Source organism: Arthrobacter bambusae (genome assembly GCF_022606295.1).
Lineage (GTDB): Bacteria > Actinomycetota > Actinomycetes > Actinomycetales > Micrococcaceae > Arthrobacter > Arthrobacter bambusae_A.
The window spans coordinates 228439-278221 of record NZ_JAHHZS010000001.1; the positions used below are offsets into that span (position 1 = coordinate 228439).

Consider the following 49783-nt stretch of genomic DNA (forward strand, 5'->3'; position numbering starts at 1 on the left):
GTATTTCGCCGTGATGGCGGTCCATCCCCGGGGCGCGTTCCGGCTTCAACAGTTCTATGCCGCGAGGCTCTCATTCACCGTGGCCTTCCTCGTGTTCCTTTCAGACGCCGGGCTTGGGTTGCCTGAAGTGCTGCTGGCCGCCGTCGTGCTCCTTGCCCTGCAGTCGCTGTGGTCGGCATTCGACAGCGGTAGGCTCGTCCGTTGGTTCCCGGGGCCCGGCACAGCCCAGGCGATCCGGCGCTGTTGGATTGATGCCGTGGTGTGCTTTGGACTACAACTCGCGGCGGCTTTCATGGGGGCGTTCGCCATCCTGGTGCGGCATTCGGAGACCCCCGTGGGGACCCCGTTGTTCGCGACCCTTCTGTGCAGCCTGGTCCTGGCGTGGAAGCTGGGAGGCCAAGCCGAGTGGCTCCCTGTCGCCGCGATTGTGGTCGCTGCCCCGTTCGTCGATGAGCTGGGCGGTTGGCCGACGGCGGCACTGCTGGGCATCGTCGGCGGGTTCTGGCTGCTGCGGGCAAGTGGGCCAATGGAGCCCAAGCGCAGGCTCTTTGTGTTGGCAGGGCGCATTGCGCTCACTCTCTGCGTTCCGGCAGTGACCGCCGGGGTAGTGCCGGAGAGTGCCGGCCGTCATAGCGCCGTCGTGCTGGCCTTCCTTGTCGCGGTGACGTTCCAGTTGCTGCTGGAAGCCGTGCTGATCCGCTCGGGTGTCACGACGTTCGCGCCGAGCGCTTGCCTCGCAGCCTTCGCCGGAGCGGGAATGGCTGCGATTGCTTTGCTGCTTTTGCTGGAGCAAGCGCCTGACCAAGCCCTGACGAGAGCGGCCATTGTCATTCATGTCCTTGGTGTTGCGTTGCTTGGCTGGACGTTGTTCCCGCAGGCTTTGGACCTCCCCGTTGGGCGCAGGAGAGTGGCTGAGTCCATTGCGCCGGCAGCTATTGCCTGGGCAGGGGCGTTATCCTTCGGCGCAGTCTCCGTGGCGTTGGGAAACACGGTGTTGCTCGTTGCAGTGCTTTACTTCGGCATCCAGGAGCTCCGCCTTCCGCGTACCCTGCACCGCCGCGTCTATTGGTGGGCCGTCCGTGTGCTTGCCACCCTGCTCGCAGGCTCAGGCTATCTGCAGTTGCTGCGGGACGGCGGCGGACTGGTTCTGGCGGGGGAGGAGCTTCAGCTTGGGACCGTCGTCTTCGTCGCGTTGGCACTCCAACTGCTCCCGCCGCTTGTGGAAGCGGTCCGCGGCCCTGACCGGGGCCTCGCGACACTCGACGCAGCCGTGGTGCTGCCGTTCATGGCAGGCGCGGCCGCCGTCGTGAGCATTTCCGGGAGCTACTTCGACGGCTCCTCGGCCGGAAGCTGGCAGGCGGTGGCGGCCTCAATCATCCTGGCGGCCTCCGCGGTCGCGGCCGGGTTCATGCTGCGCGCAGAGGGCGCCTCCGCGGTCTTCGCGCCTTCGACGTTGGTGCTCCTGTTGCTGCTTCGCGGCGGGCACGTTCACGAGGTCGAGGCGTTCCTTGCAATCTTCGCAGTGTTCAGCGCCGTCATGGTGGCCACGGCTCCCGGGCGCACGGCGAAGGGCATCTACTTCATCGCCGCCAGGGTCCTCACGGCCGCCGTTGCCGCAGTCTTGGCGCACGACGTCTCGGCCTCCGTCACAGTTGTGTCGCTGACTTTCGCAGGCGTCCTCGTGCTGCAGCACGTCATCCGCTGGCTCATGCGGAACCACTTGCAGCAGATTCCCTTCCAACAGGCGGCAGTCTGGGTGACCCTCGGCGCTCAGGCCGTGCTGCCGGCAACGTACCTTTTGTCTGTGGTTCAGCCGGAAGCCCACGACGGCGGCCGCTGGGTCCTGCTGCTCGAGCTGGCTGCCTTGGTGGTTTCCGCTTTCGTCGCGAACCGGATCTTCACTGCCCGCGGTGCTCAATATCTGGCCATTCCGGCGTCGATTGCGGTGGTGGTGTCAGCCGGACCAGAGGTGCGCTTTCCGTCCGGGACGTGGCTTGCCGAGCCGCTGCTCGGAGAGTCGGTGGTGCCCGTGGTGCTGCTCGCAATGTCACTCCTGGTGACTGGCGTACGGCTGCTGCTCCACCCGGGAGGCGGCGTCCCCGAGCGCTGGTTCTGGCTGGCGGCGGCGCTGGCTTTCTCAGGTGCCGGAGGGGTGCTGTCCGCCGAGGTGTCGGACACCACCATGGGAATGGCGGGACTGGTATTGGCACTAGTGTGTTTCGTGGCCTCCCACGTCGAGGGAATGCCCGGCTTCTACCCGCTTGCCTCCGCCTCGAGCCTGGTCGGTGCGACGGTCTTGGCCGATTCGGTCCTCGGTGGAGCTCCTGGCCTGGCCGGGGCTCAATGGGCGGGCTTCCTGCCGTGGCTCGTGGGTTGCGCCGGGGCGGCGGGCCTGCTCTACGCGGCTCGCTGGTCGGGGATCCCGGGCGTGGGATCCCGGCCCGTGCGCCGGTGGTCGCTTGCGATCGTGGCTGGAGGGGGACTTGCCTTGTCCGCAGCCGCAGGCCTATCGCGTGATGACACGGCCCTCGCCGGAACCGGCCTGCTCTGCGCCGCACTGGCTGTGGCTTACCTTGAGGCAACCCGGGTCATCAGGTTCGCCGTCGCAGAGCTGGGCGCGGTGTTGGTGCTTGCGGCCGCCCAGCGGGCGCTTCTTTTCGTCCATGGCGCCAGGCCCGAGCTCTTTTGGGTGGTGCAGTGGTTTGCGGTCCTTGGTGGCGTTTTGGCAGGGGTGCGCTATTACGTGGGGAACGAAAAGGAGGGGCGCATCAGGTTCGGGCTCGCCTCGGGCCTGTTGTCCCTCGGCGGCTTCCTTTCGATAGTCCCGGGCAGCGACTTTCCGGGCACTGTGCCACAGCAATTATGGGTCCTCATCGGGCATGCGGTGATACTGCTTGCCGGGCTGCTCCTCGCCGAGCGGATGTTCGTGTGGTGGGGTGCCGCGGGCGTTGCCCTGAGCGTGATGTGGGCCCTTCGTTCTTACGCTTTCGCGATGCTCGCGGTGATCGCCTTGGCATTGATTGCCCTCGCCGTCTGGCGCCTCAACAGGACCGCGCCCTGATAGCGTTGCCTCAAAGGAGGAACGCGGAATGGGAACGTTGATTTTTCTCGTCTTGGCGGTTGTCGTGGTAGCCGGGGTCCTGTGGGGAAGGAAATACTTCCGCCGCGAGATCGATCGCGCCAAGCGCATCAATCGGGCGAACAGGAAAGACTGATTTAACACGTTCGGTCCACAAAAGGGACGTGAATCAGCTCCGTCGCGCCTTGCTCAAGGACTGGTACCAGTAGTACGAGTCCTTGGGGGTTCTTTCGAGGGTATCGAAGTCCACGTGCACCAGCCCGAATCGTTGCGAATATCCGGCAGCCCATTCGAAGTTGTCGAGCAGTGTCCAGACGTAGTAGCCCAGAAGTTCGACGTCGTGGGCGATCCCGCCGGGGGCCGTGGCCCTCAAAGCCTGGCCAAGGTGCGAAGCAAGGTAGCTAATGCGATCGGCGTCGTGCACCGGGCCCGGGGTGTGGTCCGGTTCCGGGAAGCTCGCGCCGCTCTCCGTGATGAACAGGGGAGGCAAGGCTGCCCCATAGCGGTCCTTCAGCTCCCGCAGCAGGATTCCGAGGTGTTCGGGAGCCACAGGCCAACCGAATCCTGTCGTCTCGTATTCGGGAAACGCCGCCAGATGGAACGGCAGCTTGGCCATCATGTCCGAGTTACTGCCGGGCGGGCTTCCATCGCCGCGGCCCGAGGCTACCTTGACGGGGTAGTAGTAGTTCAGGCCATAGAAATCCAAGGGCTGGTGGATGGTCTTGAGATCCTCGTCGCGGACCTTGCCCAAGGCCCTGAACCAGGGCCTCACCTGGAGCGGCGGCTTCGGATAGCGCCCCAGGAGGATGGGATCGGCGTACACCCGGTTGAAGATGAGGTCGAAGGCCTTGGCCATGAGACCGTCGGCAAGCCGTTTGCTTGCTGGCCGGACCGGAGAGTGGACGTTGGCGACGCCGACAGATCCCGCCACGCCGGCGGCGCGCAGGGCCTGGACGGCGAGGCCGTGCCCGAGCAACTGGTGGTGGGCAGCCGGCAAGGCGTCGAAGAGCAGCCGCCTCCCGGGAGCGTGGACACCGAGCGCGTATCCCTGCAACGCGACCGAGACAGGTTCGTTCAGGGTGACCCATTGCGCCACGCGGTCACCGAAGCGGTGCGCCGCCGCAGCAGAGTATTCGGCGAACCGTTCCGCCGTCGCCCGGTTCAGCCAGCCGCCGTCGTGCTCCAACGGCAGGGGAGTGTCCCAATGGAACAGCGTCACCATGGGGGAGATCCCGGCCTTCAGGAGCTTGTCGATCAGGCGGTCGTAGAAGTCCAGGCCCTGTTGGTTGATGGGTCCCTTGCCGCCGGGTTGGATCCGTGGCCAGGAGAGGGAGAAGCGGTAGGAATCCACGCCCAGGGCCTGCATGAGGGCAATGTCTTCGTCCGCCCGGTTGTAATGGTCGCAGGCGACGGCGGGTGAGTGACCGTCGACGATCGCGCCGGGCTTCTCGGCAAAGGCGTCCCAGCTTGACGGTCCGCGTCCGTCCGCTGTGAGCGAGCCCTCGATCTGGAAAGCAGCAGCGGCGACACCTAAGACGAAGTCCGGCCGGATGCGGCCTGCAAGATCCCCCACAGTGGCAGAATCCTGGACAGTCATGACCCAATCATCCCGAGCACGGGAGCCGATGGCAATGCTCCGCGGGGCCCAATTGGCTTATGCCGGGGAATTCCGGCATACTAGGTGAGTTGTTCAAGCGCTTCTTCGTGTCCCGATCCGGATAATGCCGGGTGTCAGGGTCCAAGCTGAAGCCCAAACATAACCCAGATCCCCCAAGGAATTCGGACGATTTTGCGTGGAATGCGCGACACGCCCGACCGCGGGGGTCGGTTACACCGGCAAGTTGAGGAACCCGGATCCCTCCGGATTCAGCTTGTGCGGCGGGTGGTAGCACTGCTTCGAATGCTTCGGCAGCCACATGCAACACGTAAGTGAACAGGGCAGCCCTTATTCGAGGGCAGCACAGACTGAAAGAGAGTCAGGCGACATGGCGGGACAAAAAATCCGCATCCGGCTGAAGTCATATGACCACGAGGTCATTGATGTTTCAGCGCGGAAGATCGTTGAGACGGTCACGCGCGCAGGCGCAACGGTAGTGGGCCCCGTGCCGCTGCCGACGGAGAAGAACGTGTACTGCGTTATCCGCTCTCCCCACAAGTACAAGGACAGCCGCGAGCACTTTGAAATGCGTACTCACAAGCGTCTGATCGACATCATCGACCCCACGCCGAAGGCTGTTGACTCGCTTATGCGTCTCGACCTGCCGGCCGACGTGAACATCGAAATCAAGCTGTAGGGAGGTGCTGAGAAAACTATGACCGCAACCCGTAATGTAAAGGGCCTGCTGGGCACGAAGCTCGGCATGACCCAGGTCTGGGACGAGAACAACAAGCTCATCCCGGTAACTGTCGTCCAGGCTGACTCCAACGTCATCACCCAGCTGCGCAACGCAGACACTGATGGCTATGTCGCCGTTCAGATCGGCTACGGCCAGATCGATCCCCGCAAGGTCACCAAGCCGCTGGCTGGTCACTTTGAAAAGGCTGGCGTAACTCCTCGCCGCCACGTCGTCGAACTGCGCACTGCAGACGCCGCGTCTTACGAACTGGGCCAGGAGCTTTCTGTTGAGCTCTTCGAAGCCGGTCAGAAGATCGACGTCGTCGGCACCAGCAAGGGTAAGGGCTTCGCCGGTGTTATGAAGCGTCACGGCTTCCACGGTGTTGGAGCCTCCCACGGTGCGCACAAGAACCACCGCAAGCCCGGTTCCATCGGTGGCGCATCCACCCCGAGCCGCGTCTTCAAGGGTCTGAAAATGGCCGGTCGCATGGGCGCAGAACGTCACACCACGCTGAACCTCACGGTTCACGCTGTTGACGCCGAGAAGTCGCTGCTCCTTATCAAGGGTGCCGTCCCCGGCGCCCGCGGCCAGGTCGTCCTCGTACGCACCGCCGTGAAGGGAGCCTAGTTAGATGACTAGCACTGTCAAGGTAGACCTGCCTGCAGAGATCTTCGACGTCCAGACCAACGTGCCGCTGCTGCACCAGGTCGTCGTCGCACAGCTCGCTGCTGCTCGCCAGGGTACCCACAAGACCAAGACCCGCGCCGAAGTTTCCGGTGCAGGCCGCAAGCCGTTCAAGCAGAAGGGCACCGGCCGCGCCCGTCAGGGTTCCATCCGTGCTCCCCACATGACCGGTGGTGGCATCGTCCACGGCCCGACGCCGCGTGACTACAGCCAGCGGACCCCCAAGAAGATGAAGGCTGCCGCACTGCGTGGCGCCCTGTCCGACCGCGCCCGTAACGGCCGCATCCACGTCGTTTCTGAACTGGTCGCCGGCACCAAGCCGTCCTCCAAGGCAGCACTCGCCGCGTTGCGTGCAGTCTCCGAGCGTCGGAACCTGCTCGTTGTTATCGAGCGCGCCAACGACGTTGCCGCACTGTCCGTGCGCAACCTCGCAGATGTTCACGTTCTGTACGCAGACCAGCTGAACACCTACGACGTGCTGGTTTCCGACGACGTTGTCTTCACCAAGGCTGCGTTCGAGGCTTTCATCGCTGACAAGGCAAAGAACGAGGAGGATGCCAAGTGAGTGCAGCCACCATCAAAGACCCGCGCGACGTCGTCATTGCACCCGTCGTTTCGGAAAAAAGCTACGGCCTGATCGACGAGGGCAAGTACACCTTCCTGGTGGACCCCCGCTCGAACAAGACCGAGATCAAGCTGGCCGTGGAGAAGATTTTCTCCGTCAAGGTCGAATCGATCAACACCATCAACCGTGCCGGTAAGCGCAAGCGGACCAAATTCGGCTGGGGACAGCGCAAGAGCACCAAGCGTGCAATTGTCACCCTCAAAGAAGGCACAATCGACATCTTCGGCGGTCCGCTCGCGTAGCGGAGACCACTTTAACGAGGAAATGAATTATGGGAATCCGTAAATACAAGCCGACTACCCCGGGCCGTCGCGGCTCGAGCGTAGCCGACTTCTCCGAAATCACGCGATCGACTCCGGAAAAGTCGTTGCTGCGTCCGCTGCACAAGACTGGCGGCCGTAACAACACCGGTAAGATCACTACCCGTCACAAGGGTGGTGGCCACAAGCGCCAGTACCGTCTGATCGACTTCCGTCGTCACGACAAAGACGGCGTCAACGCCCGCGTTGCCGAAATCGAGTACGATCCGAACCGCACGGCTCGCATCGCCCTCCTGCACTACGTTGATGGCACCAAGCGTTACATCATCGCCCCGAACAAGCTGTCCCAGGGTGACTTCGTCGAGGCTGGCCCCGACGCTGACATCAAGCCGGGCAACAACCTGCCGCTGCGCAACATCCCGGTTGGTACCACCATCCACGCAGTTGAACTGCGTCCGGGTGGCGGCGCCAAGATGGCCCGTTCCGCAGGTGCCTCGGTTCAGCTCGTCGCCAAGGAAGGCCGTTTCGCCCAGCTGCGTCTGCCCTCCGGTGAAATCCGCAACGTTGACGTGCGCTGCCGCGCAACCGTCGGCGAGGTCGGCAACGCCGAGCAGTCGAACATCAACTGGGGCAAGGCCGGCCGTATGCGCTGGAAGGGCGTTCGCCCGACCGTCCGTGGTGTCGCCATGAACCCGGTCGATCACCCGCACGGTGGTGGTGAAGGTAAGACTTCCGGTGGACGTCACCCGGTCAACCCGAACGGTAAGCGTGAAGGCCGCACCCGCCGCCCCAACAAAGAGAGCGACAAGCTTATTGTTCGTCGCCGCCGTACTGGCAAGAACAAGCGATAGGAGCCTGGACACATGCCACGCAGCCTGAAAAAAGGTCCTTTCGTAGACCAGCACCTCTTTGTGAAGGTCGCCAGGGAAAACGAAAAGGGCACCAAGAACGTCATCAAGACCTGGTCCCGCCGTTCGATGATCGTCCCGGACATGCTGGGTCACACGATTGCCGTTCACGATGGACGCAAGCACATTCCGGTGTTTGTCACTGAGTCGATGGTCGGGCACAAGCTCGGCGAATTCGCTCCCACGCGGACATTCCGCGGCCATGTCAAGGACGACCGTAAGGGCAAGCGCCGCTAGGCGCTCGCTCTACGGCTAAGACGAGAGAAGGAAAGCAATGGAAGCCAAGGCTATTGCGCGTCACATCCGCGTAACGCCTATGAAGGCCCGGCGCGTCGTCAACCTTGTTCGTGGTAAGCAAGCGAATGAGGCTCTGGCAATTCTGAAGTTCGCCGAACAGGCAGCTTCGGAGCCGGTATTCAAGGTAGTTCAGTCGGCAATGGCAAACGCACGGGTCCTCGCGGACCGCGACGGCGTTGCCTTTGACGAAGGAGACCTCTACATCAGCGAAGCGTTTGTTGATGAAGGCCCGACCATGAAGCGGTTCCAGCCGCGTGCTCAGGGTCGCGCATTTCAGATCAAGAAGCGCACGAGCCACATCACCGTGGTAGTCGCTACCCCGGAGAAAGAGGAGGCTCGCTAAGTGGGACAGAAAGTAAACCCGCACGGGTTCCGACTCGGCATCACCACCGATCACGTATCGCACTGGTTTGCTGACAGCACCAAGGCTGGCCAGCGGTACAAGGACTTCGTTCGCGAAGACATCCGCATCCGCCAGCTCATGTCCACGGGCATGGAGCGCGCTGGCATCGCCAAGGTCGAAATCGAGCGCACCCGTGACCGTGTCCGCGTGGACATCCACACGGCTCGCCCGGGCATCGTCATCGGCCGCCGCGGCGCAGAGGCGGACCGCATTCGCGGCGAGCTCGAAAAGCTCACCGGCAAGCAGGTCCAGCTGAACATCCTCGAGGTCAAGAACCCCGAGATGGAAGCCCAGCTTGTTGCCCAGGGCGTTGCTGAGCAGCTGACTTCCCGCGTGGCTTTCCGCCGTGCGATGAAGAAGGCCATGCAGTCCGCGCAGCGTGCGGGTGCCAAGGGTATCCGTATTGCTTGCTCCGGTCGACTGGGTGGCGCAGAAATGTCCCGCTCGGAGTTCTACCGCGAAGGCCGTGTGCCGCTGCACACCCTGCGTGCGAACATCGACTACGGCTTCTACGAAGCCAAGACCACCTTCGGCCGCATCGGCGTGAAGGTTTGGATCTACAAGGGCGACGTCACTGCCAAGGAACTGGCTCAGCAGGCAGCTGCTGCTCCGTCCCGCGGCCGTGGTCCGAGCGACCGCCCGGGCCGCCCGGGTGGCGCCGACCGTGGTGACCGCCGTCGTCGTACCGACCGTCCGGCAGCTGACGCAGCACCTGTTGCTGCAGAGGCTCCGGCAGCTGAAGCTGCTGCTCCCGCAGCAGAAGGAGGACAGGCTTAAATGCTTATCCCACGTCGAGTCAAGCACCGTAAGCAGCACCACCCGGGTCGTTCCGGCGCTGCAACGGGCGGCACCAAGGTCACTTTCGGTGAGTACGGCATCCAGGCGCTGAGCCCGGCCTACGTCACGAACCGTCAGATCGAGTCTGCCCGTATCGCGATGACCCGCCACATCAAGCGTGGCGGCAAGGTCTGGATCAACATTTATCCGGACCGTCCGCTGACGAAGAAGCCGGCCGAAACCCGCATGGGTTCCGGTAAGGGTTCTCCGGAATGGTGGGTCGCAAACGTCAAGCCGGGCCGCGTTCTCTTCGAGCTCGCCGGTGTCAATGAAGAGGTAGCTCGCGAGGCACTGCGCCTGGCAATCCACAAGCTGCCGTTGAAGGCACGCATTGTGCGTCGCGAAGGTGGTGAATAGAAATGGCAGTAGGGTCGAAGGATCTCGCACCCGCACAGCTGGACGGTTTCGACAACGAGCGTCTCGTTGAAGAACTCCGCAAGTCCAAGGAAGAGCTGTTCAACCTGCGTTTCCAGTCCGCCACCGGACAGCTGGAGAACCACGGTCGTCTGCGCGCGGTAAAGAAGGACATCGCACGCATCTACACCGTTCTCCGTGAGCGCGAGCTGGGCATTCGTGCCGAGGTTGCCGCACCGGTTGTGGAAGCCAAGGAAGAAAAGAAGTCCAAGAAGGCAGAAGCCAAGGCTGAAAAGGCCGAAGCCGAGGCTGGAGAGGACGCCAAGTGAGCGAACAGAAGGAAACTGTGACGGAAGCAGCAGCCAGCGCTGAACAGCGCGGTTACCGTAAGACGCGTCGCGGCTACGTTGTCTCTGACAAGATGGAAAAGACCATCGTTGTTCAGGTCGAAGACCGCGTGAAGCACGCTCTGTACGGCAAGGTCATTCGCCGCACCTCGAAGATCAAGGCTCACGACGAGCAGAACACCGCCGGCATCGGCGACCTCGTTCTGATCTCTGAGACCCGCCCGCTGTCCGCTACAAAGCGGTGGCGCCTGGTCGAGATCCTCGAAAAGGCTAAGTAATCCCGCGCCGGGCATTGTCCGGCAGCGATATGGATTGGTGGAAGGCCCGTATTCCGGAAGGAATGCGGGTCTTTCCGCGTTTCGGTCCCTAGCATGAAACGTGCTAGGATATTGAGTTTGTATGGCGCCAGTTGTGCGTCAACAACCACCTCGTAAACAATCGTGCCGCGGCATACTGCCCCGCGCAGTTATTTCCGCAAGGGAAGCTGATGCTGGCGGCACGGGAGTTTAGGCCTGCTCTGGCAAAATCCAGGCAGGTCAAGAGACACCCCGATCAACCGTTCCGCAAGGCTCATTCCGTATGCTCCATTTCGGTCTGAGAACCGGCGCGACGCAAGGAGTAAAAATTGATTCAGCAGGAGTCGCGACTGAAGGTCGCCGACAACACGGGTGCTAAGGAAATCCTTACCATTCGCGTTCTCGGTGGATCCGGCCGTCGCTACGCAGGCATTGGCGACGTCATTGTCGCAACCGTCAAGGACGCTATCCCGGGCGGCAACGTAAAGAAGGGTGACGTCGTCAAGGCTGTCATCGTTCGTACCAAGAAGGAACGCCGCCGTGCGGATGGTTCCTACATCAAGTTTGACGAGAACGCAGCTGTGATTCTGAAGAACGACGGCGACCCCCGCGGTACCCGTATCTTCGGCCCGGTTGGTCGTGAACTCCGTGACAAGAAGTTCATGAAGATCGTCTCCCTGGCCCCGGAGGTGCTTTAGTCCATGGCTAAAATCAAGAAGGGTGACCTCGTTCAGGTCATCACCGGAGCCAAGCAGGAGCGCGGCGGCGACCGCGGCAAGCAGGGCAAGGTCTTGCGCGTTTACCCGGAGGCCAACCGCCTCCTCGTAGAAGGCATCAACCGAGTCACCAAGCACACCAAGGTCGGTCAGTCGCAGCGCGGCACCAAGACCGGTGGCATCGAGGTCGTTGAGGCCCCGATCCACGTCTCCAACGTTGCTCTTGTTGACCCCTCGACCAAGAAGCCGACCCGCGTTGGTTTCCGTCTCGAGACCGTGGAGAAGGACGGCGTCTCCAAGACCGTCCGTGTCCGCGTGTCCAAGGCATCCGGGAAGGACATCTAATGACTGAGACTCTCGAGACTCCAGCGAAGATCGTTCCGCGTCTGAAGACGAAGTACGCCGATTCCATCAAGCAGACCCTGGTTGAGGAATTCAAGTACGAGAACGTGAACCAGGTTCCCCGCCTGGTGAAGGTTGTTGTGAACATGGGTGTTGGAGATGCCGCCAAGGACTCCAAGCTGATCGACGGCGCCGTCCGCGACCTCACCCTGATCACCGGCCAGAAGCCGCAGGTAACCAAGGCCCGCAAGTCGATTGCACAGTTCAAGCTGCGCGAAGGCATGCCCATCGGTGCACACGCAACTCTGCGTGGGGACCGTATGTGGGAATTCGTGGACCGCCTCGTCACCCTCGCACTGCCCCGTATCCGCGACTTCCGCGGCCTCAACGGCAAGCAGTTCGACGGCAACGGCAACTACACCTTCGGTCTGACCGAGCAGGTTATGTTCCACGAAATCGACCAGGACTCCATCGACCGCGTTCGCGGTATGGACATCACGGTTGTCACCACTGCAAAGACCGATGACGAAGGCCGTGCGCTGCTCAAGGCACTTGGCTTCCCGTTCAAATCCGAAGACTAATAACTACGTAGTAGGTCCGGCCGCGGCTGCTTTGTAGCCCACGCGGAAACCATTACGAGGAAGGGCAAGAGCCCACAATGACTATGACAGATCCTGTCGCAGACATGCTTACGCGTCTGCGCAACGCCAACTCGGCATACCACGACACCGTGAGCATGCCGTACAGCAAGCTCAAGGCACGCGTTGCCGACATCCTGAAGGCAGAAGGCTACATCGCTGCTTGGAAGGAAGAGGAAGCCGAAGTCGGCAAGAAGCTGACCATCGACCTCAAGTTCGGTCCGAACCGCGAGCGTTCGATTGCTGGTGTCCGCCGCATTTCCAAGCCTGGTCTCCGCGTTTACGCGAAGTCCACCAACCTGCCTCACGTGCTGGGTGGCCTGGGTATCGCAATCCTGTCCACCTCTTCCGGCCTCCTGACTGACAAGCAGGCCGGCAAGAAGGGCGTGGGCGGCGAAGTCCTCGCGTACGTCTGGTAACGGGAAAGGAAGAGAATAATGTCACGTATTGGACGTCTCCCCATCACCGTTCCTGCCGGCGTTGAAGTTAAGGTTGATGGCTCTGTCATCAACGTCAAGGGCACCAAAGGCGAGCTGAGCCACACTGTAGCCAGCCCGATCGAGGTCACCCTGGACGAAAGCACCTTGACTGTCACCCGCCCGAACGACGAGCGCGCTTCGCGTTCCCTGCACGGCCTGACCCGTACCCTGATCGCCAACATGATCGAGGGCGTCACCAAGGGCTACGAAAAGAAGCTTGAAATCGTTGGTACCGGTTACCGCGTTCAGGCCAAGGGTTCTGACCTTGAGTTCGCTCTCGGCTTCAGCCACCCGGTCAATGTCTCCGCTCCGGAAGGCATCACCTTCACGGTGGAGGGGCCGACCAAGCTCTCCGTCGCTGGTATCTCAAAGCAGCAGGTCGGCGAGGTTGCTGCCAACATTCGCAAGCTGCGCAAGCCCGACCCCTACAAGGGCAAGGGTGTCCGTTACGCCGGCGAAGTTATCCGCCGCAAGGTCGGAAAGGCTGGTAAGTAAACCATGGCCATCGCAATTAACAAGAAGCGTACGAACAAGAGCAAGTCTGCTGCACGCAGCCGTCGCCAGCTTCGTATCCGCAAGCGCATCACCGGCACGGCTGTTCGTCCTCGTCTGGTCGTCAACCGCTCCGCACGCCACATCTTCGTCCAGGTTGTCGATGACAGCAAGGGTGTAACCGTGGCTTACGCTTCCACTTTGGAAGCTGACCTTCGTGCATTCGACGGCGACAAGACTGCCAAGGCCAAGCGCGTCGGCGAGCTCGTTGCCGGGCGTGCCAAGGCTGCAGGCATCGAAGCTGTTGTCTTCGACCGCGGTGGTAACAAGTACCACGGCCGGATCGCCGCCGTCGCTGACGGCGCACGTGAAGGTGGGCTGGCACTGTGACCGTTGAGAATAACGAAAAGGACATTCAGGTGACTGAAGCTGCAGCTGCTGAGGCAACTGAGACTGCTGCTGCCACCGACGACCGCCGCGGCGGCCGTCGTGGCGAGCGTGGTGACCGTGGCCAGGGCCGCGGCGACCGTGGTGGCCGTGGTGGCCGCGACGGCGGTCGCGAGGCCGAGAAGAGCCAGTTCGTAGAGCGCGTTGTAACCATCAACCGTGTTGCCAAGGTCGTCAAGGGTGGTCGTCGCTTCAGCTTCACCGCACTCGTCGTCGTCGGTGACGGCAACGGCCTGGTTGGCGTTGGCTACGGCAAGGCGAAGGAAGTTCCGGCAGCTATCGCGAAGGGCGTTGAAGAGGCTAAGAAGTCCTTCTTCCGCGTTCCCCGCGTTGGCAACACCATCCCGCACCGCGTGCAGGGTGAGGCCGCAGCAGGCGTTGTCATGCTGCGTCCGGCTTCCCCGGGTACCGGTGTTATCGCCGGTGGTCCGGTCCGCGCGGTACTGGAATGCGTCGGTATCCACGACGTTCTCTCCAAGTCGCTCGGTTCCTCGAACGCCATCAACATCGTTCACGCGACTGTTGACGCCCTGAAGCGACTGGAAGAGCCCGCTTCCGTGGCAGCCCGCCGTGGCCTGCCGCTGGACGAGGTTGCTCCTGCTGCTCTGGTGCGCGCACTCCAGAACCAGAAGGCAGGTGTCTAGTCATGGCTAAGAACCTGACTCCCTCCGACGCTCAGTTGGAGATCACCCAGATCAAGGGCGTCATCGGCGCCAAGCAGAACCAGCGTGAAACCCTGCGGTCCCTCGGCCTCAAGCGCATCGGACACACCGTTGTCCGTAGCGCCGACGCCGTGACTGTCGGAATGCTCAACACGGTTCCGCACCTCGTGAATGTAGAGGAGGCGAAGTAATGGCTGAGAACAAGACTGCCGCAGAGGCTGCCGACAAGCAGAACACTCTGAAGGTCCACCACCTGCGTCCCGCCCCCGGTGCCAAGACTGCCAAGACCCGTGTTGGTCGTGGTGAAGGCTCCAAGGGTAAGACCGCCGGTCGCGGTACCAAGGGTACGAAGGCCCGCTACCAGGTCAAGGCTGGCTTTGCCGGCGGCCAGCTGCCGCTGCACATGCGCCTGCCGAAGCTTCGCGGCTTCAAGAACCCGTTCCGGGTTGAGTTCCAGGTTGTGAACCTGGACAAGCTCAACGAGCTGTTCCCGGAAGGTGGCGCTGTCACCGTCGAGGCACTGGTTGAGAAGGGTGCCGTTCGCAAGAACCAGCCCGTCAAGGTGCTGGGCACCGGCGACATCACCGTCAAGGTTGACGTCACCGCCCACGCTTTCTCCTCCAGCGCTGCTGAGAAGATCGCAGCAGCAGGCGGAACCACCACTGCCCTCTAAGGGCTCTGGGGCTATCGCCCGCTGTGAAAGACTCCCGGTGTGGAGGGCTTCGGCCCCTCGCGCCGGGAGTTTTTTCATATGGCGCGCACCCCTCGATTGTTCGCATCGCGCATCAAACCGTTAGACTCGGGTGTTGGGTTTCAATGACCCCTTTCGACACCCTTGGACTTTTAACTCAGGAGGACGCTTGCTAAGCGCATTCGGCCGGGCATTTCGGACGCCTGATCTGCGACGCAAGTTGTTGTTCACGCTGGGAATCATCACAATCTTCCGCTTGGGAGCTTTTATCCCCTCGCCTGGTGTGAGCTACCAAAATGTTCAGCAATGTTTGTCAAGCAATCAGGACCAGGGCGGCCTCTACCAGCTCGTCAACCTGTTCAGCGGTGGTGCACTGCTGCAGGTTTCGATCTTTGCCCTGGGGATCATGCCGTACATCACGGCCAGCATCATCGTGCAGCTGCTCCGCGTGGTCATTCCGCGGTTCCAGCAGCTGTATGACGAAGGTGCCTCCGGCCAGTCGAAGCTGACGCAGTACACGCGTTATCTGACCATTGCGCTGGGCCTGCTGAACGCCACCACTTTGGTATCGCTGGCTCGCTCCGGGCAGCTGCTGCCCAACTGCCAGCTCCCGATCATCCCGGACACGAGCATCATTGCCACGATTCTTGTGGTCATCACCTTGACGGCTGGTACGGGACTCATCATGTGGATGGGCGAACTTGTGACCGAGAAGGGCGTGGGCAACGGTATGTCCCTGCTCATCTTCACGTCCATCGCAGCCGGTTTCCCGACCTCCCTTGGGGCCATCTGGAATTCCAAGGGACCGGGCACCTTCTTCACGGTGTTGGCGATCGGTCTCGTGACCGTGGCCCTCGTGGTCTTCGTGGAGCAGTCACAGCGGCGCATTCCGGTCCAGTACGCGAAGCGTATGATCGGCCGGCGCACTGTCGGCGGGACAAGCACGTACATCCCCGTCAAGGTGAACATGGCCGGCGTCGTGCCCGTCATCTTCGCTTCCTCCATGCTCTACCTGCCGGGGCTGATTGCGCAGTTCAACCAGCCGAAGGCCGGGGAGACCATTGCCCCGTGGGTTGAGTGGATCAACAACAACCTCACCAAGGGCGACCACCCCATCTACATGGCGCTGTACTTCGTCATGATTGTGTTCTTCACCTACTTCTACGTCGCGATCACCTTCAACCCTGAAGAGGTCTCGGACAACATGAAGAAGTACGGCGGGTTCATTCCGGGCATCCGGGCGGGTAAACCGACCGCGGACTACCTGCAGTACGTGCTTTCCAGGATCACCCTCCCCGGAGCCTTCTACCTGGGCTTCGTGGCGTTGATTCCGCTGGTCGCACTTGTCCTGATCAGCGCCAACCAGAACTTCCCGTTCGGTGGCACGTCAATTCTGATCATGGTTGGTGTGGGCCTGGAAACCGTCAAGCAGATTGATGCGCAGCTACAACAACGTCACTACGAAGGGCTTTTGCGATGACGAGAATGCTGATCATTGGACCCCCGGGTTCGGGCAAGGGAACCCAAGCCGAGCGGATTTCCGGGCGCTTGGGCGTAGTCGCCATTTCCACCGGCGACATCTTCCGTGCAAACGTCAAGGGCGAAACCCCGCTGGGTATCGAAGCCAAGAAGTACATGGACGCCGGCGATTTCGTTCCGGACAGCGTCACCAACAAGATGGTCCGCGACCGGCTGAGCGAGAGCGACGTCGAGAACGGGTTCCTGCTCGACGGGTACCCGCGCACCACCGCCCAGGTGGAATACCTGGACCAGATCCTCGCCGACACCGAAGAGAAGCTCGACGTCGTGCTTCAGCTGACGGCCGACGACGAGGAACTTGTTTCACGCTTGCTGGGCCGCGCCAAGGAGACCGGGCGCTCGGACGACAACGAAAGTGTCATCCGCCACCGCCTGGACCTTTACCACGAGCAGACTGAGGCCGTCGTGGCCAAGTATGCCGAACGCGGCATCCTGACCCGAGTCGATGGCATTGGCGGCATCGACGAGGTCACGGACCGTGTGTTGCTGGCCATCGAGGCTGCCAAGGCGGTCTAGTTGCCGCATGACTCGTGAAAAGGGCGTGTCCCGCATCCGGAGTGAAATACTCGGGACGCGGGACACGTCCTTTTCTGCACCCCTCCCGGACCGCGCATCGTGAGGCCTCCGGCACGTTTGCGGCTCCGGTTTCCGGCACGGGCACGGATGCGGGAAAATAGGGGATCAGAGGGTGATCTGCTTCTGCAGCCCACTACAAGCAGTACACGACAAGAGGAGACCATGGCGTTCGGCCAGCCCCGCATCGAATACAAGACCAACGAGCAAATGCGCAAGATGCACGAGGCCGGATTGGTCCTCAGCAGAGCGCTCGACGCGGCCGTTGAAGCTGCGAAACCAGGCGTGACCACGCGCGAGATCGACGCCGTGTTTGCGGCGGTCCTCATCGACGCTGGAGCGAAGTCGAATTTCCTCGGTTACCACGGCTTCCCGGCCACCATCTGCACGTCCGTCAACGAGGAGGTAGTCCACGGCATTCCCGGTGACCGCGTCCTCCAGGACGGGGACATCATCTCGATTGATGGCGGAGCAATCGTGGACGGTTGGCACTCCGACTCGGCGCGCACCGTGATAGTCGGGACGGCGGATCCTGAAGACCAGCGGCTCTCGGATGTCACCCAGGCCGCCATGTGGCGTGGAATCGCTGCTTTGGCGAAGGGCAAGTTCGTGGGCGATATCGGCAACGCCGTGGATGACTACGTCTCCTCCGCGCCGGGAAAGCCGCTGGGCATCCTGGAAGACTACGTAGGCCACGGCATCGGTTCCGAGATGCACATGGCCCCTGACGTGTTGAACTACCGCACCACGCACCGCGGTCCGAAGATCAGGCCGGGACTGTGCCTCGCGATTGAACCCATGCTCGTCCGCGGCAGCATTGAAACAGCAACCCTCGACGACGACTGGACCGTGGTGACCACCGACGGCAAGCGTTCGTGCCAGTGGGAGCACTCGGTCGCCGTCCACGAAAAGGGCATCTGGGTGCTTTCCGCGCCCGACGGCGGCGCGGAGCAGCTGGTGCCGCTCGGCGTCGTGCCCGTTCCGATTCCCTGACGTCCGGGCCCGAAACCGATACGCAAAATCCCTGGCGACTCCGGAATTCCGGTGTCGCCAGGGATTTTGCGTATCAGGGGAGTTAGCTAGCTCTTGAGCTTGGGCTTCACGTCCTTGGTGTAGATGCCATCGAGTGTTGCCTTGAGGTCCGTCATGGTGGCCTTGACATCGCCTTGCTGGGTGAGGATCTTCGCGGCAGCCTTGGCCATCTCCTGGTCGGCACCGGGCAGGAACACCCGGGCGTTGTCCTGCACCTTGGTCACTGCGAGCTGGTCCATGGCCGTCTTGATCTGCGGGGTCTTGGCGAGGACAGCCGTCATGTCCGCGGAGACGCGCGTGGGCATGTATCCGGTCGCGGCGGAGAACGCCGCGGTGTTCTCCGGTTCGGTCATGAATTTCAGGAAGGTGGCAGCTGCGAGCTGGACCTCCTTGCTGACCCCGCTGGGGATCCCGAGGCCCGCTCCGCCGGTGGGGCAGACGTTGGTCGCGGCTTTGGGTCCGCCGGGCAGGAAGCCGACGCCGACGTTGAACTTGGCGGACTTCAGCACGCCCAGCAGGTCGCCGGTGGAGGAGATCGTGGTGGACGTGATGCCTGCGGCGAAGTCGTCCGCGGCGTTCTTGGAAGAGACGCCGGCCCACTTGTCCTTGTAGATGGAGTCCTGGGCCCACTGCAGCGCCGCGACGGACTCCGGGGAATCGCAGTTGAAGGTCCAGCCGTTGGACCAGCTGCCGCCCCAGCCCCACAGGTTGTTCTGCAGGGTCCAGCCGGCGTACCCGGCAAGGGCGGGGTAGATGTAGGCGTACTTCGCGCCCGAGCTGGCCTGGAGCTTCGGGGCCCAGTCGGCGAACTCCTGCCACGTCTTGGGAGCGCGGTCCGGAAGGCCGGCGGCCTTGAAATGGTCCTTGTTGTAGTAGAAGAGCGGGGTGGAACGGCCATAGGGGAGCGCCCACTGCTTGTTGGCGTATTGGTAGTCCGCAACGAGGGACTTCTGGAAGTCGTCAATCTTGACGTCCAGCTGCTTGATGAGTCCGTCCAACGGGATGATGTTGCCGTTGGTGTAGTAGCGGAACCACCAGACGTCCGAGAGTACTACGAGGCCGGGGAGGGCCGACTTGGCGGCCTGGGAGGTCTGGAACTTCTGGGCGATTTCCTCGTAGTTGGCGCCTGCCGTCACGAGGTTCACTTTGATGTCCGGGAACTTAGCCTGGAACTTGTCGACGATGGATTGCTCGACGGCCTGGGACTGCCCGGGGTGGCTGGTCCAGAAGTCGAACGAACCGGCCGGCTTGACGCCGGTGAAGTCGATGTCCGAAGGGCTGCTGCTCGCTGCGCTGCCGCTGGTCGACGGACCGCCGCATGCTGCCAGGGCGGCGGCGGCGACTCCGAGGCCGGCGAGCCCCAGGAAGTTTCTACGGTCAAGGTTCATTGCCATGGTTGGTCCTCTCAAGGATGCAAAGGTGGTGAGGTTGTGTCTGGACGGTGCGGCCGGGGTTCGGGGAAGGCCGCGCTGGATGGTGCGGTGTAGCTAGCCTGTGACGCTGCCCTGGGTGAGCCCGGCAACGATGTAGCGCTGCAACGCTGCGAAGACCAGGAGGATGGGGATGATGACGAGTACGGCTCCGGCCATCAGGATTCCCCAGCCTGCGCCGTTTCCTTCAGAGTTCTGAAGCAGGGTCAGGCCGACCGGGAGGGTCATGGTTTCCGGCCGGTCCGTGATGATCAGGGGCCAGATGTAGTCGTTCCATTCGCTGACCACCGTGACGAGGGCAACGGTGGCGATGGACGGGAGCGAGACAGGAACGACAACTTGCCACAGCCTGCGCCAATGGCCGGCGCCGTCGATTTCCGCGGCTTCGAGGATGGAAGCCGGAAGCGTCTTGAAATGCTGGCGAAGGAGGAAAGTCCCAAAGGCCGTGCCGAGGCCCGGAAGAATGATCCCCCACAGGGTGTTCTTCCCGCCGATCCCAGCGATCAGGATGTAGTTGGGGAGGATCGATACCTGCGGCGGCACCATCAGGGCCACGAGGATTACGACGAAGATGACGTTCTTGAACGGGAAGCGGACAAAAACCAGGGCGTAGGCGGTCAGGATCGCCAGGATCACCTTGACCGTGGAGCCGACCGTGGTGACGATGAGGCTGTTCAGGAAGAACCGCGCGAACGGCACCGTTGTCATGGCCGTGTGGTAGTTATCGAGGTTCAGGCCCTGCGGCAGGATCTTGAGATCAGTGGTGACGATTTCGCCCGGCTGCTTGAAGGAACTCAACACCATCCACAACAGCGGGAGGACAACCACCAGGGTGGCCACGATCAGCGGGATATAACCTCCGGCCAGTGCCTGGACCAGGTTTGCGCGGGAGAACGGCTTGTCACGCCGCGCTGGGAGATCCGGACCGCCGTCGGGAGCTTTCAGGGCCCCGACGCCGCTAGCGGGGTTGGGGCTGACGGGAGAGAGCGTGCTCATGAGTAGTGCACCTTCCGTTCGACGAACCGCAACTGGAGCACGGTGATGATGAGCAGGATGGCGAAGAGCACCACCGAGATGGCGGCGGAGTACCCGGCGCGGTTGTAGGCGCCGAAGGCTTGCAGATACGCCTCGTAGATCAGCGTGCTGGTGCCGTTGCCCAGCGGTGTCATGATCCGGATGAGGTCAAAGGCCTGAAGCGAGCTGATCATCGTGGTGATCAGGAGGAAGAACGTTGTGGGCGAGAGCAGCGGAACGGAGATGCTCATGAAGCGGCGGAGGCCGTTGGCTCCGTCCAGGGACGCTGCCTCCATGACGTCCTTCGGGAGTGACTGGAGCCCGGCAAGGTACACGACGGCGCAATAGCCGAGGTTCTTCCACACGTAGACGATGATGACCATCACGAGGGAGAGCTGCGGATCGTTGATCCACTGCGGGCTTTGCTGGCCGATGCCGCGGAGCAGCCAGGACAGCACGCCGTATCCGGGGTCGAAGATGAACAGCCACACGAGGCCGACACCCACGCCGCTGAGGACGTAGGGGGCGAAGACCGCTGAACGCGCAAATGTGGTGCCGCGTACCTTCGCGTTCAAGGCGAGGGCCACCAAGAGGCCCAGCGTCATGGAACCGCCGACGGTGACCACGGTGAAGACGAGGGTGGTGCCAAGTACTTGCGGAGCGTCGGAGCTGGTGAAGAAGGCGACATAGTTGTCAAGGCCCACAACAGTGGCCGAGGTGGAGCCCAAGGTCCAGTCGAGGGTCGAGTAGTACATGTTGTTGATCAAGGGCAGATACGTGAACACCGCGATCAGCGCCAAGTTCGGCAGGGCCAGTGCCAGGAACACGAAGAAGTCGCGTCGGGTTCGGCCGGACCAACGTCCCCGGCGCTGAGGGGCCGGGACAGCCTGCGCGGTGGCCGCGGGGCTGCTAGTCAGCTGTCTTGTCATGGGAGGTCTCTAACGGTTCGCAGATATCGGGGCGCGCCGGACTCGGACTGGTGGGTCAAGGGGGCGGCTAGATTTACCTCACCACACGGGAGCCTCTGTCAAGTCACAAAAAGGGCAGTTCGCGGGATTGTTGGACAAGGCTTTTGCGCTTGTTTACTCGATGTTTCGTGACGGGTGGGGCCGTGTTTACATTCGAGGCACGACTACCGCTTGTGCCCAACTGGCTCGCAGTTGTTGTCGTTTAGACGGCTCATAACGACAACAACTGCGAGCTACTTGGGTGAGGGGGAGCAGAATGGGCACATGACTTCCAAGATCACTGATGTGCCTGGAATCCGGGTGGGACATGTCCAACGGACCGGCGATGGCTGGCTGAGCGGGGTGACCGTTGTCCTCCCGCCTCCCGGGACGGTGGGTTCGGTGGACGTACGCGGCGGCGGGCCGGGCACGCACGAGACGGACGCGCTCGACCCCACCACCCTCGTGCCCACGGTCGACGCCGTCGTGCTCACCGGCGGGAGTGCCTTCGGTTTGGTCACGGCCCACGGTGCCCAGCGATGGTGCGAAGAACAAGGACGCGGATTCGCGGTGCCCGGGGGAGTGGTGCCGATCGTTCCGGCCGCGGCAATCTTCGACCTGGGCCGCGGCGGCGACTTTGCCGCCCGCCCCGACGAAGCCATGGGATACGAAGCGGCCGCGGCCGCGGCGTCGGGCGAGCACGCCGACGTCGGGCGCGGAAACGTCGGTGCCGGTACCGGTGCCGTGATCGGGCGGGGCGCGTTCAAAGGGGGAGTGGGGACCGCGTCCATCACCCTGGACGGGGGCGTGGTGGTGGGTGCGCTCGCAGTGGTCAACGCGCTGGGGATGCCTATCGGCGCATCGTCCGGGCGGGGGGAATCCGCCAACTCCGAACCGGCTGGACCCCCGGCACTGAACACCACACTCGTCGTCGTCGCCACGAACGCGGTCCTCGACCCCGCCGAATGCAAGCGCACCGCGAGTGCCGCGCACGCCGGCCTCGCCCGGGCGCTGAGTCCTTCCCATACCCTCGCCGACGGCGACACTGTGTTCGCGCTGGCGACGGGCGGCGTCGCGCTTGACCGCAGTTCGGAACAAGCAAGGCAGGTTTCGCTCATTACCCTGCAAAGCGCGGCGGCAGACGCCGTCCGCCTTGCTGTCCTCGATGGTGTCGCGGCTGCGGAATCGGTCACGACGGCGGCAGGCACCTTCCCCGCCTACGGCGCGGTTTAGCGGGATTCGCGGGGCTTCGCGGCACGGTGAAGGGTGACACCGTGCCGCTGTCTGCGCTAGCATGGGCGGATTTAACTTTCGCGCCGACTTGGCGTAGAGTTGTCTGTTGGTTGTCTGCACAGCCACGCCCATTTAACAGGTCGCGAGTCCTGCTTCGTGGAGTGGCAGGAGCCGGACGGCCAAACAAACAAAAAACGTCCGCAGATTTTCCGGTGCCTAACCGGAGGATTGCGGCAAACAACAGTTAGCGGAGGATATGGCCAAGAAGGACGGGGTCATTGAGATCGAGGGCGTTGTGACTGAGGCGCTGCCCAATGCGATGTTTCGCGTTGAGCTCACCAACAAGCACATCGTTCTTGCACATATCTCGGGGAAGATGCGACAGCACTACATCAGGATTCTCCCTGAGGACCGCGTAGTGGTGGAGCTAAGCCCTTACGACCTCACACGTGGTCGCATCGTCTACCGTTACAAGTAATTGCTGGGCGGCAGCCTTGGGAAACCGGGGTAGTTGCCGCGACAGCTGACCAACTGCAACACGCAAAGGAACGCCATGAAGGTCAAGCCGAGCGTTAAGCAGATCTGCGACAAGTGCAAAGTGATCCGCCGTAATGGCCGGGTCATGGTGATCTGCGAGAACCCGCGCCACAAGCAGCGCCAGGGCTAATTCCCCGCAAGGGAACTAGCGCCCGAGAGGGCAAACCTGGGTTGCTAACCCACGCAAGTAAATAAAGGCAGCACAAGCTGAATCGGGACGTATTAGAGCCTGGACAGCTAACCCCCGGTCGGAGGCTGGGGCCGCACTGAAAGTGCGGGTGTACTGCCTACGACCTCCGGTTTATTCAAGGAGTACTGCCACTATGGCTCGTCTCGCTGGCGTAGACATTCCCCGCGAAAAGCGGTTGGAAATTGCGCTTACTTACATCTACGGCGTGGGCAAGACCCGTGCACACGAAACCCTGGCTGCCACCGGCATCAGCGCTGACGTTCGCGTCAAGGACCTGACTGACGCCGAGCTGGTCCAGCTGCGTGACTACATTGAAGGCAACTACAAGGTTGAGGGTGACCTTCGCCGCGAAGTAGCAGCAGATATCCGCCGCAAGGTTGAAATCGGCAGCTACGAAGGCCTGCGTCACCGCAAGGGCCTGCCCGTACGCGGTCAGCGTACGAAGACCAACGCTCGTACCCGCAAGGGCCCGAAGCGTACCGTCGCCGGCAAGAAGAAAGCCGGCCGCTAGTCCCCATTCGCCCCCTAAAATCGCTGCGCGATTTTAGGGAACCCGGCAAATGTGGGCCCAAGCAGCTGACTTTCCCCCAATAAACTTTCTGTAGGAGAAATAATGCCCCCGAAGACTCGTGGCGCGGTTCGCAAGCCGCGTAAGAAGGACAAGAAGAATATCGCGCTTGGCCAGGCGCACATCAAGAGCACCTTTAACAACACCATCGTGTCCATCACGGACCCGAACGGTGCTGTAATCTCCTGGGCTTCCGCCGGTGAGGTTGGATTCAAGGGCTCCCGCAAGTCCACCCCGTTCGCCGCCCAGATGGCTGCAGAGGCTGCTGCAAAGCGCGCCCAGGAGCACGGTCTGCGCAAGGTTGACGTGTTCGTCAAGGGACCGGGATCCGGACGCGAGACCGCAATCCGTTCGCTGCAGGCCGCTGGCCTCGAGGTCGGCTCCATCCAGGACGTCACCCCCAGCGCCCACAACGGTTGCCGCCCGCCGAAGCGCCGCCGCGTCTAATTGGATTCTTGGCCTTGCCGGCCGGGTTCGCCACGGAACAGCCTGACTGCTCCGTGGCGCCCGGCCGGCAAAGCCGGAACCAAGCCGATTTCCACCACCTGTGTTGCGTCATATAGCGGATGCTCGCCGAAAGGAAACCTAAGTGCTTATTGCACAGCGCCCCACTCTGTCTGAAGAAGTAGTCTCCGAGAACCGCTCGCGTTTCATCATTGAACCGCTGGAACCGGGCTTTGGTTACACCCTCGGAAACTCCCTCCGCCGTACCCTGCTCTCCTCCATCCCCGGTGCTGCTGTAACCAGCATCCGGATCGATGGCGTGCTGCACGAGTTCACCACGGTTCCGGGTGTCAAGGAAGATGTCACTGAGATCATCCTGAACATCAAGAACCTCTCGGTGTCCTCCGAGCACGATGAGCCGGTTGTTGCATACCTGCGCAAGCAGGGCCCCGGAGTCGTCACGGCCGCGGACATCGCTCCGCCGGCCGGCGTCGAATTCCACAACCCGGATCTGCACATTGCCACGCTGAACTCGAAGGGCAAGTTCGAACTCGAACTGACCATCGAACGCGGCCGCGGCTACGTTTCGGCAGCTCAGAACAAGTCCGGCGACTCCGAGATCGGCCGTATCCCGGTCGACTCGATCTACTCGCCGGTCTTGAAGGTTACCTTCCGCGTGGAAGCTACCCGTGTTGAGCAGCGCACTGACTTCGACAAGCTGATTGTCGACGTCGAGACCAAGCAGGCTATCGCCCCGCGCGACGCCGTTGCTTCGGCAGGCACCACCTTGGTGGAACTGTTCGGTCTTGCACGTGAGCTGAACACCGCAGCTGAAGGTATCGAGATTGGCCCGTCGCCGACGGACGCTGCCCTGGCAGCTGACATGGCACTGCCGATCGAGGATCTGGACCTCACCGTCCGTTCCTACAACTGCCTCAAGCGTGAGGGCATCCACACCGTGGGTGAACTCGTTGCCCGCTCCGAGGCTGACCTGATGGACATTCGTAACTTCGGTGCGAAGTCCATCGATGAGGTCAAGGCAAAGCTGGTTGAACTGGGTCTGTCCCTCAAGGATTCCCCTCCCGGTTTCGATCTTGCAGCCCGCGCCGCAGCCATCGAAGAGGACGACGCCGCGTTCAGCGACGACGAGCTCTAACAAGCAGATCTTGGCCACCGAGTCCACGTTCGGACCCGGACGGCCTTCATTACAGGAGAAATTACTATGCCTACCCCCACTAAGGGTCCGCGCCTCGGAGGCGGTCCGGCTCACGAGCGCCTGATGCTCGCGAACCTGGCAGCAGCCTTGTTCGAGCACAAGCGCATCACCACGACGGTCACCAAGGCCAAGCGCCTGAAGCCGTACGCGGAGCGCCTCGTGACCTTCGCCAAGCGCGGCGACCTGTCCTCCCGCCGTCGAGTGCTCGGCCTGATCAGCGACAAGGGCATCGTCCACGAGCTGTTCACCGACATCGCCGGCGCCGTTGCCAACCGCGATGGTGGCTACACCCGCATCACCAAGATCGGCAACCGCAAGGGCGACAACGCTCCCATGGCTGTCATCGAGCTGGTTCTTGAGCCGGTTTCCCCGAAGCAGGCTGTAGTTGCCGAGGCAACTGCTGCTGCCAAGAAGGACGCTGAGAAGGCTGCTCCGGCCGCCGAAGAAGCCGCTCCGGTTGCTGAGGAAGAGGTCGTTGAGGCTGAAGCCCCCGAGACCGAAGCCGAAGCTCCCGAAGCTGAAGCTGCTGAAACCGAAGAGGCTCCGGCCGCTGAGGAAAAGAAGTAATTCACTGAATTCTTCACAGTAGACTTAAGTCTATGAACGAACGAAAACCCGCTGCCCCCGTTTTGGGGGGCGGCGGGTTTTTGCGTGTCCGGATGGATCTTTCGTATGACGGGGGCCCTTTCAACGGGTGGGCCCTTCAGCCCGGTCTCCGGACCGTGCAGGGTTCGTTGGAAGAGGCGTTGGCGCTGATCGTGCGGCGTCCTGTGCGGGTCACCGTGGCGGGGCGGACCGACGCCGGTGTCCACGCGCGAGGACAAGTGGCGCACATCGATCTGTCCGAGGCCGAGTGGGGCGGACTGCCGAGGGGCCACGAGATCGACCCCTCTGCAGCGCTGCTGCGGCGGCTTCGCGGAGCCTTGAGCCGGGTCCTGCAGGATGAGACCGGCGCCATTGAAGTGCACGACGTCGGACTGGCGCCTGATGGTTTCGACGCTCGCTTCTCAGCGTTGTGGCGCCGCTACAGCTACCGGATCGCCGATGGCGCCGAGCGCTGGGATCCTGTCCTGCGCAGGCTCACCCTGTGGCACAAGACTGAGTTGGACGAGGACGCGATGAACGCGGGAGCCGCGGCGCTGCTCGGGCTCCAGGATTTCCGTGCCTACTGCAAGCCCCGCGAGGGAGCCACCACTATCCGCGAGCTGCAGCGGCTGGAGTTCGTCCGCGGCAGCGACGGTGTGCTGGTGGCCAACGTCCAGGCGGATGCCTTTTGCCACAACATGGTGCGCGCCCTGGTGGGATCGGCATTTCGGGTGGGGGAGGGACTGGAGAGTCCCGAGTGGTTGCATGAACGTTTGCTTGCCGGCGTGAGGGATGCCAAGTCGGTGTTGGCCGCGCCGCATCCCTTGGTTCTGGAGGAAGTGGCGTATCCCTCCGACGACGAACTGTTCGCACGGGCCGAGCTGACGCGGGCTCGGCGGGAGTAGGTTTGGGGCTTCCAAGCTGTCCCGGACGGCCTGGCCGTTCGCCGGGGCTTGGACGTTGGACGGCCCCCTCCCGGCTCTGGGTACCGTGGAGGGGGCCTGCGATGACCGCCCGCGGTTCTGGGTTCGCGGGTGGTCGGTCAATAGCGCCCCAGATGCGCTGGTCATGAGTTTCCGCACGCACCCTGGAGCAGGGTGCGTTTAGCAGAGCTGTCCTAGGTGAACGCCGCGATGATGTTGATGGCTGCGGGGCCAAGCAGGACGATGAAAAGGACCGGGAAGATACAGAAAATCAGCGGGAACAATACCTTTACGGGGAGCTTCATGGCCTTTTCCTCGGCCCGCTGCCTGCGCTTAACTCTTGCTTGCTTCGCCTGTGTGCGAAGTACCTTGGCGATTCCAATTCCGTACTTGTCGGCCTGGACGACTGCCCTGACGAAGCTCCGGACATCTGGAACGGTGCTCCTCGCAGCCAGCGCCTCGTAGGATTCTTGGCGTGGGCGCCCAACTTGGATGTCCTGAAGTGTCCGCGTGAGTTCCTGAGCCAGCGGGCCGTTTCCAGTTGTTCCGGCCCGTGCCATGGCCGATTCGAATCCAAGTCCGGCTTCAACGGCAATCAACATCTGGTCCAGGGTATTAGGGAGCTCCAATTCGATCGCTTCCTGACGCTTGATTCCCTTGTTGTAGATCAGAAGATCCGGCGCGAAGTAGAGGAAGATCGTCAAGAAGATAGCGATGCCGAGGTTTGTTGATGACGGTGTGCTGCTGAAGAGAAGAAAGCCGATCGCGGCGCCAGTCAGCGCGGCAATCGGTTTCGAGATGATCAGCTTCTCCAAGGGCATGGACTGCGGCCGGCCCGCCATTGCGAGCCATCGGTCCAGTTTTGCTTCGTAGCTTCGAGGAGTAGTCCGCTTAGAAAGCCCAAGCAATAGGGAGGTGCGTTGAACTTCGGGATTGCCGGCTCGCGACAAACCGGTTCCTAGATTCGTCTGGACAGCCAAAGCACCCTTTCTGTCCAGCGTGATAAGGACCCACGCGAAGTAGGCCAAGGGCAGCACAATCGCTGCGATGATGAGCCAAACCATGGGAGTCATTGCCGTTCTCCTTAGAACTTGATCTTGACGATGCGGCTCATCCAGAAACCGCCAACGACAAAGAGCAGGAAACTCACCGCAAGCATGATGAGTCCGATGGGCTGCTGGAACATCACGTCGAGATAGCCGGGGTTGACTGCCTTCATGAACAATCCGACGCCAATTGGAAGGGCCATCAGAATGTAGGCAGACATCTTCCCCTCGGCGCTTAGCGACCGAACGTGGCCCTTTATCTCGCTTCGCTCTCGAATGGTTGCCGCTACTTGCTCAAGAACCTCCGCCAGATCGCCGCCGACTTCACGGTTGATCTGGATAGCTTGGCCTATCCAGCGAAAATCCTCGCTCTGCATGCGGTCGGCGCATTCCTCGATAGCCTGGCGAGCGTCCTTTCCGATACGCGTTTCGTTCACGATGCGGGCAAATTCTTCGGAACTCGGAACGTCGGCCTCTAGTGCGGCGGCTTCGATCGAGCGCATCACGCTGTGGCCGGCGCGCAGGCCGCCGATCAACATTTGGATGGAATCGGTGAGCTGACGATCAAATTTTCCTCGCCGCTTCTCGGCGAGGAATCCCAGCACTATCCTTGCGAGGAAAGGGGTCACCGCGGCCCCCACAAGGCCAACAGGCCAATTGACGGTCAATGTTCCAAACACGCCTACAGCGAGCGCACATGCTGCGACGAGAACTGTGAAGTCTGCAGGAGCCATCTTCAGGCCGGCGTTATAAAGCAGTGCGCGGTTGTATGGCCCTCCAGATTCGCCAAGGACGCCGGCCACCGCGTCGGCGGTGGACTGTGAGACTTTGCTGATGGCGGATGGTTCAGGCTGATGGCCCCAACGACGGCGACTGAGCGGAACCGAACCGTGGCGTGGTTTGAGCACTACAAAGAACACCACGAAGAGAGCGGCGAGACACAGTGCAAAGCCGGCCAAGGGCGTCGAGAGCAAGGCCATCGCTACCGCCTCCCTGCCGGAACGGATTCAACACCGAAGACTGCCGGAGACACCGCGATGCCGAGTTCGGCAAAGCGATCGAGAAACCGTGGACGTATTCCTGTCGGAATCGGTTTACCCAGGAAACGGCCGAAGGGATCGATCCCGGCGGAATAGTCGAACAAGAAGGCGTCCTGCAAGGTCACGATTTCCCCCTCCATCCCCTGAACTTCGGTGACGTGGGTCACTCGACGGCTTCCGTCGCGCAACCGTGTGACCTGGACCAGAAGGTCTACCGCGGAGGACACTTGCTCGCGGATGGCGCGGAGCGGCAAATCCATTCCTGCCATGAGGACTAGCGTTTCCAGACGTGCAATGGCATCGCGCGGTGAATTTGCATGCACGGTTGAGAGGGAACCGTCGTGCCCGGTGTTCATGGCCTGCAACATATCCAGGGATTCACCGCCTCGCACTTCGCCTACGATGATTCGGTCTGGCCTCATACGGAGGGAATTGCGTACCAGATCCCGTATGCCTATCGCGCCCTTGCCTTCAATGTTCGGGGGACGGCTCTCGAGACGTACCACGTGTTGTTGCTGTAGCTGAAGTTCTACGGCATCCTCGATGGTCACGATCCGGTCTTCCTCAGGTATGAATGAGGACAGTACGTTGAGCAGGGTCGTCTTACCGGTGCCGGTTCCGCCGGAGACAATGATGTTCAAACGCGCCCGAACGCACGCGCTAAGCAGCTCCGCGATTTCGGGCGTGAGCGAACCCCACTCAACGAGATTCTGCACAGTGAGGGGTACGTGGCTGAATTTCCTGATGGTGAGGGAGGGCCCGTTCACCGCGAGCGGAGGAATAATCGCGTTCACACGAGAACCGTCCTCCAGCCTCGCGTCAACGAGGGGCGAAGATTCGTCGATGCGACGTCCCACACGCGACACGATCCGCTCAATGACTTTTCGAAGATGATCGTCTGAACTGAACCGCGCACCCGTCAAGGAGAGGTGGCCATGGCGTTCGATATAGATCTGGTCAAATCGATTGACCATGATTTCAGTGACTGATGGATCCTCAAGTAGACGCTGAAGGGGTCCGTAACCCATAACCTCGTCCGCGATCTCTCGGATGAGGCGCCTACGTTCCTCTGGCGAAAGAGGGACCTGTTCCTGGTCAATTACAGCCGAGAGTTCATCAATCGCAGTGGCACGAAGTTCCTCTTCGGACGAGGATGTATCACCAAATCGTGTTCCCATCCGTTCAAAAAGAGCCTGTGCAGCGCGCTCCTTCAGTCCAGCAAGCGCATCGACAACTGGTGTCTCTTGGCCGCCAGACAGGTACAACGGTGACGACGACCTAGAAACCGGAGCCAATGACGGGGCTACGGCAACGACGGCAGGGACCTCGGTTGGCGGTGAGTTGATGCCTTCGGACAAATCGGGATTGGCGCCGTCCACTTCGGGAGAACGTTGTGAATTGGAGAGTCGGGCTGAAAGCTTCATGACACAACCACCCGTCGGTGCTGTTGGTTGTGGGTAGTTGATACCCACTTCGGATCGAAGCGGTCTACAAGCTTCTTCAAGCCCTTCGACGCTGCATCGCGTGTAGTGCCCTGTAGCACCGGGATACCTCGGTTGGTGCTGAAAGGCAGCGTCCGTGAACGGGGAATCACTGTGTCGATCGGCACCCCGATGGTCGCCTCGACGTCCTGTACTGAGATTCCGCTCCTGCGATCAGCGAAGTTCAATACGGTGTGCCGGCCGGCGGGGAGAAGCTGAAGTTCCTTCAGCACGCTGAAGCATTTTCGAAGACCCCGGATACTCGGGACGTCCATGCCGCATACCCACACGCCGTCGGTGGCCAGTTCCAAAGTGGCCAGGCAGTGCTCGCCGAGCCCTGGAGCCGTGTCCACGACAACATACTTGAACTCGCTGGCCAGCTGGTTGATGAGCTGGGAGACGTGATCAGCCGTGATGTAGTCCGATTCCGCCGGTGTCCTTGGTGCGCAGAGGGCGTAAATTCCCGCTGGATGCACAGTAAGGAAGGCCTTCAGGACCATGGAATCCTGGGAGGCCGTTCCGCGGACGGCTTCAGTGATCGAGTGCTCAGGTTCGAGTAGCAACCCCGAGGCAACGTCGCCGAATTGCAGGTCAAGGTCAACGATGACGACGCCCATGGGCGCCAGCTTCCCCAATCCGATCGCCAGATTGGTTGCAACAGTCGTCTTTCCTACCCCGCCTTTGGGAGACATAACAGCGACGACGCGTCCGCGCTCCTGGCTTGGATCCGCGGCCGGAGCCATTCCCCTACGTCGGCTGGCCGAGGCCAGACATGCGCGCTCAAGCAACACCCGGAGTTCGTTGACGTCTATTTCGGGGGTGACTACATCACGTATCCCGGAATGCATGGCTCTTAGGATGAGGTCGGGACTCGGTTCTGCAATGAGCAAAAGGCTGATCTCCGGATACTGGAGATCGAAGACAGTCGCCAGTTTCAAGGCATTCTCCGGGGTGACCCCTGGGCCGAGAATCAGGACCTCGGGTGGAGCACCATTGAGCTGCCTAAAAACATCGTCCGGTCCGCCGGACAAGACGTCTGGAGACAAAGTCTGCAGTTCGCCATGAAGGGCACCGGCAATGGCTTGACGCACGCGGCCCTCAAAATCGCGAACAGCAGTGATGGCTACAAAGCGACTCATTAGTACAGCCCTCCGAATGTAGTGATTGGAGGATTGCTCTTCTTGGTGGTGTCCGTTTGTTTGGCGAGCCACAGTGTCCCGAATTCGGAACTGAAGACCATCTTTGAGGCGTCTGCATCGCTCCTAGCCACCGTGACGAACGCAGAGCCATTGGGCATGGCCACTGCAGGGTCCGTCGAAGTAGAGCTCGCTTTTTGTGTTTGCGCGGGGGCCTGTTGCACAGCAGTCACGAGGACATCGTGGAAAAGGAGCCCTGTCGACTGCTTCGATCCCGCTGGTATGTTTGTGCCCGCGGGCATCGGCTCGTCGGTCTTAAACGAGCTGTAAACGGTGACTTTGTCGCCAGCCGCAAGCCGGCCACCAAGCATCCGTTCGGGTGTGAGAAGGAAGGTAACTTCGGTCATACCGTCTGGAACCGGAACGGTTCCAGGAACCAGTTCTGCGGGTGCCACCAGCCTAGAGGAAATAAGCTGCTCCCCGGGTGCCAAATTAACGGAGGTGACTTTTCCGTTCTGGTCGGTCAGCTCGTGGAGGGCGCCTGACGCAACCGCTGACTGCGGAATCGACTTTAGCTCGACTCTGCTGCCGAGATCTTCGGCTTTTGTTCCAGCGGGGACTGCGTCCTTGACGACGAGTACACTTATGGGGTCCATTCCTTTTGCTGCTCTGGCATCGGCACCTTGCACGTACACAACAAGTAGTACAGCTCCGACAACCGCCAACAGCAGCGCTGCGATGCCTCCCAGTAGGCGTGATTTCACTTGACTAGCTCCTTTCAAAATCCCAGATCAATTGAATTGGCTAAGCGGAGTCCAGGATCTACCCCGTAAGCGCGATCACGGAGGCCCCAAAATCGGGAAGGCCGCCGCCGATCGACATTCCCTCTTGAAGGGAAACAAAACGAGCGAAAAAGCCTTGAATACCGCGGCAGTTTCCTGTGCAGCTGGGTGCGAGAGAGTCACTGACTCCTCCCGAGCCGCTGAACTTGTAGCCCGTTACCTGGAATGCACCAAACCCCACGAGGGTGTAGGTCGCGTTGCTACCGTTCCCCGTCGCCGAGTTGAAGAGAGGAACAAGGACGGGTTTGTCCATGATCGTGGAGAGAACCGTGCTGCAGGCGGGGGCATTCGGGAAGTGATTACCGGGTTGACCGCTCACTTGTGCTGAAATGCTGATGTTCGTAGAGCAGCCCGAATTAGTAACGAGCCAGCCGAAGCCGCCGGGTTCATAGCCGTTCTGTGCTGCACAGCCCGGATACGTGGGCGCGTTCGTGTCGTAACGCATCAGGATATGGGTCGGCACTGGATCGCCGGTGAAATTCCCGGTGGATTGCAGTGACGCTAACTGACTGGGCGTGAGGTACTTCTCGAAGACACACTCGCTCATGGTCCAGGGAAGGGTCGTGCCCGTCGAAGGTGGCCCCCAGGACGCTTGGGCTGTGGCCCGAACGTCTGCGGAATTGATTCCCAGCACTCTCGCGAAGAACAGGGAAAAGCTGTTCGAACCGGTGGTGGCATCGCGACTGTTTGTCTCGACGCGTACCGTGGTCGCCTGGGGAAAAGTGATGGAGGAAACGCCGCTTGAACCGTCGTTGGCGTTTCCGTTGGCGAGCCTTGATGCCGTCGTGGTGGGGGTCCCGCAGTCGCCGGCGGCGCAATCACCAGCGATCGCGAGCGCCGCGGCATCGGCCCCGTTTTGCAGTTGGGCCTTTTCGGCGTACAACGCGCCAACGTCAATGGCCAAAGCCGCGAAGCCGAGCAGGACCACAAGGAGGAAGGCCACTATCAGAGTCACTGCGCCTCTCTCGCTGTTATCGGAGGTCTTAGCCTTCCGATGCCCAAGGAGGTGGGTACCTTTCAGCCGCCGCATTTCATCACCCCGACTCCAGTCATTGACATTGGGAAGATTCCCGGCATTCCGAAGAGCCCGCCATTCAGGAAACCCGTCAGTGACGGAAGAGAGACCCTGGTCGTAACCGTGACGTCGGAAGTCGGTGAGCAACTTCCAACATTGCTGGTGACTGTCATCCCCAGGCCACTGAGCGTCGGTGCGGCCCTTTGTGCCGTGCCGGTGACGTCCAGACCGGAGTCCTGATAGTGGATGGCGGCATTTCTCGCGCCCTCCCTTGCCGCTTCCGTCAGGGAAACCTGAACGTTCAGCACCCGACCAAATTCAATGATTCCGATCAGAATCAGCAGCAGCAGGGGGAGGACAATCGCCAGTTCGACGGCTACTGCACCACGTTCTTTCTTTTTCGCTTTCAAGAACATCTCCCAGAATTAGTTCCCGAATAAGGATGTTCGCCCAGCTTCAAGGTGGACTTTTGTGTTAAGCGGTTTGGCTCCGGTTGCGGCTCTCACCGCAACCGGAGCCAAACGATGAAATCAGAGCTAAAGGCTAGTTGTAACGCCCGCGAACATAGCCTTGATTGCGAGGCCCAGCGGACCAACAGCCGCCAGGACAATCACTGCGATAAGGGCGACCATGATGCCGTACTCCACCATCGTCGCTCCCTTCTCGGAGTTGAACCGCTCCTTGACGCCGGCGATGAATGAGACAACGGAGAGCATGAGAGTTGACATTGGATGAACCTTCCCAGATAAGTGAATTTTTCTACGAATTCCAACCGTCCACATATTCCGTTTGACGGTTTCGGTTTTCGTTAGGACAAGAATTGCGTGTGGGTGGGTTAACAAACAATGCGTAGTGGTACTCGACTTTTCGGGGGCGATTTGCGCGAACTACTCGCAAGTGGGGCCCGAGTACTCGGTTTTTCTGGCTAAGTACTACTCAAGCTACGAGGCGGCAGTGGCCTGTGGGCGTCAAGGGAAGCCTGCGAAAATTGTGAGCATGACAGATACGAGGAGTGCCACCCCAATTGCTGCGGAGAACGTGGGTGCCGGTCCGTGAACCACCGGCGAGGCTTGGTTCCGCGCTGCAACTGCAACAGCCGGATCGTCATTACCTACCCACCACAAAGCCGATCGGTCCCCTGTAGCCCAGTTGGGTCCAACCCAAGTAGCCCAAGTACATCTTCGAGTGGTGCTGAGGGGCCTCGCACAGCCCTTCCGAGGCTGCCCCGAGAAATTGATCGGAGAAAAATGACCCCAAAGATCAAAATGACGCCGCCGGCGGCCGCGCGAAGCATAGAAAGCTGGATGAACATCGGCAACCACGTCGCCGCTATCCGCTCTGAGCCTTTATCCCGCTGATCGACTACCCGGCTCGCGTCACCATCGCCGATGTCTCCGACGAGCAGGACGGATCCCACCTGAGAGACGCTTACCTTCACTCGTGAATTCGGGGGCCTCGCCTACCCGGGTCAACGCGGGCACCTGGCTTTCCGCCATCGCCAGGGATGCATCCCGATCCGCAGGCTTGGCTAGTTTGGTCATGCCGTGAGCGGCGGTCGACGAAATGTCGTATGAGCGCGGCTCCGGGCCGATCGGACGAACAATGGGTTACTCCGGAGCGTGTGGCGCTCGGCACTTTCGAGCTGATCAACCCCATTGAGCGGAGTTCCCGCGTCGGCCACGGAGCTGGGACGATACTCAACGAAGAACGCCGCCGCGGTCAGCCTGTGACGGGGATGGGCGACTTGCCACGCCGGAGCATCGGGAATAGGCAGAAAGAATTAGGGGGTTAACGCCGAAAGGGCGCTCCTTAGCCGGGGAAGCAACGGTTCAACGACCGCAATCTTTCCCAGTTCAGAGCGCCCATGTTCGGTGCGTCGCGCAATTCTTCCGAAAATTAAGACAGATCTGCGGGGTTTGCGAATTTCTGCCCGTCCTCGGACGTGGCCACTGTGTGCCCAAAGATCGTTTCAGCGCGCGCTCTTGCCGAAAGCAATAAGTCTCGACAAGCAATGAAGTGGCCGCCTATACGCTGGCAGTGACTCCTGTGAATATTCCAGCGATTGCCTGCCCCAACGGACCGACGGCTGCCAGGACGATCACCGCGATAAGGGCGACCATGATGCCGTACTCCACCATCGTCGCCCCCTTCTCGGAAGTGAACCGTTCCTTGACACCGGCGATGAATGAAACAACGGAGAACATGAAAGTGGACATTGTAAAACCTTCCCCAGATAAGTGAATTTTCTTACGAGTCCCTGCCGCTCACATACCCCGTCCGGCGGTTGGATCTCGCTAGGACAAGAATTGCCCGTGAGTGGGTTAACAAACAATGCGTGGCGTTACTCGTTTTCCGACTCCCGGACGTGGCAACTACTCGCTCGCGTGGCTGAACTACTTGGTTTTTTGGCTAACTACTACCCCAAACCGCAGGTTGTGGTTGCGCATGAGGAGGAGCGGGTAGCCGGCGAGTGACTAACCGCCAAGAAGTACCACTCCTATTGCGGCAGCGAACATAGCCGGTCCATGAGGCACTTCTGTGGGTTTGGCTCCGCGCTTCAGGAGCAACAACAGCACCGTCATTACCCCGCCAACCACGAAGCCCAGCAGTCCCCCGTAGAACAGCTGAGTCCAGCCCAAGTAGCCCAAGTACATTCCGAGTGGCGCCGCGAGCTTCACATCGCCCATTCCGAGGCCGCCGGGGGAAATTAATCCAAGAATTAAGTATCCGAGGAACAAAATGCCACCTCCAACAGCTGCGCGAAGTAGGGCGGGCCAGTCCGGAACCAGCACAGAGGACGTGGTTAGCAGGACGAGGCCGGCGGAAAGCAGAATCAAGACCAAGGGGTTCGGGAGTAAATGGTGGGCGACGTCCAAGCGGGACAGCTGAACCGCCAGTACTCCTAAGAGCAGGTAAGCGGGGAGGGCAGGTGACAAGCCGAACCGGACCGTCATGAGCGCAAACAACGCGGCCGTCACCACCGCTGTCGTGATCCTCACGGTGTAGGAGGGGAGTCCACCAAGCCGCGGCAGGGATCGGGCTATCAGAACCTCTGCCAGGGGGCTCGTGAGCAGCCCGAGGAGCCCGAGGGCGGCCACAAGCAAGGGCTGGGCGGCAGTTGCTGTCATGGCATCTCCTGGGGGGCTCGGAATGGGTCTCAGCTGTTCACGCTCGTTGCCAGCCTATTTTGACCCTGAAGCTCCTAGCCGCTATTGTTGATAGTCGTTGTGCGTGTCCTTTCTCGATGACACATGCCCGCTTGGGGATCCAGTTGCAGGATCGTTAACTCGACAGGCATATCGAGACTTCGGGATGACTGGTACATAGAGCCCTCACCTCTGCTCCGGTAGCGCATACCTAGTAGGCACACGCTTCAAGCGTGCCGCCTAAAACATGAACGCCAGAACAAGAACGAGGCAAAACCGTGCGTACGTACACCCCGAAGCCCGGCGATATCAACCGCCAGTGGCACGTCATCGATGCCACCGACGTTGTCCTTGGTCGTCTTGCCAGCCAGACCGCAACACTGCTGCGCGGAAAGCACAAGCCGACCTTTGCGTCCCACATGGACATGGGCGACTTCGTCATCATTATCAACGCTGAAAAGGTTGCCCTGACCGGCGCCAAGCTGGAGCAGAAGCGCGCATACCGCCACTCCGGCTACCCGGGCGGCCTGACCTCCGTCAACTACGCGGAGCTCTTGGAATCCAACCCGGTCCGCGCCGTGGAGAAGGCCATCAAGGGCATGCTCCCGAAGAACTCCCTCGCTGCACAGCAGCTGGGCAAGCTCAAGGTTTACCGTGGTGCAGAGCACCCCCACGCAGCCCAGCAGCCCAAGACTTTCGAAATCACCCAGGTCGCCCAGTAGTCCTGGCCACCAACCAACTTTTAATCAAGGAGAATCGTGGCTCAGAACGAAGAACTGACCACCGAGGCCGTTGTGGCTGAGGAAAACCTGACCAGCTACACCTCGGAGAGCGGTCCTGCAGAAGCAGAAGCGCCGAAGAAAGAGCGTCCGGCACTGACCGTTTCCGGCGCCGCAGTTGGCCGTCGTAAGGAAGCCGTTGCACGGGTTCGCATCGTGCCCGGAACCGGCAAGTGGATCATCAACGGTCGCGAGCTGGCCAACTACTTCCCGAACAAGCTGCACCAGCAGGACGTCAACGAGCCCTTCAAGATCCTTGATCTTGACGGCGCTTACGACGTCTTTGCACGTATCCACGGTGGCGGCATTTCCGGTCAGGCCGGCGCACTGCGCCTCGGCATCGCCCGTTCACTGAACGAGATCGACACCGAGAACAACCGCGCCACCCTGAAGAAGGCCGGCTTCCTGCGTCGTGACGCACGCGTCATCGAGCGCAAGAAGGCTGGTCTCAAGAAGGCACGCAAGGCGCAGCAGTACTCCAAGCGCTAAAAATGCTCTTACCCGTGGTGTTGCCGCTGGCGCGACATCACCACGGGGCCCTGAGCGCTTTTTAGCGCTCGGACCCACAAGCGCTAAACCCGCTTGCTCGAAAGCCCGTCCCGCCGTTTGGCGGGGCGGGCTTTCTTCGTACTTTGAACTTACTGGGTGAGGCGATAGAAGGACGTTCCATCGATTATCTCGGGCTGGAAGTTGCTTTCCACCCACTGCACAATGCGCGCAGATTCCCCTCGCCCGTCAGACGTCAAAGGCGGAAGGTTCTGGATCACAAACGATCCGACATTACCCTGGTGGACCATTGTCTGGAATTGCTCCAGTGTCGGGAAAGGATCTGTGCCGTCGAATCCACCCACTGGCAGGATCGCTCTGGAACTGTCCAGCTGATAATTGGCGGCCGTTTCCGAGCCGACAACCGCGGTTGCCCACCGCACGGACGCAGGGCTCGCTTTGATCCTCTCAAGGACTATCGGGGATGGCACGTCGCCGAACATGACCGCGGTGAAGCTGAGGGGCGTCCCGGTCGGCAGTTGAGTTCGATCTGGACTATCTGATCGAATGCCCAGGGTGCTGGGTCCGGCGACAACTCCTGCTCCGACGTGCGGACTAAGGGCCGTGTTTACCGACCAGATAGTAGGACCCAATAAAATTGATGCTCCTATAAATAGGGCTGGTACCGCTTGCGGTTGCCTTTTGACCGGTGGAAGTATCACGATGGCGACTGCCAAGCTACCCGCGACCAACAACACCTGGGGCAGCCAAGGGAATTCCGAGACGGACCGGGATACGGTAGTAAACCCCAGGATCAGGCAGCTAGCCATCACGACACCAGACGCTAGACGGACTAGCCCGCTTGCCAAGCGGCGCATAAGATGGGTGGCCGTAAACGCGGCTAAGCAACTGAGCGCCGGCACGGTTGAGATCGCGTAATAGGGATGGACGATGCCTGTCATCATGGCCAGGACCGTGGCCGAACAAATAAACCATGCGGCGCAGAAGGCCAAAAAAGCCCGCTGTTGCAACGTGCTATGTCGTCGAATGGCGAACCAAATAGTGATACCGACTCCAGCAATCGCGAGCGGGAGAAACCACGCGAACTGGGCCGAGAACTGTGGTTGTAGAAAACGTGTGAACCCAGGGCCAAGCTTCTGGTAGAGATCCGCACTAGGACCCGACAGCGTGTGGCTGGCATCCTCGCCGGTCAACCGGTCGAGCCCGTTGTAACCCAGCGTCAGTTCCCAGATGCTATTGGATCGGGAGCCGCCGATGAACGGCCTCTGAGCAGGATCCGCTTTCTGCGCGATGATGAGCCACCAGCCCGATGCGACTACTGCGGCGAGCAGTCCGGCCCCGAGGTGGAGCAATTTGCGATATACCGGCAATCGGGCGAAAACACCGTACGCAAGCGCGATCGCCGGCAGAATGAGTGCAACCTGTAGCTGCTTCGTGAGAAACCCGGCGCCGATCAGGGCCCCCGCGACGAGCAGCCAGCGCAGCTTCCCTCTGTCGATCGCCTCGAGTGTGGCGTAGGCGGCTCCGATCATGAGGAGAGTCAGCAGCGCATCCGGGTTGTTGTACCGGAACATGACGGTGGCCACGGGCGTTACCGCGAAGAAAAGCCCTGCAAGGAGGCCAGTTGCAGGGTCGGTCCGCTTCTGGACCATCCGATACAGCAAATAGACGCTGAGTACTCCCATGAGAGCCTGCGGCAAGAGGATGCTCCATGAGTTGAGTCCGAAAAGGCGCACCGAAAGCGACATGATCCACAAGGACATCGGCGGCTTGTCAACGGTAATTGCATTGCTGGGGTCGGAGGAACCGTAGAAGAACGCCGTCCAGTCTTCCGAGCCGGCCATGACGGCAGCGGAGTAGTAGGAGTTTGCCCAGCCGTTTCGGTCGAGTCCCCACATGTAGAGGACCGACGTCAAAGCAAGAAGGCCCAATAGAGCCGGCCGCTGCCACATCGGATTCAATGGATCCCCACGAAGCCACATCCGGAAGATCTGAGAAGGGCCCCCGATGACAGTGCCCAGGGCTGGTTGTCCGGGAAGTCGGCTGGTTTTGCTGCTCACACTGCCAACTGCTTAATGGTGGCCACGCCACGCCGTTTCTCCGTCCGCCGTACCCGGAAGACCCAGATACGAAGCAGGACGAAGCGGACAAGAGTGGCGAAAATATTCGCACTGGTCAGGACCAACAACTCAGTGCTGGGCGATGCATCCGGGTGAATGGCATGTAGCAATACCAGGGACGAAGAGGTGATCACCCAGGCGACTAGGAAAACCACAAGGCCTTGAAACTGTTGTGTGAACTGCCGCTCGGGGCCATGGATCCTGAAGGTGAAGCGGCGGTTGGCTGCCGTGTTCGCAATGGCAGTGAGTAACAAGGCCAGGAAGTTTCCCTGCTGTGGGCCAAACGGGCCCTGGAATAGCAGATACAGCAAAGCAAAAGCGAAAGTGGAGAACGCGCCGACGATTCCGAAACGTATCACCTGGCCGAAGAAACTTGGGCGGGTCGGCGTGGCGATAGGTCCTCGCCCCAGCTCCGCGTATATCGCTTGCAAAGGGATATTTCCCTTCATCATGGAACCGGCGACGCGTACGAGGCCCCTGATATCGTCGACGGCGGTTTGGCGGATATCCACCCTGCTGTCTGGATCGTCGATCCAGTCGACTGGAATCTCGTGGATTCGAAGTCCTGCACGCTCCGCCAAGATCAACAGCTCGGTGTCGAAGAACCAGCAGTTGTCCTTCACATACGGCAGCAGCCGATGCGCGACTTCCGCCCTGACTGCCTTAAAACCGCACTGGGCATCGGAAAACTGTACCTGCATGGTCCGTTTAAGAATCAGGTTGTAGCTCCGGGAGATGAATTCCCGTTTGGGACCCCTGACTACTCTCGAAGTCCTGCCAAGCCGCGTGCCGATGCTGACATCCGAGTGACCGGAAAGCAGGGGAGCGATGAGCGGAGGCAAAGCCGCCAAATCGGTTGAGAGGTCGACGTCTACATATGCCAGAACTTTGGCTTCGGACGATGTCCACGCGTCGCGGAGCGCAAAACCCCGCCCTTTAGTCTCCAGGCGCCGATAACTGACATTCGGAACCTCATCAGCGAGCTTCCGCGCAATTAAGCCGGTCGCATCAGTGCTCGCGTTGTCGGCAATCGTGATTTTCCAGCTGTACAACAATTCCCGGGAAAGGTAATCGGTGAGCCGGTAAATGCTTCTTTCGAGTATGGCGGACTCGTTGAAGACGGGGACGATTATTTCGAGCGCCAAGCCCCCAGAGCTAGGTGTCATGCGGCAATCGTAGATACTTGTTAAGGCCCTTTACTAGAGTGGAGGAAAAAGCGCAAGTCGAGTAGCTCCACTCTTGCGATTGCGCAGTCTAAGGGGTATGAGCGTCCTCCGTCACTGCTTCCCTCGGCCCCTACAGCCGTCGTCTAGACTGGGACGCGATGGCTAGATTATTTGGAACAGATGGCGTGCGTGGTCTCGCCAATGGATTGCTCACCGCGGAGCTTGCTCTTCAGTTGGCCCAAGCAGCAGCAGTGGTCCTTGGCCACGAGCGTGCGGCCAACGGAACGCGGCCCCGTGCCGTGGTCGCCCGGGATCCGCGCGCCAGCGGGGAGTTTATCGCCGCAGCCGTGGAAGCCGGGCTTTCGAGTTCCGGCATCGACGTGTACGACGCCGGTGTACTGCCCACGCCCGCGGCGGCCTACCTCATCGCCGACCTCGACGCCGATTTCGGGGTCATGATCTCGGCCTCGCACAACCCGGCACCGGACAACGGCATCAAGTTCTTCGCCCGCGGCGGCCAGAAGCTCCCGGACGAAGTAGAGGACGCGATCGAGGCCCAGCTCGGCAAGGAACCCGCGCGTCCAGTGGCCGGCGACGTCGGCCGCATCCAGCGTTTCTCAGACGCCGAGGACCGTTACATCGTCCACCTGCTCGGCACCCTGCCGCACCGCCTCGAGGGTCTGAAGGTTGTGCTGGACTGCGCCCACGGGGCGGCAAGCGGCTGTTCCCCGCAGGTCTTCGCCAGCGCCGGCGCCGAAGTTGTGGTGATCGGCGCGGAACCCGACGGCCTGAACATCAACGACGGCGTCGGGTCCACCCACCTTGGCCAGCTCAAGGAAGCGGTGGTCAAGCACGGTGCCGATTTCGGCATTGCCCACGATGGCGACGCCGACCGCTGCCTCGCCGTGGACCACGAAGGCAACGAGGTTGACGGTGACCAGATCATGGCGATCCTGGCCCTCGCACTCAAGAAGTCCGGAAAACTGAAGGACGACGTCCTGGTAGCCACCGTGATGAGCAACCTCGGACTCAAGATCGCTCTGCGGGATGCTGGAATCACCCTCCGCGAGACCGCGGTGGGGGACCGGTACGTCCTGGAAGCAATGCGCGACGGCGGCTTCAGCCTTGGTGGAGAACAGTCCGGCCACGTGATCTTCTCGGATTACGCCACCACGGGAGACGGCGTCCTGACCGGTCTGCAGATTGCCGCCCAAGTGGCCGGTACCGGCCGAACCCTCAAAGACCTTGCCGGGGCCATGACCAAGCTGCCGCAGCTCATGATCAACGTAAAGGGCGTGGACAAATCGCGCGCCGCCACCGACGAAGGCGTTGCCGCCGCGGTGGCTGCCGCCGAACTCGAACTTGGTGATACTGGCCGGGTGCTCCTGCGGCCCTCCGGCACCGAAGCGCTCGTGCGCGTGATGGTGGAGGCAGCGGACATGGAAACCGCCACCCGCATATGCACCGAACTCGCCGGCGTCGTCGAAGACCGCCTCGCCATTCCGCACGAACTGGCGCTCTAGCCCCAACATCGCAAGAGCAGACAGCTGTGGCCCGTCTCCGTGGGGAGATGGGCCACAGTTGTTCACGTGCCTGATGCTCAATCAACCGCTAGAGATAGCCCGGCGCCGCTTCAAGCCCGAAGTACTCCTCGAGGGTGCCGATGCCCCGCTTGCTCATATCCGTAGCAGCCTCGACCCCGATAAAGCGCAAATGCCACGGCTCGTAGTAGTAGCCGGTGACGTCATTGAGCATCCAGGGGTACCTGACGACAAATCCGAACTTGTACGCGTTGGCCTTGGCCCACACCGCGGCAGGTTGATCGGCGAAGCAGGGCTCGAAGCTGCACGCCCCGCCGCCGTCGCCGATATCGAACGCCCAGCCAGTCTGGTGCTCCGAGAACCCGGGACGTGCCGAGGCCGTGTCCGCCGAGGCCTGTCCGCGGGTGCTTGCATAGCCGTTGTACGTGGCGGTCTGGGTCTGAAAGGAACGGTAGCCGGACGCCAAAGTCAGGGTCACGCCGGCCGAGGTGGCTGCCGCGAAGAGTTTCTCGGCCGCTGTCGCGGTGGTGCTGTTGAGCAGGGACGCCTCTCCGCTGACCGCGAGTTGCACGCGGGGCCGCACCAAGTCGGCAGGGACAAACTGCAAGGGAGAAAGCGGCCGGTGCTTGTTGACGATGACCCATTGGCTCGCGGGGTCGCTGTGGGAAAACTGTTGGGACAGGGCCGCGGACGGAGCCTTCGACGGCGGTGCGCCCGACGGCGGCTGATCGCTGGGCGCTGCGGAGGGGGCCGCCGTCGTGGTCGCCGCGGCCGGCGTCGGCGCTGGACCTGAGGGGGACGGAGTCGACGTGGGAGTGGCGACCCGGTTATCCGGGGTGCAGGCCGCCAAGGCGGCCATACCCACCCCTGCGGCGAGGAGCGTCGCGAAGGACCTTCGGCTGGGGCCGCAGTTGTAGCACATCCGTGCTAGACCTTTCGGAGCAGCATGCGGCGGATCGAATGGTCGGCATCCTTGGTGAGGACAAGTTGAGCCCTGCCGCGGGTAGGGAGCACGTTTTCCTCAAGGTTGGGTTCGTTGATGCGCTTCCAAATGCCGCGCGCCGTCGCTTCCGCCTCGGCGTCCGAGAGCGTCGCGTAACGGTGGAAGTAGGATTCGGGCTGGGCGAACGCGGTGTTTCGAAGCTTGCGGAAACGGTCCACGTACCAGTCTTCGATGTACGACGTCTTGGCGTCAACATAAATGGAGAAATCGAAGAAGTCGCTCAGCGCCAAGCCCTGCCGGCCGTCCTGCCGGGGACGGGCGGGCGCCAATACATTGAGGCCCTCGACGATGAGCACGTCGGGACGCCGGACCACCACTTCCTTGTCCGGGACGATGTCGTAGGTGACGTGCGAATACCAAGGAGCGCGGACCTCTTCGGCGCCCCCCTTGATGGCACTCACGAAACGAAGCAACGCCCGGCGGTCGTAGGATTCCGGGAAGCCCTTGCGCTCAAGCAAATGCCTGCGCTTCAACTCGGCGAGGGGATACAAGAACCCGTCGGTCGTGATGAGTTCGACGTTCGGAGTGCCGGGCCAACGGCGGAGCATTTCGCGCAGCACGCGGGCAATGGTGGACTTGCCGACCGCCACGGAACCCGCGACGCCGATCACGAAGGGCGTGCGCTGGGTCTGCTCGCCAAGGAAGGTGGTCGTGGCGGCATGAAGCTGCTGTGATGCCTGGACGTAGAGGTGCAACAAGCGGGAGAGCGGAAGGTAGACCTCGCGGATTTCCTTCATGTCCAGGGGATCGCCGAGGCCGCGAAGCCGGATGATGTCCTCTTCGTTAAGCGGCTGCTCCATTTGCGCACCGAGCCGGGACCACGTCTGCCTGTCCAGCTCCACGAACGGAGAGGAGCTGTCGCCGTTCGCTTCATTGCGTTGCAAAGTCACTTTAGAGATTCTGCCCCTCCGCTGGCTGATCCGGAAATACAGCATGAACGGCGGGCAGATTTTGTGTGAGCATGCTCTCCGCAAAAGGTACGTGATCCGGCATATTCCGCGGCGTGGCCTGCCCCCGGGCCTGGATATCCTACGTCCATTTCGCGGGGCAACCGCTAGTCTTGTAGGCATGTGTGGAATCGTAGGTTACGTTGGCAATTCATCCCGCCGGGCAGATGCCGGGCACTCGGCTCTCGACGTCGTGCTTGAAGGACTCCGGCGGCTTGAATACCGGGGCTATGATTCAGCCGGAGTTGCAGTGGTGGCTGATGGAACCATCTCAGCCCGGAAGAAGTCCGGAAAACTGAGCAATCTGTTGAACGAGCTCGACGGAAATCCGCTCCCTGACTCGCTGACCGGCATCGGCCACACACGGTGGGCCACCCACGGCGGACCCACCGACCAGAACGCCCACCCGCATCTGGCCGATGGCGGACGCTTGGCCATGATCCACAACGGAATCATTGAAAACTTCGCCGAACTCAAGCAGGAACTCATCGCCAAGGGCATCACCTTCGAGTCTGAGACGGACACCGAAGTTGCCGCAGCACTTCTGGGCGACATTTTCCGTAACCAGCTCAACGGGGACTCGTCCAACGGCCGGCTCACCAAAGCGATGCAGCTTGCCTGCCAGCGGCTCGAAGGCGCGTTCACGCTCCTCGCCGTGCACGCCGAGCGGCCGGACGTCGTCGTGGCCGCCCGCCGCAACTCGCCCCTCGTCGTGGGGCTGGGAGAAGGCGAGAACTTCCTTGGCTCGGACGTTTCCGGTTTCATCGATCACACGCGCCGCGCCGTCGAGCTTGGCCAGGACCAGATCGTCACCATCACGGCCGACACCGTTGAGATCACGGACTTCTTCGGCGCCCCCGCCCAGGGCAAGGAATACCACGTTGACTGGGACCCGGCTTCCGCCGAAAAGGGTGGCTTCAGCTCCTTCATGGAGAAGGAAATCCACGACCAGCCCGACGCCGTTACCCAGACGCTCCTCGGCCGCTCGGACATCAACGGCCAGCTGACCCTGAGTGAGCTCCGGATCGACCCCGAACTGCTGAAGCAGGTCAACAAGATCATCGTCCTGGCTTGTGGCACGGCTGCCTACGCCGGGATGGTCGCCAAGTACGCCATCGAGAACTGGTGCCGTATCCCCACCGAGGTGGAACTCGCGCATGAATTCCGCTACCGCGACCCGATCGTTGACGCCAACACCCTGGTGGTGTCCATCAGCCAGTCCGGCGAAACCATGGACACGCTGATGGCTGTCCGTTACGCCCGTGAACAGGGCGCCAAGACCATCTCCATCTGCAACACCAACGGATCCACCATCCCGCGCGAATCCGACGCCGTTCTGTACACGCACGCCGGACCGGAGATCGCCGTCGCCTCCACCAAGGCGTTCCTGGCCCAGATCACGGCCGCGTACTTGCTCGGTCTCTACCTCGCCCAGCTGCGCGGAAACATCTTCTCCGGCCAGATCAAGGACGTCTTGGCGGACCTGGGCAAGATTCCCGCCCACATCCAGAAGATCCTCGACAACGCCGGTCCGCTCCGCGAACTCGCCCGCAGCATGAAGGACGAGAAGTCGGTGCTCTTCCTCGGCCGCCACGTGGGCTTCCCGGTGGCGCTTGAGGGCGCGTTGAAGCTCAAGGAAATCGCCTACATCCACGCCGAGGGCTTCGCCGCCGGCGAGCTCAAGCACGGTCCGATTGCCCTGATCGACGAAGGGCAGCCCGTCTTTGTTGTGGTCCCGTCGCCGCGCGGCCGCGATTCCCTGCACGCGAAGGTTGTCAGCAACATCCAGGAGATCCGCGCACGCGGTGCGCGCACCCTGGTGATCGCCGAGGAAGGCGACGAAGCCGTGCGTGCATACGCCGAGCACGTTTTCTACGTCCCGCAGACGCCAACGCTCTTGATGCCACTCCTCACGACTGTTCCGCTGCAGATTTTTGCGGCAGAGCTGGCCAAGGCCAAGGGGTACGACGTGGACCAGCCGCGCAACCTCGCCAAGAGTGTGACCGTAGAATAGCCGCATGATTGTTGGCATAGGCGTAGACGTCGTAGACATTGAGCGCTTCGGGCGCCAACTTGAGCGGACCCCGGGCCTCCGTGACCGTTTGTTCGTACCCGCGGAACGCGAACTGAACACGCGGTCCTTGGCCGCGCGTTTCGCGGCCAAGGAAGCGGTGGCAAAGGTCTTGGGAGCTCCCGCGGGCATGAACTGGCAGGACTGCTGGATCGGGCTGGACCAGAACGGCCCCACCATCAAAGTGAAGGGCACCGTGCTGGCAGTCTCCGAGTCCATGGGCGTGAAGCGCTGGCACGTGTCCATGAGCCACGATGGCGGGATCGCCACTGCCATGGTCATCGCCGAATCCTAGCAGCGCAAACAACCATGATCAGCGCCTTCACCGGAACTCAGATCAGGGCAGCGGAACAACCGCTTCTTGATGCCGGCGAGGGCGCTGTTCTCATGCAGCGCGCGGCCTACGGACTGGCTAACGCCGTCGTGCGTGAACTCCGCGCGGAAGATCGCCGCCTGTATGGATCGAGCATCACCGTGCTGGCGGGCAAGGGCAACAACGGAGGGGACGGACTCTACGCTGCGGCAATGCTCGCGGGACGCGGCATGCGCACGACGGCGGTGCTCACCGCAGGTTCCGCCCATCCTGACGCCCTCGCGGCCTTCCGCGCAGCCGGCGGACGCGTCCATGTCCTGGACGAAGACAATGCCGAAGAACTGGCCGTGCTGGTTGCCGGTGACGATGTGGTCATTGATGCCATCCTGGGTACTGGAGCCAGGGGTGGCCTCCGTGGTTCGGCCGCGGAATTGATTGCGGCCATGGAGGAGCTCAAGCCCGGTCTGGTGGTGGCCTGCGATGTTCCCAGCGGAGTGGACGCTGACACAGGCGAGGTCCATTGGCCGGTATTGACGGCGCGGCTGACCGTGGCGTTCGGGGGAGTCAAAGCCGGTCTGATGGCTGATCCGGGGGAGGGCTGTGCCGGCCGCGTGATCCTCGTGCCCATCGGCATCGAGGAAGGTCTTCCCGTACCCGCCCTGCGTCGTTTCTCTGCCGCTGACCTGGCCGGCGTACTGCCGGACCCGGGACGCCGGGCCCAGAAGTACACCCGGGGAGTCCTGGGCATCGTGGCCGGTTCCGAGCGCTACACCGGGGCTGCGGCTCTCTGTGTCGAGGCCGCCTCCGCGGCCGGCGCGGGAATGGTGCGCTACCTCGGTCCGGAAGTCGTGGCGCGGCAGGTCCTGGCACGAACCCCCGAAGCCATCTGGGAGCCGGCCGGGCCAGGCAGGGTCCAGGCGTGGCTCCTCGGCCCTGGCCTGGACGGAGTCGAACAATTCCAGCGGGCCCGCGACGTACTGGCTGCGGCCGCAAGCGTCGGCCAGCCCGCCGTCGTCGACGCCGGAGCCCTCGAGCTCCTGCCGGAACGCTGCCCGCCGAACTGGATTCTCACCCCGCACGCCGGGGAACTCGCTGCCCTTCTCGGCCGGGGCGAAGTGCGCGTCACGCGGGAGGACGTCGAGTCGCGGACCGTGCACTTCGCCCGGCTCGCGGCCGGACACACCGGTGCGGTCGTCCTGCTCAAAGGCGCCACAACGGTGATTGCTTCCCCTTCCGGAGCGGTCTTCAGCCAGTCAGATGGATGCCCGTGGATGTCAACGGCAGGCAGCGGCGACGTCCTTGGCGGCATCGTCGGCGCGCTCGCGGCGGCATACACGGAATCCGCACTGGACGACGACGGACCTTTCGCCGCCTTGGGGATCGCCCCCGACGCGCGCTGGGCCGCGGTAGCCGCTGTCGGCGCGAGCATCCACGGAATGGCGGGCAGTACGGCCTCGGCAGGCGGGCCATTGACGGCTTCCGATATCGCCCGGGCGGTCCCCGGCGTCTTCCGATTTCTCAAGGAACATCGCGCCGGATGACCACGGAAGTTCCGTGAATGTCACATAGTCTGGCTAGGCTGGCAGAAGGTTATCCGGCATATGAAGGAGAACACATGGACGTTTGGCCAGGATCCGCATACCCGTTGGGTGCCACTTTCGATGGCACGGGAACGAACTTCGCGTTGTTCAGCGAGAAGGCGGAGAAGGTGGAGTTGTGTCTCTTCGATGACGACGGGGAAGAGGTTTCCTACACCGTCAGCGAGGTGGACGGCTATGTTTGGCATTGCTACCTTCCGCATGTCCAGCCCGGACAGAAGTATGGCTACCGGGTGCACGGTCCGTATGATCCTGCCGCCGGGCAGCGGTTCAATCCCAACAAGCTCCTCCTGGACCCTTACGCCAAGGCCATCCACCGGCAGATCGACTGGGATCCGGCGCTTTTCTCGTACAACATGGGTGATCCTGACTCCCGTAACGACAAGGACTCCGCGCCCCACATGATGTTGGGTGTGGTCATCAATCCGTTCTTCGATTGGGACGGTGACCACCTTCCGCGGATCCCGTACCACCGGTCCGTGATTTACGAGGCGCACGTCAAGGGCCTGACCCAGCTGCACCCGGAGGTTCCGGAGGAACAGCGCGGCACCTATGCCGGCGTCGCCCACCCGGCCGTGATTTCCCATCTGCAGAAGCTCGGGGTCACGGCGATCGAGCTGATGCCGGTGCACCAGTTCACGAACGACGGCATCCTGCAGGACAAGGGGTTGAACAATTACTGGGGTTACAACACCATCGGGTTCTTCGCCCCGCACAACAGTTACAGTTCCAAGGGCGATACCGGCCAGCAGGTCCAGGACTTCAAGGCCATGGTGCGTTCCCTTCACCGGGCCGGCATCGAGGTCATTCTTGACGTGGTGTACAACCACACGGCCGAGGGCAACCATTTGGGCCCCACGCTGTCCTTCAAGGGCATCGACAACTCCGCGTACTACCGTCTGATGGAC

The 49783-nt window shown here is 61.7% G+C and carries 58 protein-coding genes (1 of these 58 cut by a window edge); 40 read left to right on the forward strand and 18 right to left on the reverse strand.

Annotated elements, in window-relative coordinates; translation table 11 throughout:
• Together KNN17_RS01045 and KNN17_RS22365 are read left to right on the forward strand one after the other, a co-directional pair.
• Positions 1-3061, forward strand: the 3' portion of a protein-coding gene (locus KNN17_RS01045; RefSeq protein WP_241707091.1) for a hypothetical protein. 1058 nt of this gene lie to the left of the window's left edge; 3061 of the gene's 4119 nt are visible here — the last part of the coding sequence; its start codon lies off the left edge, out of view; its stop codon occupies positions 3059-3061.
• 28 nt (positions 3062-3089) lie between these two features.
• On the forward strand, positions 3090-3215 hold the full coding sequence (locus tag KNN17_RS22365; protein ID WP_264636749.1) for a hypothetical protein: 126 nt from the start codon (positions 3090-3092) through the stop codon (positions 3213-3215).
• Positions 3216-3248: 33 nt separating this feature from the next.
• On the opposite strand, the gene KNN17_RS01050 is transcribed toward KNN17_RS22365, so the two are convergent.
• Positions 3249-4676 (reverse strand): GH1 family beta-glucosidase, encoded by a 1428-nt coding sequence (locus KNN17_RS01050; RefSeq protein WP_241707092.1) that lies wholly within the window; start codon positions 4674-4676, stop codon positions 3249-3251.
• Between the two features lie 388 nt (positions 4677-5064).
• Between KNN17_RS01050 and rpsJ the strand changes: the two genes are divergently transcribed.
• The 23 genes from rpsJ to map all read left to right on the forward strand — a co-directional run bounded on the left by rpsJ (position 5065) and on the right by map (position 17998).
• Positions 5065-5373 carry a 30S ribosomal protein S10 gene (rpsJ, locus tag KNN17_RS01055; protein WP_003803825.1) on the forward strand — a complete coding sequence of 103 codons (309 nt, stop codon included), beginning with the start codon at positions 5065-5067 and terminating at the stop codon, positions 5371-5373.
• Positions 5374-5391: 18 nt separating this feature from the next.
• Positions 5392-6042, forward strand: a complete 651-nt coding sequence (gene rplC, locus KNN17_RS01060; protein WP_078108091.1) for a 50S ribosomal protein L3 — start codon at positions 5392-5394, stop codon at positions 6040-6042.
• 4 nt (positions 6043-6046) lie between these two features.
• A complete protein-coding gene (rplD, locus tag KNN17_RS01065) occupies positions 6047-6664 on the forward strand; it encodes a 50S ribosomal protein L4 (protein WP_059387361.1) in 618 nt (205 codons plus the stop codon).
• Positions 6661-6966: a 50S ribosomal protein L23 gene (gene rplW / locus KNN17_RS01070; RefSeq protein ID WP_059387362.1), complete on the forward strand. Its 306-nt coding sequence runs from the start codon at positions 6661-6663 to the stop codon at positions 6964-6966. The genes rplD and rplW overlap by 4 nt, the downstream gene beginning before the upstream one ends.
• A 29-nt stretch (positions 6967-6995) precedes the next feature.
• On the forward strand, positions 6996-7835 hold the full coding sequence (gene rplB / locus KNN17_RS01075) for a 50S ribosomal protein L2 (protein WP_028265104.1): 840 nt from the start codon (positions 6996-6998) through the stop codon (positions 7833-7835).
• Positions 7836-7847: 12 nt separating this feature from the next.
• Positions 7848-8129, forward strand: coding sequence for a 30S ribosomal protein S19 (gene rpsS, locus KNN17_RS01080; protein WP_018773666.1), 282 nt, complete (start codon positions 7848-7850; stop codon positions 8127-8129).
• Between the two features lie 37 nt (positions 8130-8166).
• Positions 8167-8532 carry a 50S ribosomal protein L22 gene (gene rplV, locus KNN17_RS01085; protein WP_028265103.1) on the forward strand — a complete coding sequence of 122 codons (366 nt, stop codon included), beginning with the start codon at positions 8167-8169 and terminating at the stop codon, positions 8530-8532.
• Entirely contained in the window at positions 8533-9369 is an 837-nt protein-coding gene (gene rpsC, locus KNN17_RS01090; protein ID WP_028265102.1) for a 30S ribosomal protein S3, read from the forward strand.
• Positions 9370-9786, forward strand: coding sequence for a 50S ribosomal protein L16 (gene rplP, locus KNN17_RS01095; RefSeq protein ID WP_028265101.1), 417 nt, complete (start codon positions 9370-9372; stop codon positions 9784-9786).
• Between the two features lie 2 nt (positions 9787-9788).
• Positions 9789-10112 carry a 50S ribosomal protein L29 gene (rpmC, locus tag KNN17_RS22370; RefSeq protein WP_059387364.1) on the forward strand — a complete coding sequence of 108 codons (324 nt, stop codon included), beginning with the start codon at positions 9789-9791 and terminating at the stop codon, positions 10110-10112.
• Positions 10109-10408 carry a 30S ribosomal protein S17 gene (rpsQ, locus tag KNN17_RS01105; protein ID WP_059387365.1) on the forward strand — a complete coding sequence of 100 codons (300 nt, stop codon included), beginning with the start codon at positions 10109-10111 and terminating at the stop codon, positions 10406-10408. The genes rpmC and rpsQ overlap by 4 nt, the downstream gene beginning before the upstream one ends.
• 347 nt (positions 10409-10755) lie before the next feature.
• A complete protein-coding gene (gene rplN / locus KNN17_RS01110; RefSeq protein WP_003803789.1) occupies positions 10756-11124 on the forward strand; it encodes a 50S ribosomal protein L14 in 369 nt (122 codons plus the stop codon).
• A gap of 3 nt (positions 11125-11127) precedes the next feature.
• Positions 11128-11487, forward strand: coding sequence for a 50S ribosomal protein L24 (gene rplX, locus KNN17_RS01115; protein WP_078108092.1), 360 nt, complete (start codon positions 11128-11130; stop codon positions 11485-11487).
• A complete protein-coding gene (gene rplE, locus KNN17_RS01120; protein WP_059387367.1) occupies positions 11487-12065 on the forward strand; it encodes a 50S ribosomal protein L5 in 579 nt (192 codons plus the stop codon). Before rplX ends, rplE begins: the two co-directional genes overlap by 1 nt.
• 77 nt (positions 12066-12142) lie before the next feature.
• The gene (gene rpsH, locus KNN17_RS01125) at positions 12143-12541 is read left to right on the forward strand and encodes a 30S ribosomal protein S8 (protein WP_028265096.1); all 399 of its coding nucleotides are present in this window, start codon (positions 12143-12145) and stop codon (positions 12539-12541) included.
• 18 nt (positions 12542-12559) lie between these two features.
• Positions 12560-13096 carry a 50S ribosomal protein L6 gene (rplF, locus tag KNN17_RS01130; protein WP_059387368.1) on the forward strand — a complete coding sequence of 179 codons (537 nt, stop codon included), beginning with the start codon at positions 12560-12562 and terminating at the stop codon, positions 13094-13096.
• 3 nt (positions 13097-13099) lie between these two features.
• Entirely contained in the window at positions 13100-13483 is a 384-nt protein-coding gene (rplR, locus tag KNN17_RS01135) for a 50S ribosomal protein L18 (RefSeq protein ID WP_059387369.1), read from the forward strand.
• Between the two features lie 29 nt (positions 13484-13512).
• Positions 13513-14184 (forward strand): 30S ribosomal protein S5, encoded by a 672-nt coding sequence (gene rpsE, locus KNN17_RS01140; protein ID WP_171983517.1) that lies wholly within the window; start codon positions 13513-13515, stop codon positions 14182-14184.
• Positions 14185-14186: 2 nt separating this feature from the next.
• Positions 14187-14393 carry a 50S ribosomal protein L30 gene (gene rpmD / locus KNN17_RS01145; protein WP_078108095.1) on the forward strand — a complete coding sequence of 69 codons (207 nt, stop codon included), beginning with the start codon at positions 14187-14189 and terminating at the stop codon, positions 14391-14393.
• Positions 14393-14875, forward strand: a complete 483-nt coding sequence (gene rplO, locus KNN17_RS01150) for a 50S ribosomal protein L15 (protein WP_078108096.1) — start codon at positions 14393-14395, stop codon at positions 14873-14875. Before rpmD ends, rplO begins: the two co-directional genes overlap by 1 nt.
• A 187-nt stretch (positions 14876-15062) precedes the next feature.
• Positions 15063-16373 carry a preprotein translocase subunit SecY gene (gene secY, locus KNN17_RS01155; protein WP_241707095.1) on the forward strand — a complete coding sequence of 437 codons (1311 nt, stop codon included), beginning with the start codon at positions 15063-15065 and terminating at the stop codon, positions 16371-16373.
• Between the two features lie 5 nt (positions 16374-16378).
• Positions 16379-16948, forward strand: coding sequence for an adenylate kinase (locus KNN17_RS01160; protein ID WP_241707155.1), 570 nt, complete (start codon positions 16379-16381; stop codon positions 16946-16948).
• A 222-nt stretch (positions 16949-17170) separates the two neighbouring features.
• On the forward strand, positions 17171-17998 hold the full coding sequence (gene map / locus KNN17_RS01165; protein WP_241707096.1) for a type I methionyl aminopeptidase: 828 nt from the start codon (positions 17171-17173) through the stop codon (positions 17996-17998).
• A gap of 86 nt (positions 17999-18084) precedes the next feature.
• Here map and KNN17_RS01170 read toward each other — a convergent pair whose 3' ends face one another.
• The 3 genes from KNN17_RS01170 to KNN17_RS01180 form a co-directional block, all read right to left on the reverse strand.
• The gene (locus tag KNN17_RS01170; RefSeq protein WP_241707097.1) at positions 18085-19431 is read right to left on the reverse strand and encodes an ABC transporter substrate-binding protein; all 1347 of its coding nucleotides are present in this window, start codon (positions 19429-19431) and stop codon (positions 18085-18087) included.
• Between the two features lie 93 nt (positions 19432-19524).
• Positions 19525-20463, reverse strand: a complete 939-nt coding sequence (locus tag KNN17_RS01175) for a carbohydrate ABC transporter permease (RefSeq protein WP_241707102.1) — start codon at positions 20461-20463, stop codon at positions 19525-19527.
• Entirely contained in the window at positions 20460-21410 is a 951-nt protein-coding gene (locus KNN17_RS01180) for a carbohydrate ABC transporter permease (RefSeq protein WP_241707124.1), read from the reverse strand. Before KNN17_RS01180 ends, KNN17_RS01175 begins: the two co-directional genes overlap by 4 nt.
• A 303-nt stretch (positions 21411-21713) precedes the next feature.
• Between KNN17_RS01180 and KNN17_RS01185 the strand changes: the two genes are divergently transcribed.
• The 8 genes from KNN17_RS01185 to KNN17_RS01220 all read left to right on the forward strand — a co-directional run bounded on the left by KNN17_RS01185 (position 21714) and on the right by KNN17_RS01220 (position 27106).
• Positions 21714-22661 (forward strand): P1 family peptidase, encoded by a 948-nt coding sequence (locus tag KNN17_RS01185; RefSeq protein WP_241707125.1) that lies wholly within the window; start codon positions 21714-21716, stop codon positions 22659-22661.
• A 256-nt stretch (positions 22662-22917) separates the two neighbouring features.
• Positions 22918-23139: a translation initiation factor IF-1 gene (gene infA / locus KNN17_RS01190; protein WP_009358723.1), complete on the forward strand. Its 222-nt coding sequence runs from the start codon at positions 22918-22920 to the stop codon at positions 23137-23139.
• 75 nt (positions 23140-23214) lie between these two features.
• Positions 23215-23328 carry a 50S ribosomal protein L36 gene (gene rpmJ, locus KNN17_RS01195; RefSeq protein WP_011775570.1) on the forward strand — a complete coding sequence of 38 codons (114 nt, stop codon included), beginning with the start codon at positions 23215-23217 and terminating at the stop codon, positions 23326-23328.
• 193 nt (positions 23329-23521) lie between these two features.
• Positions 23522-23899: a 30S ribosomal protein S13 gene (gene rpsM, locus KNN17_RS01200; protein ID WP_011775569.1), complete on the forward strand. Its 378-nt coding sequence runs from the start codon at positions 23522-23524 to the stop codon at positions 23897-23899.
• A gap of 102 nt (positions 23900-24001) precedes the next feature.
• A complete protein-coding gene (rpsK, locus tag KNN17_RS01205) occupies positions 24002-24403 on the forward strand; it encodes a 30S ribosomal protein S11 (protein WP_028265083.1) in 402 nt (133 codons plus the stop codon).
• A gap of 142 nt (positions 24404-24545) precedes the next feature.
• On the forward strand, positions 24546-25556 hold the full coding sequence (locus KNN17_RS01210) for a DNA-directed RNA polymerase subunit alpha (RefSeq protein WP_011692778.1): 1011 nt from the start codon (positions 24546-24548) through the stop codon (positions 25554-25556).
• A gap of 66 nt (positions 25557-25622) precedes the next feature.
• Positions 25623-26183, forward strand: a complete 561-nt coding sequence (rplQ, locus tag KNN17_RS01215) for a 50S ribosomal protein L17 (RefSeq protein ID WP_241707126.1) — start codon at positions 25623-25625, stop codon at positions 26181-26183.
• 32 nt (positions 26184-26215) lie between these two features.
• Entirely contained in the window at positions 26216-27106 is an 891-nt protein-coding gene (locus KNN17_RS01220; RefSeq protein ID WP_241707127.1) for a tRNA pseudouridine synthase A, read from the forward strand.
• Positions 27107-27318: 212 nt separating this feature from the next.
• Here KNN17_RS01220 and KNN17_RS01225 read toward each other — a convergent pair whose 3' ends face one another.
• The 10 genes from KNN17_RS01225 to KNN17_RS01270 form a co-directional block, all read right to left on the reverse strand.
• The gene (locus KNN17_RS01225; RefSeq protein WP_241707128.1) at positions 27319-28197 is read right to left on the reverse strand and encodes a type II secretion system F family protein; all 879 of its coding nucleotides are present in this window, start codon (positions 28195-28197) and stop codon (positions 27319-27321) included.
• A gap of 11 nt (positions 28198-28208) precedes the next feature.
• Complete coding sequence (locus KNN17_RS01230; protein WP_241707129.1) at positions 28209-29150, reverse strand: type II secretion system F family protein; 942 nt, start codon at positions 29148-29150, stop codon at positions 28209-28211.
• A gap of 2 nt (positions 29151-29152) precedes the next feature.
• Entirely contained in the window at positions 29153-30634 is a 1482-nt protein-coding gene (locus KNN17_RS01235) for a CpaF family protein (RefSeq protein WP_241707130.1), read from the reverse strand.
• Positions 30631-31830, reverse strand: coding sequence for an AAA family ATPase (locus tag KNN17_RS01240; protein ID WP_241707131.1), 1200 nt, complete (start codon positions 31828-31830; stop codon positions 30631-30633). The genes KNN17_RS01235 and KNN17_RS01240 overlap by 4 nt, the downstream gene beginning before the upstream one ends.
• Positions 31830-32591, reverse strand: coding sequence for a Flp pilus assembly protein CpaB (gene cpaB, locus KNN17_RS01245; RefSeq protein WP_241707132.1), 762 nt, complete (start codon positions 32589-32591; stop codon positions 31830-31832). The genes KNN17_RS01240 and cpaB overlap by 1 nt, the downstream gene beginning before the upstream one ends.
• A gap of 58 nt (positions 32592-32649) precedes the next feature.
• A complete protein-coding gene (locus KNN17_RS01250; protein ID WP_242598407.1) occupies positions 32650-33699 on the reverse strand; it encodes a TadE/TadG family type IV pilus assembly protein in 1050 nt (349 codons plus the stop codon).
• On the reverse strand, positions 33687-34094 hold the full coding sequence (locus KNN17_RS01255) for a TadE/TadG family type IV pilus assembly protein (RefSeq protein WP_241707134.1): 408 nt from the start codon (positions 34092-34094) through the stop codon (positions 33687-33689). Before KNN17_RS01255 ends, KNN17_RS01250 begins: the two co-directional genes overlap by 13 nt.
• A gap of 126 nt (positions 34095-34220) precedes the next feature.
• The gene (locus KNN17_RS01260) at positions 34221-34412 is read right to left on the reverse strand and encodes a Flp family type IVb pilin (protein WP_241707135.1); all 192 of its coding nucleotides are present in this window, start codon (positions 34410-34412) and stop codon (positions 34221-34223) included.
• Positions 34413-35708: 1296 nt separating this feature from the next.
• A complete protein-coding gene (locus KNN17_RS01265) occupies positions 35709-35900 on the reverse strand; it encodes a Flp family type IVb pilin (RefSeq protein WP_241707136.1) in 192 nt (63 codons plus the stop codon).
• A gap of 258 nt (positions 35901-36158) precedes the next feature.
• On the reverse strand, positions 36159-36812 hold the full coding sequence (locus KNN17_RS01270; RefSeq protein ID WP_241707137.1) for a prepilin peptidase: 654 nt from the start codon (positions 36810-36812) through the stop codon (positions 36159-36161).
• 296 nt (positions 36813-37108) lie between these two features.
• Between KNN17_RS01270 and rplM the strand changes: the two genes are divergently transcribed.
• A complete protein-coding gene (gene rplM, locus KNN17_RS01275) occupies positions 37109-37552 on the forward strand; it encodes a 50S ribosomal protein L13 (RefSeq protein ID WP_024817563.1) in 444 nt (147 codons plus the stop codon).
• Positions 37553-37588: 36 nt separating this feature from the next.
• Positions 37589-38098: a 30S ribosomal protein S9 gene (gene rpsI / locus KNN17_RS01280; protein WP_078108113.1), complete on the forward strand. Its 510-nt coding sequence runs from the start codon at positions 37589-37591 to the stop codon at positions 38096-38098.
• Between the two features lie 149 nt (positions 38099-38247).
• On the opposite strand, the gene KNN17_RS01285 is transcribed toward rpsI, so the two are convergent.
• Together KNN17_RS01285 and KNN17_RS01290 are read right to left on the reverse strand one after the other, a co-directional pair.
• Positions 38248-40176 (reverse strand): ArnT family glycosyltransferase, encoded by a 1929-nt coding sequence (locus KNN17_RS01285; RefSeq protein ID WP_241707138.1) that lies wholly within the window; start codon positions 40174-40176, stop codon positions 38248-38250.
• A complete protein-coding gene (locus KNN17_RS01290; protein ID WP_241707139.1) occupies positions 40173-41402 on the reverse strand; it encodes a glycosyltransferase in 1230 nt (409 codons plus the stop codon). The genes KNN17_RS01285 and KNN17_RS01290 overlap by 4 nt, the downstream gene beginning before the upstream one ends.
• A gap of 158 nt (positions 41403-41560) precedes the next feature.
• Between KNN17_RS01290 and glmM the strand changes: the two genes are divergently transcribed.
• Entirely contained in the window at positions 41561-42925 is a 1365-nt protein-coding gene (gene glmM, locus KNN17_RS01295) for a phosphoglucosamine mutase (RefSeq protein ID WP_241707140.1), read from the forward strand.
• Between the two features lie 88 nt (positions 42926-43013).
• Here glmM and KNN17_RS01300 read toward each other — a convergent pair whose 3' ends face one another.
• Positions 43014-43865, reverse strand: coding sequence for a M15 family metallopeptidase (locus KNN17_RS01300; RefSeq protein WP_241707141.1), 852 nt, complete (start codon positions 43863-43865; stop codon positions 43014-43016).
• Positions 43866-43870: 5 nt separating this feature from the next.
• Positions 43871-44881 carry a type I pantothenate kinase gene (gene coaA, locus KNN17_RS01305; RefSeq protein WP_241707142.1) on the reverse strand — a complete coding sequence of 337 codons (1011 nt, stop codon included), beginning with the start codon at positions 44879-44881 and terminating at the stop codon, positions 43871-43873.
• A gap of 133 nt (positions 44882-45014) precedes the next feature.
• Between coaA and glmS the strand changes: the two genes are divergently transcribed.
• The 4 genes from glmS to KNN17_RS01325 all read left to right on the forward strand — a co-directional run.
• Positions 45015-46907, forward strand: a complete 1893-nt coding sequence (gene glmS, locus KNN17_RS01310; RefSeq protein WP_078108117.1) for a glutamine--fructose-6-phosphate transaminase (isomerizing) — start codon at positions 45015-45017, stop codon at positions 46905-46907.
• Positions 46908-46911: 4 nt separating this feature from the next.
• Positions 46912-47259, forward strand: coding sequence for a holo-ACP synthase (locus KNN17_RS01315; RefSeq protein ID WP_241707143.1), 348 nt, complete (start codon positions 46912-46914; stop codon positions 47257-47259).
• A 14-nt stretch (positions 47260-47273) separates the two neighbouring features.
• On the forward strand, positions 47274-48818 hold the full coding sequence (locus KNN17_RS01320) for an NAD(P)H-hydrate epimerase (protein ID WP_241707144.1): 1545 nt from the start codon (positions 47274-47276) through the stop codon (positions 48816-48818).
• A 74-nt stretch (positions 48819-48892) separates the two neighbouring features.
• A partial coding sequence (locus tag KNN17_RS01325; protein ID WP_241707145.1) for an alpha-amylase family glycosyl hydrolase occupies positions 48893-49783 on the forward strand: 891 nt, incomplete at its 3' end.

Excerpts from the sequence above, each read along its gene's own strand:
- KNN17_RS22365 (WP_264636749.1), top strand. The coding sequence starts at position 3,090 with ATGGGAACGTTGATTTTTCTCGTCTTGGCGGTTGTCGTGGTAGCCGGG.
- KNN17_RS01050 (WP_241707092.1), bottom strand. The coding sequence starts at position 4,676 with ATGACTGTCCAGGATTCTGCCACTGTGGGGGATCTTGCAGGCCGCATC.
- rpsJ (WP_003803825.1), top strand. The coding sequence starts at position 5,065 with ATGGCGGGACAAAAAATCCGCATCCGGCTGAAGTCATATGACCACGAG.
- rplC (WP_078108091.1), top strand. The coding sequence starts at position 5,392 with ATGACCGCAACCCGTAATGTAAAGGGCCTGCTGGGCACGAAGCTCGGC.
- rplD (WP_059387361.1), top strand. The coding sequence starts at position 6,047 with ATGACTAGCACTGTCAAGGTAGACCTGCCTGCAGAGATCTTCGACGTC.
- rplB (WP_028265104.1), top strand. The coding sequence starts at position 6,996 with ATGGGAATCCGTAAATACAAGCCGACTACCCCGGGCCGTCGCGGCTCG.
- rpsS (WP_018773666.1), top strand. The coding sequence starts at position 7,848 with ATGCCACGCAGCCTGAAAAAAGGTCCTTTCGTAGACCAGCACCTCTTT.
- rplV (WP_028265103.1), top strand. The coding sequence starts at position 8,167 with ATGGAAGCCAAGGCTATTGCGCGTCACATCCGCGTAACGCCTATGAAG.
- rplP (WP_028265101.1), top strand. The coding sequence starts at position 9,370 with ATGCTTATCCCACGTCGAGTCAAGCACCGTAAGCAGCACCACCCGGGT.
- rpmC (WP_059387364.1), top strand. The coding sequence starts at position 9,789 with ATGGCAGTAGGGTCGAAGGATCTCGCACCCGCACAGCTGGACGGTTTC.
- rplX (WP_078108092.1), top strand. The coding sequence starts at position 11,128 with ATGGCTAAAATCAAGAAGGGTGACCTCGTTCAGGTCATCACCGGAGCC.
- rplE (WP_059387367.1), top strand. The coding sequence starts at position 11,487 with ATGACTGAGACTCTCGAGACTCCAGCGAAGATCGTTCCGCGTCTGAAG.
- rpsH (WP_028265096.1), top strand. The coding sequence starts at position 12,143 with ATGACTATGACAGATCCTGTCGCAGACATGCTTACGCGTCTGCGCAAC.
- rplF (WP_059387368.1), top strand. The coding sequence starts at position 12,560 with ATGTCACGTATTGGACGTCTCCCCATCACCGTTCCTGCCGGCGTTGAA.
- rplR (WP_059387369.1), top strand. The coding sequence starts at position 13,100 with ATGGCCATCGCAATTAACAAGAAGCGTACGAACAAGAGCAAGTCTGCT.
- rpmD (WP_078108095.1), top strand. The coding sequence starts at position 14,187 with ATGGCTAAGAACCTGACTCCCTCCGACGCTCAGTTGGAGATCACCCAG.
- rplO (WP_078108096.1), top strand. The coding sequence starts at position 14,393 with ATGGCTGAGAACAAGACTGCCGCAGAGGCTGCCGACAAGCAGAACACT.
- KNN17_RS01160 (WP_241707155.1), top strand. The coding sequence starts at position 16,379 with ATGCTGATCATTGGACCCCCGGGTTCGGGCAAGGGAACCCAAGCCGAG.
- map (WP_241707096.1), top strand. The coding sequence starts at position 17,171 with ATGGCGTTCGGCCAGCCCCGCATCGAATACAAGACCAACGAGCAAATG.
- KNN17_RS01170 (WP_241707097.1), bottom strand. The coding sequence starts at position 19,431 with ATGGCAATGAACCTTGACCGTAGAAACTTCCTGGGGCTCGCCGGCCTC.
- KNN17_RS01175 (WP_241707102.1), bottom strand. The coding sequence starts at position 20,463 with ATGAGCACGCTCTCTCCCGTCAGCCCCAACCCCGCTAGCGGCGTCGGG.
- KNN17_RS01180 (WP_241707124.1), bottom strand. The coding sequence starts at position 21,410 with ATGACAAGACAGCTGACTAGCAGCCCCGCGGCCACCGCGCAGGCTGTC.
- KNN17_RS01185 (WP_241707125.1), top strand. The coding sequence starts at position 21,714 with ATGACTTCCAAGATCACTGATGTGCCTGGAATCCGGGTGGGACATGTC.
- infA (WP_009358723.1), top strand. The coding sequence starts at position 22,918 with ATGGCCAAGAAGGACGGGGTCATTGAGATCGAGGGCGTTGTGACTGAG.
- rpmJ (WP_011775570.1), top strand. The coding sequence starts at position 23,215 with ATGAAGGTCAAGCCGAGCGTTAAGCAGATCTGCGACAAGTGCAAAGTG.
- rpsM (WP_011775569.1), top strand. The coding sequence starts at position 23,522 with ATGGCTCGTCTCGCTGGCGTAGACATTCCCCGCGAAAAGCGGTTGGAA.
- rpsK (WP_028265083.1), top strand. The coding sequence starts at position 24,002 with ATGCCCCCGAAGACTCGTGGCGCGGTTCGCAAGCCGCGTAAGAAGGAC.
- rplQ (WP_241707126.1), top strand. The coding sequence starts at position 25,623 with ATGCCTACCCCCACTAAGGGTCCGCGCCTCGGAGGCGGTCCGGCTCAC.
- KNN17_RS01220 (WP_241707127.1), top strand. The coding sequence starts at position 26,216 with ATGAACGAACGAAAACCCGCTGCCCCCGTTTTGGGGGGCGGCGGGTTT.
- KNN17_RS01225 (WP_241707128.1), bottom strand. The coding sequence starts at position 28,197 with ATGACTCCCATGGTTTGGCTCATCATCGCAGCGATTGTGCTGCCCTTG.
- KNN17_RS01230 (WP_241707129.1), bottom strand. The coding sequence starts at position 29,150 with ATGGCCTTGCTCTCGACGCCCTTGGCCGGCTTTGCACTGTGTCTCGCC.
- KNN17_RS01235 (WP_241707130.1), bottom strand. The coding sequence starts at position 30,634 with ATGAAGCTTTCAGCCCGACTCTCCAATTCACAACGTTCTCCCGAAGTG.
- KNN17_RS01240 (WP_241707131.1), bottom strand. The coding sequence starts at position 31,830 with ATGAGTCGCTTTGTAGCCATCACTGCTGTTCGCGATTTTGAGGGCCGC.
- KNN17_RS01250 (WP_242598407.1), bottom strand. The coding sequence starts at position 33,699 with ATGCGGCGGCTGAAAGGTACCCACCTCCTTGGGCATCGGAAGGCTAAG.
- KNN17_RS01260 (WP_241707135.1), bottom strand. The coding sequence starts at position 34,412 with ATGTCAACTCTCATGCTCTCCGTTGTCTCATTCATCGCCGGCGTCAAG.
- KNN17_RS01265 (WP_241707136.1), bottom strand. The coding sequence starts at position 35,900 with ATGTCCACTTTCATGTTCTCCGTTGTTTCATTCATCGCCGGTGTCAAG.
- KNN17_RS01270 (WP_241707137.1), bottom strand. The coding sequence starts at position 36,812 with ATGACAGCAACTGCCGCCCAGCCCTTGCTTGTGGCCGCCCTCGGGCTC.
- KNN17_RS01290 (WP_241707139.1), bottom strand. The coding sequence starts at position 41,402 with ATGACACCTAGCTCTGGGGGCTTGGCGCTCGAAATAATCGTCCCCGTC.
- glmM (WP_241707140.1), top strand. The coding sequence starts at position 41,561 with ATGGCTAGATTATTTGGAACAGATGGCGTGCGTGGTCTCGCCAATGGA.
- KNN17_RS01300 (WP_241707141.1), bottom strand. The coding sequence starts at position 43,865 with ATGTGCTACAACTGCGGCCCCAGCCGAAGGTCCTTCGCGACGCTCCTC.
- coaA (WP_241707142.1), bottom strand. The coding sequence starts at position 44,881 with ATGCTGTATTTCCGGATCAGCCAGCGGAGGGGCAGAATCTCTAAAGTG.
- glmS (WP_078108117.1), top strand. The coding sequence starts at position 45,015 with ATGTGTGGAATCGTAGGTTACGTTGGCAATTCATCCCGCCGGGCAGAT.
- KNN17_RS01315 (WP_241707143.1), top strand. The coding sequence starts at position 46,912 with ATGATTGTTGGCATAGGCGTAGACGTCGTAGACATTGAGCGCTTCGGG.
- KNN17_RS01320 (WP_241707144.1), top strand. The coding sequence starts at position 47,274 with ATGATCAGCGCCTTCACCGGAACTCAGATCAGGGCAGCGGAACAACCG.